Genomic DNA, 57,671 nt, shown 5'->3' with positions numbered 1-57,671 from the left:
CAACAGAACAGAAAAAGGCAGGAGTTGTTTACTTGAAAGATTTTAAAGAATTCGTAGGGCAAGTCAGAGAAGAACATTATGCAAATGCTGTAGATGCCATTGACCAACTTGGAATTCAGATCCCATTTCCTTTGACTCAAGAGAATTCAAATGACTTGGCTGGCATAATAACAGTCATGAGCACTATTTGCGCTTTTGAACTTCTCGAGAAATATCACAATTGGTTAAATAGCCCTGAGTAGTTTAAGCAAAATCCTTAATCAACACTAATTACCCACGCCGAACTGAAACTTACTCTTTCAGTTCGGCTTTTTTGTGGTCATTAACCTTAGATTCTAGCCCAGTGATCCTTTTCTTCATCCTTCTCACTTCCCCTCGGTGAAATTAATGTTTTCACAAAACTAACCTTCTGCTTCCTCAAGATAGACTAATTAATATTAGGCAAAGGACAGTGATTATCAATCCTCCGTGCCGCAGCCAAATTTTGCTCCATGTGTTATCAGGCACAACTTCAATCACACACACTCATTTCCTCTCTCCTTCTTATAAGGATAGACTTTACCGAACCAGATTAAAAAGTCTCCAAATTTATCTTTTTAAGAGTATCGAGGAATTTCCTTATTTCATCTTCGCTCAAAACGGAAACCATCTGTTCAGTTAATTGCATATGATAATTATGATGTTCCTCAAAAGCCATTTTGCCGTTTTCTGTTAAAGTAATCAGATTAACTCTTCTGTCTTCCTGTGTTGATTCACGTTTCGCTAAATTTTTCTTTTCCAGCCTGTCTACACTAACAGTGGTCGTTCCCGTCGTAACTCCCAGTTTTTGCGCTAGAGCTTTCATATTTATTTTTTCGTGTTCTCCCAACACTTCTAGGGCATGGGCCTCTGAAATTGTTAAATCACTTGCTCGTACTATTGAATTTTCCCAAGACGAAAACCCGTTAAAGAAAAATAAAAGTTCATTTGTTAATTCTTCAATCATAAGAAATCCTCCTTAATTTAGTAAGATTATAATATTATTCGAATTTAAAAATATATTATACTAAAAGTATTCTCTTCATACAATGGTTTTCCAATAGGCACAAAGAATTGTTCAAAAGCAAAACTGAAGCAAGGGGACCTTTTTGAGTCATTGTAAAAAATAAAGGTCTAAAGATTATGGTAAACAGCACGCAGTAGATCGGAAAGTCGATTCCATACGAGAGAGGTTTGGGAATGGCCGCCATCTTCTAAGGCTTTTCGGGCTTAAATTTGGGCATAAAAAAGACCGCTCGTTGACGGCATCATACTATATGGCAAATTATTTGCGTATATTACACTAAAGAGGAGTTGATATCGATGGAATTAACAATTACCTGCACATGTGGAAATAAAGGTAATATTTTGGAGGACATAGAGGGTGAAGGTCAAATTCAGGGATTTGAAATAATGAGTGATTATGATCATTCGATTATAATCACTTGTCTTCAGTGCCACGAAAAAATAACATTATAAGAGCTTAACCCCTAATTCATGTGACGCGCTTTTAGTTCGATTTTTCAAGAAATAGTAAATGGGCATAAACATCCCTCCTCATCAAAAACGGGCAATTACTTCAATGATATTTAATGTCAAAGATCATTACAGAATTTTACGCAGAAAAAACTAAAAAGCCCCGGAGAATATTATACTCAGGAGCTTCATCATCTTAATTTTATACATTAGTGAATATATTACGATATTTTCACTATATAACGTGTACTAGTTTATAGTCAATTATTTTGTTTAAAAATAGATATCTACGCCATTTCTAATACATTGCTTCCAAGTTACCATCCGTATGCGACTTCGCATCCATTCCTCCAAACCTTTGAGCAGGTTCTTTTGATCCGCAGGTTTGAAGTAATTTGTCCAGCCCTGTACCACTTAATTGAGTTTAGTTCTGCACTCATCCTTGGTAAGGTCTAAATGTCAAATGACAACACAGATGGAATCGCATCCTTATGTGACAGCCTCAACATTGTGTAAGCAATCCCAGACACTCCCTGAAAGAACCCAAAATTGGTATATCCTTTGGCTAAATTGTTATATCTGCTTCTCATATTATCTTCAGAATAAGTAAATGAGGCCATTTCCAAAGCTTTTTCCTGCAAATCCGGTCTGGAAAGCCTTTGTGATGCTGTCAATAAAACATCAATCTTCCCATAGGTTCCGCAGCATACGTGATCCACACTTGAAGGCATGTTTATGATAATTTGAAGAGCTCTATTGATATCTGTCATCATGTTTTCTTTATTAAGAAAACAAAGTGCTTCCATTCGAGTAATCAAAATTCCTGCGGCACCATGACACCAAGCATTATAAAGCTTCTTATTTTCATCGCCTGTATACGCTTTTCGTAAATCAGGCCATTGTTCCATTTCTCCTGAAATTAACCCGTCTTCGTATAAAATTGCTTCCTCAGCTGCATCAAGAAATTCTTTGATACCAGTAACCTTAAATAGCTTAAGCAATGCATATGCTATTCCAGATGCACCATGTGAAAACCCGCATAAAGGTTGTTCATCTACTGCTAAAACCATATTATGTTTCCATGCCCTCAAGCCATTTTGACTTTTAGAACGATTTTTCAATAAGTGTTTTCCACAGCGTATTGCAGTTAAAAGTGTTGCTTCATTTTTTGTTTCATTGTAAAGTGACAACAAACTCAATATCATACCTGAGCTGCCACCTATAATATCAAGTATGTTGTCTTGTTCAATGATTTCATTGGATATTTTCGGAATTATATTAACTGCTTCTTTATTGAACGTATCATCTTCTAAAAATTTTCCTGCTAAAACAGTGGAGTATATTACTCCTCCAAGACCAGAGGCCATTCCGAGGTTTATCCTTTTGGGAAGTGATAGAACCGATCTTCCGCATAAATAATCTCTGATAGGTTTAAGCGTTTTACGAGCAAGACCATGGTAATCGGTTTTACTTACTATTTTACTTAATGCTGAAAAAAATATTGCAATCCCTGCATTTCCACTATATAGGCCAGATCCCATCATTTTTATCATATAAGTATGTGTATTTGACACTATAAGCTGACTCCAGTTCACACTTCCATACGACTCTATTCTGTTTTCCAGGATTTCTTTTGCTATTTTCTCCGCCTCATGAACAAAAAAGGATTGCTCTAAGTTATTTTTGCTGCACGAAACTATGTGAGATACATCTGGCACATTAGAAGCAGGGTTTTTCATTTCGTTTAGTATGTTGTATGAACTTTTTATTGCACCTATCTGTTTTTGGATGTCTTCTTCATTTAAACTCATGATATTGTCTTTTAATTTATCAAAGGATGTTTTACAAAAATAATTGTTGATTCTAACGTTTTGGCCAAGAATCAAATCTTTACTATCAGTCCAATAGCTAATGAACGGCACATCTAATTTATTGATGGCTTGGTATTCATATCCTAAAATTTCATGAATAGGTTCAAGCCCAACGTGTAAGGCAGAGAAAAATCTATCAAGTTCTTTACTCCAATCCTTTCCATTGCGCATAAATGGAGGCTTTAAAGAATTTTTAATTAGTTGAGAGTAATTTTTGGTCTCTCGAAATACATACCGCATCAATTGATGTGAAAACAGGTGTAGAATACTTTTCTCCTGCAAAAATTCATCTTTTAATTCAATAAATATCCTATATGTTTCCTCGAACCCTTTTGCGATTTCATCAACATAATTTACTGGGGCAATAGGCTTTCCATTTAATTTAACAACATTTTTATATGAAAGATTCTTAATATGTTTAATCTCTACATACATTGAATCAGTATTAATGTTTTTCCAAATAGATTCTTTTAGAGTTGTTTCAACATCCGTTTCCCCTCCAAGACCACTTAAGTCTGATATTTTACCATCCTGCATTTTATACGGAACTGGAAGTAACCCTGTATAAAGAACAGAGTTGTTTTTTTTCAATACATCGTCTATTTGTAGCCATGAATTGATATTGCTTAAGTCTTGATTATTGTTTATGAGCATTTCGAGATCAATTAAAACGGGCGTCTCTCCACTTGCAACAATGTTTTCTAAATGAAAATCTGATCCGCAAAAGACATAAACTATACATAGTAACGCTCCTGAACGTCTATAATAATTTCTCACTTGTTCAAGCGTTTTACAAGGTAGATGCTCTACATATTCAATCCATCCGTAGGTTTCACCATCAATAATTTTCAGTATCCGTTGACGAAGTACACAATTTCTTTTATTTAAAAAGTCCAGAAGTTTATAGTATGCTTTTTCCACACCGATATTTCTAGGCTTAAAGATAATACTTCTTTGATTTTCAAAGGTTAATTTCACTACTGTTTTATTATTATTATGATTGTCAGATAACCCTGATTCCATTGACAAAACCTTTCCTTGTACACTTCCCTCAAAAAAAATGTGACTTATCTCGTTATAATCTTTTTTGAGAATTGATGTAAGTTCTGTCATAAAATCAACCCAACGACATACAGTTTGTGAAAGATGCTTTGCTAATACAGCGTATTCCATAAAAAAATCCTTTAACCGGCCACCATGAAGCATTTTTTCAATAAAATTCTTGTACTGTATATTAGAATTGCTATCATTTTCGAATTCGTCAGTTTCCGCTAAAAAGCGTTTAATATATTGAATATTATTTGCGCAAAATTCAATATAAAAAATTTCAGATGATATTTTTGCAAGACTCTTTAAAAGGTACTTCTGCATATCAAGTATTGAATTTTTAGAAAAAATGTTCATTATTTGGCTATTCTTTTTAAACAATTCTTCTGTACCCACAAATACAAATAAGGATAAAATCTCTTGAAATGGGATCGGATTAGTTTGTTCAAATAACTGCTCGCTCCTTCTAGTTTGCAATGAATAAATTTCGGTGCTTTCAATAACCTTATTGAGGAATTGCATCCATAAAGGAATAAATGGACAATGTTGTTCTCCTATACTTTCATTTAAAAAACTTGATTTCTCATATAATTCTTTTAAATAATTTTTAGAAAACATTATTTGGCTCCTTTATTAAGAATCTAAACTTTAATCAACTAAAAAACTTCCGCTTTTTATTAATTAATTCGAAAATGCGGAAGTTTCTTCAGTTAACTTACAGAGTATTGAATTCTGATCTCTTTAGCACGTGCAAGTTATTGTAAACAAAACACTTACACAGCCAACTGTGTTATGAAGTTCACCACTTTCAATAATATTAGCATCAACAAGCTCTTTTTCAACGGCTAATCTAACTACGTTTTGTATCTTGAGCATTAATTCTTTATCATCTTCCAGCGCCTTCATAATTTTTTCATTTATAGCTTTCATTATTATCGCAACCTCCCTTCTCTCTGATTAATTCAGCTAATTTGGGGATGGAGAATATAGTTGCTATTCCCAATTAGCAAAATACTCCAAATTGATTCAACGAGGAATATTATATTTTGAATAATTCCTATAGCATCTCTTTGTGTCGTTAAAAATTGTCACTGGAAATCTACTCTTTTCTATTTTCCGATCAATTGATTAAGCTGCTGCTCAATGCTCTTGCCCACGACGGCCTCGCCTCCGAATAGAGTTGCTCCGGTCAGTTTTTTGCTCTTCAGATAATTCACAACTTGATCAGACAAGCTGCCATCTGCCAGAATAATCGGGGTATTATGATTAGCCGCATAGACACTTCCGGCCAGTGCATCCTGAAAATTGTTGCCAGTGGTGATACAGACACTTTGCCCGGATAAGTTGAAGTATTGGGCGACAGCCAGGGAGGTATCATAGCGATCTTGTCCGGCAATTCTCACAATATTGGCTTTATCTAAAGATGTTACCTGTTCTACCTGACTTTCCACTGCTGAGCTAATAACCCCTTCTCCTCCGATGATATAGACCTTACTTGGTTTAATAGCAGCTATTTCATTCTTGACTCCATCGCTAATTCCATCTTTTTGAACTAGAAGGATAGGGTACTGATTTTCAGCAGCAATACTGCTAATAGATAAAACATCCGGATAGTTTTCGCCATTGACCAGCACAATTGGTGTTCCGCTCTTGGCCTGTAATTGATCGGTGATTTTGACGCAAGTATCATTGCCGTCCGTCCCGCCCAGGCGGGTAATCTTACTGAAACCATCTGCTTTGATTTTGGCTTCCATATCAGCACTGACTGCTGCTATACCGCCTAAGAGATAAACGTTTCCTAACGGGTCAAGATTCAACTTCATATAATCTAATGCTTTTGCTTGATCAGTCTCCGAGCTTCCGACCAAGAGAATTGGTGCATTAAGTTTGTAAGCCAGGACACTTCCTGCTAAAGCATCTTGATAGTTATCTGCGGTCGTGAGAACCACATTGGAAAGCATTCCTGTATAGTTTGCTTTTGCAATAGCCAAAGCGGTATCCACCTGGCTTTGCCCTGCCAGTCGATTGACTTCCATGATGGGTATACTCATTTTAAAATCCCAATGAACGATGTCTTGACCTACGGATATGGTAGGACTGGTATATGATTCATATCCACCCTTGGAAGCTACAATGTAGTAATCCGTGTCAGGGAAGACCATAAAACCATAAGCTCCATTCCCATCACTGGTCTGCGGGTTTTGATTGTTATTGGGCTTAAAGCCGTTAATGCTCGGTAAGGTTACAACATTGTCCGGTATTTTGCCATTAGTCTTGTTGCGTTCCGTATTAGCATAGTACAAGGTAACCTTTGCTCCGGCAATCGGTTTACCAGTTGCAGCATCCGTGATTATGCCATATGGGTCTATTAAGGTACATTTTAAACTGACAGTTCCATCGTTTGAAACGATGACTTCCATGGTTCCCAGCGTAATTGTTTGTCCGTTGCCTAAATCATAGGTGATCTTATATTGATTGTCTGTTCCTTTGGCTAGGTTGGCAAAATTGATAGTTCCATTTGCTGAAGCGCTTAATAACGCTCCCCCTGCTGATTCATAGCTCACTTTTGTCAGATCGCTTAAAGGGCTCGTGGTTCCGTCAGGCTGTTGGAGGGTTACCGTTTGAGATGCTTGCATTGAAACTGTATAATTTCCGTTTCTGTCGGTCATTACAGTTCCTGTTAGGTTGGAAACAGTAGCACCAGTTGTTCCATCAACGACACTGCCAGAAACGCTTGTTCCTCCACTTGATGGGATACTACCGCCTGATGAATTTCCACTTCCGCCACCGCCTCCACTACCCCCGTTATAGGTAAAGGTAGCCGTAAGGGCAGTTGCACACATGGGCATTGCAAAGGTAGTCGTTGCACTGTTTGCGTTGGCAAAGGTTCCCCCGTTCGAAGAAGTCCAGCCGTTGAAGCTATAATTAGAATTCGTGGTAACTGCAAGACTAATGATGTCTCCTGCCGCATAATTGCCGCTGCTACCTTCCGTAATGGTTCCGCCGGTCCCTGCTTTGATGGTGAGGGCATAGGTTGGAGCCTGCGCCGCATTAACGGCAACGCTGATGCCGGTGGTCAGCGGAACATTATTCGTGTTCACCACACCTGTCGGTAGAGTTGCTGTCCCACTGACCGTGAAGGTCTGCGCGCTGGTTGAAGACGCGTTATAACTACAGGAGTCTACATCCCAGGTCACGTTCGCCTGAACATTTCCACTACCAGTCACCATCGTCACTGTCGATGGCAGTCCCAGGGCCGACGCTGTTTTAGCTGTTCCGTTGGCTACTCCGGTAATAGCTGACGGTGTTGTGATGCTGACTAGGGTTGCGATAACTGGAGCTGCCTGTATCTCGATGGTGTAAGTCGTGGTCTTACCTCCTACCGTTACGGTCAATGTCTGGCTGGCCTCAGGGGCACTGCTGTCAAAGCCTGTTACATTAGCTAATGTGATTGCTTCCTGTGTTGTGCTGTTATCACTGTAAGTCCCTGTGACTACCATTCCGCTGATGTCCAGGCTGTCCCCGACAGTGTAAATGAGCTTCGCGGCCGGTGTTGTGATGGCAATGCTTTGCAAAGCAACCGGCGCTGCCTGTATCTCGATGGTATAAGTTGTGCTCTTGCCTCCTACCGTTACGGTCAATGTCTGGCTGGCCTCAGGAGCACTGCTGTCAAAACCGCTGACATCCGCTGCAGATATACTCTCGGTCTTTGTGCTGTTATCACTGTAAGTCCCCGTGACTATCATTCCGCTGATGTCCAGGCTGTCCCCGACTGTGTAAATGAGCTTCGCCGCCGGAGTTGTGATGGCAATGCTTTGCAAAGCAACCGGTGCTGCCTGTATCTCGATGGTGTAAGTCGTGGTCTTACCTCCTACCGTTACGGTCAATGTCTGGCTGGCCTCAGGGGCACTGCTGTCAAAGCCGCTGACATCCGCTGTGGTTATACTCTCGGTCTTTGTATTGTTATCACTGTAAGTCCCTGTGACTACCATTCCGCTGATGTGCAGGCTGTCCCCGACAGTGTAAATGAGCTTCGCCGCCGGAGTTGTGATGGCAATGCTTTGCAAGGCAACCGGTGGTGCCTGGATCGCGATGGGGTCAGTCGGGGTCTTGCCTCCTACCGTTACGGTCAATGTCTGGCTGGCCGCAGGAGCACTGCTGTCAAAACCGCTGCCATCCGCTGCAGATATACTCTCGGTCTTTGTGCTGTTATCCCTGTAAGTCCCCGTGACTATCATTCCGCTGATGCCCAGGCTGGCGCCGACGGGGTAAACGAGCTTGGCGGCGGGAGTTGTGATGGCAATGCTTTGCAAAGCAACCGGTGCTGCCTGTATCTCGATGGTGTAAGTCGTGGTCTTACCTCCTACCGTTACGGTCAATGTCTGGCTGGCCTCAGGGGCACTGCTGTCAAAGCCGCTGACATCCGCTGCAGTTATACTCTCGGTCTTTGTGCTGTTATCACTGTAAGTCCCCGTGACTACCATTCCGCTGATGTCCAGGCTGTCCCCGACTGTGTAAATGAGCTTCGCCGCCGGTGTTGTAATGGCAATGCTTTGCAAAGCAACCGGCGCTGCCTGTATCTCGACGGTATAAGTTGTGCTCTTGCCTCCTACCGTTACGGTCAATGTCTGGCTGGCCTCAGGAGCACTGCTGTCAAAACCGCTGACATCCGCTGCAGTTATACTCTCGGTCTTTGTACTGTTATCACTGTAAGTCCCTGTGACTACCATTCCGCTGATGTCCAGGCTGTCCCCGACTGTGTAGATGAGCTTCGCCGCCGGTGTTGTGATGGCAATGCTTTGCAAAGCAACCGGTGCTGCCTGTATCTCGACGGTGTAAGTCGTGCTCTTGCCTCCTACCGTTACGGTCAATGTCGGGCTGGTCTCAGGAGCCCTGCTGTCAAAGCCGCTGACATCCGCTGCAGTTATGCTCTCGGTCTTTGTGCTGTTATCACTGTAAGTCCCCGTGACTACCATTCCGCTGATGTCCAGGCTGTCCCCGACTGTGTAAATGAGCTTCGCCGCCGGTGTTGTAATGGCAATGCTTTGCAAAGCAACCGGTGCTGCCTGTATCTCGACGGTATAAGTTGTGCTCTTGCCTCCTACCGTTACGGTCAATGTCTGGCTGGTCTCAGGAGCACTGCTGTCAAAACCGCTGACATCCGCTGCAGTTATACTCTCGGTCTTTGTACTGTTATCACTGTAAGTCCCTGTGACTACCATTCCGCTGATGTCCAGGCTGTCCCCGACAGTGTAGATGAGCTTCGCCGCCGGAGTTGTGATGGCAATGCTTTGCAAAGCAACCGGTGCTGCCTGTATCTCGATGGTGTAAGTCGTGCTCTTGCCTCCTACCGTTACGGTCAATGTCTGCCTGGCCTCAGGCGCACTGCTGTCAAAACCGCTGACATCCGCTGCAGTTATACTCTCGGTCTTTGTACTGTTATCACTGTAAGTCCCTGTGACTACCATTCCGCTGATGTCCAGACTGTCCCCGGCTGTGTAGATGAGCTTCGTGGCCGGAGTTGTGATAGCGATGCTTTGCAAAGCAACCGGCGCTGCCGTTGTCACCTGAGTTGCGGTTGTATAAACGCTCTCATTTCCGGCTTCATCTTTGATGAGAACATTGAAATAGTAGGTTGTGCCGGCACTTAGTCCAGTCACTTGTTTATCGGTCAGATTGGCACTCCAGTCCTGGGCCACTGTTCCATTGGCTTCCGCATTAGTTACTGTACCTAAATTGTTACTGGTCGAATAGATCACCTTGTATTGCAAATTCGCTGCTGCTGTTACATTGTCACTTCCTGCTGCCCAGCTTAAATCCACACTGCTGCTCGTTGCATTACTCGGGATGATTGTTCCGCTGTTTCCTGCCGTTGGGTTTGTTACATCCGGTGGATCGCCAATTTGTATATTATTAATTCCTACATAGTTACCGTATGTCATGTCTCCATCATATTGATTGGATATTCTAACTTCATCAATATTTTGAAATATTGACGGAGTTAGTCCGTTTGTTGAAGTAAATGTCTCCTGATAATCAGTTTGATTTATATTAAGAATTACTGAGCCCGTTGAAATACCATTCCGAAAACCCTCAAATTTTATCTGTGGCTCACTCGCTAGGTAATCCAGAACATATATTGACTTGAAGTCAAACGCACTTCCATCATCGCTTTTAATAACAATGAAATCTGGCGCTATACCTGTACCCGGATCGTAATTGGGAATAATTACAGGTGAATCATAAGTGCTAGAATTATTCCCTAACCCAAAATATTCTACTGGAGTATCAGGAACTGTTCTATTGGCATTAAAAATATCCAACTGAATTCCACTAATGTCAGTTGAACCTAAACTACCATCATGCAATGTACTTCCCACATTGTTTGTGTCAGTACCTGTAAAACTCACAGTAGCATTACCAATAGCTCCATAAGCTAAATTCGGCATTATAACTGCTGAAAGAACAAATATTAACACAAAAATATATGATATTTTTCTTTTCTTAAACTTTATCATACTAAACTCCTTTAAAATCCTTTGCTTAATTATTGTTGCTTCGCTGTTAAAAAATAACGTATCTGTCATCATGCCAAATCGTCCATTTCCATGTTTGCTATCAAAATACAGCTTTTGTTTGTTGGCATAAGCAACCTCTGAACGGTAATTTACTATGGGTACCGCACTTTTTATACGGTTCATTTCATTCACCTCCAAAAAGTCAAAATCCACCATACAATAATTGTACAGTGGACTTTTGGGGATTTATATCACCCAATGGGTGATCTTTTTAATTAAAATAACAGTCTTTTACTTTATCAGCATTATTTGTAACCTAATATTAATCTATGATCTGATTGGATACATACCGGTTATAGCAATAATATAATTCAATACGAGGTAAGGCTGCATATTATTGACTGCTGCCCCACTTCCGGTACTACCAACTGCTACTATGCCATTGCCACTTACCGTTCCACTTACATTTACTGTTCCTCCGGGCAATTGCACATCTTTTGCAACAGAAGCATTATTATTATATGTAGTTACTGTAGTAGTTCCAGCCCTGGGCGCTTGGGCAAGATAACTTGTATTATCCGGTGTTGCAACATTTCCAAGAGTAGATGTTGCGGGTATTGTAAAACTGCCACTTGCAGCACATGTCATACCTGCAGGATTAAAAGTCGCTTGGTGATTATGTGCTGGCATATTAGCTAATGATAGGGTTGAAGTTTCTGCCCCTCCCGTTTGGCAAAGTAAATAATTTGTGTTTGTTGGTGCAAGGCCCATACCTACTGGTACACAGCCACGCAAATCTGGCAGCTTAAAGGTAGTAGTTCCATTTCCTCCAAATCTTGCGCCTAATAACGAAAAGAGTGCTTGATTCTGTACTATTTGAAGTTCCTGTCCGTTACAGAGTGCCCACCCCTCAGGTGCCCATTCCATAGGCCAAAGTAAAATTGTTCCTATAAAACAATCCATCTTAATGCTCCTCTCATTGATTGTTATTTATAATCGAAGACGTAATTTTCTTACACCCGACTACACTTTGATAAACTAATATATTAAGGCATGTACTGCATTTCCAAAGAGACGCCTTTATTTTCAATAACTTTAAATCCTATTTTTTCATAAAAAGCATAGGCGCTTTGATTAAACCAAGTTACTTGAAGGCTTACAGTTTTCCCTCTGTTTGCGGCATTTTCAATTACTGCAGTCATAAGTTTTCTGCCAATGCCCCTACATCGGTATTTTTCCAGCAACCCTAGTGCCAAAACACGTACTTCATTTTTTCCACGTAATAAATAAAGTCGTCCAACTGGTTCTTTATGAAGCATCACTATATTTAATTCGGCCTCTGGATACAATTGCTGCAATTGCTGTTGTTCTATGTTAAACTGCTGTAATATTACAGTTGCTTTTATCTCTTTACTTATACCATTGATGAAGGCTAAATCCGGGCGACATTCTTTAAACAATTTTAATAAAAAATCCTTATGACCTGATTCCACAGGACACGATGGAATAATACTTATTTGATCACTATCCTCAATATTTTTCATTTATCATTTTCCCTCTATAACTTAATTAATACCAAAACCTTTTTCTGATTTAACTGAATTATTGTAGCAGGTATTTTTCAGGATCATTTATTTGATGTGCAATAACCGTTTAACAATTTGAAATCTATTATAAATGCCTTTACCAAAACCCAATTATTATTGTACAGTGAACTATTTTTAGTTTATATCACCCAGTGGGTGATCTTTTTGTAAAGTTTTATGTTTTTAGCAAAAATCACCACGAGGGTATCGAGCTGATGAAAACGCAGCTCTGAAGTTTGCTATTGCAGATTATTAAAATGCATTGAACACCCTCTCCTTTGTATCGTTCACCAAGCTAACGCCACAGATTATACTTGGCTCTCTGCTACAGCCAAATAATAACCATATTTCTTAACCCTCTCAGCTTATTTGTTTGCTAATTGAAAAAGTTCGCTAACAGATATTTCAATATTGTTGCCCCACCGAATACAAATTCCATCTGTAGTTACCGTATTAAAATAATCCTTGTCCGAAAGCATGCCAAACCTTAAAGTCTGAAGCCTGCTTTCAAAATTCAGCGTTACACTGTTCCCGTTGTCAAGGTGTACCTCCAAGCGGTAATCCCCCTTAGGCACCACACTTTTTATACGGCTCATTACATTACCTCCCCAGATAAAAAATCCACCCTACATAATTGTAAAGTGGACTTTTTGGGATTTATATCACCCAATGGGTGAAATCGGAATATTTATTAAAGTTTTTCTCAAAAATGATACTGCTTCAAAAGAGCCCGTGAATTCACGCCAAGTTTCTCAAATATACTTTTCAACTGGGTTTTGACTGTGTTTGGGGAAATATACAATCTTTGACCTATCTCCTTATTGGTGAGTCCGTCAGCTGCAAGCTCAGCAATTTGAGTCTCTCTTTCAGTTAGTTCGGGTTTCCCCTCTGCCAGAAAGTTCTTCTTAATCATTTGGTCTACCGACTTCTGATATATATCATAAAGTTCCAATATTTTGATGATGTCCTTCAGATATTTACCTTCGTTATAAAGTTGCTCAAACAGAGGTTTAATATAATCACAGTTCTCTACAAAGGGCATGTAAACCTTGTCCGGCATAGCTATGGCAAGTGCCTTCAAAAGCGCAAATAATGCCTCCTCCGACCTATATATTTGCCAATTTGCAGCTGCAAGGTAGATGTATGTATAAATTTGTCCGAGCAGATTAGGGAAAACAGAGGCTATACCAATAAAATGTTCAGCACTGCCTATGAGCCGTAAGTATTCCCCATCAATTAAAAGCACTCTGCCATACACGATATTTATCATTGGCATCGTTGGAAAAAGAAGCCGGCTGCTGTTAAAATCACCTGTTTCTATCCAGTTTGGTATTTTATCCCGTTGATTGAGAAGCGAAAAAACAAACCCTTCACATATATTGATGGTATGAATAAAATTACTATGCCTTATGTCTAATATGCTCTTATACATGCTTTGAAATAGCTCCAACAGAGAGGAATAATCCCCTTTAAAAAAGCTAAGACGAATTTGCAGAAACAGAGCACATAAAACAATCCCAATCTGCTTATTTGCTTGAGCTTTGTAGAGGGCTTTATGCATTACAATCTCAGCATTTATAACATCACCTAAACTAAAATATCTTTCCGCCTCCATGATATATTCGGCACCGCTGCCATGACCATTGGTGATTCGGTAATAGTGGGGTAAAGCCTCTATTAAGTCATGAACGTGTTTTTCAAGCTTTCCGCTTTCTTTATAAAACATATGTAAAACCGAAGGAGCTCCATAGGTCCAATTAGATCGTAAATCTATAAGTGAAGTAGGCTCACTAAGCAATTGGACAGCTTTCTGATGGTGCTCTGACATTTTATTAATATCATTATATTCGGTGAAGCTAAGTAACAGCTCATATTCCCCTAAAAGCCGTTTTTTGAGGTCATCATTCAAGCTCTCAACCTTTTGAATATTGCGGGTGAATTCACGACAAGCCTTTTCAGCCAAGACGGGCTCTTTATATGAAGTGAAGGCCAGAGCAAAAATAAGTAAAGCCAAATGATGCTTGCGCTTTACCTCATCCGGGCATTCTTCAAAATATTTTATGAATAATTCCCTTCTGTTCGGTGTGTTTACTCCATTAGCTTTGTTGTGTTCAATTGTAAGCAGCAATTGCTCAAAGTCTTTACATCCATAAAAATAGTGCATAGCGGCAAAATGGTCACCGGCTTTCAAGTACCACTGTGCTGCTCTCCATTCGATTTCCCACTTTACGGTTTTGCTTTCCAGCTTATTTCTAAGGAAGTTAGTGAAGATATTATGCATTTGATAGGTCTTAGCCTTGTGATCGTATTTTAAGAAAGCATTTTTGTTAATAACCTCATTTAAAAGTTGATCTGCATTTTCTTTATGCCACATGTAAAAGGCCTGCTCGAGGGTAAAGCTGTCAAACAGACACAGGGTCAAGAGAAAAGTTTTAACCTCCTCAGAAAAAGACTTATAAACCGCCTTTTCAATCAGATTATAGATATTTGTGATGGTAGTAAAGTTGCCCTCCTCTATGTAATTGAGCATCAGCAGGTACAAGGCGCTTATCCACCCCTCAGTCAACAAATATAACTCGTCTGCTTCAACAGTTTTAAGACTGATTCCACACAGTCCGTAATAACCTGCTATTTCCTTAGGCATTAATTCAAAAGTTTGCTTAGTAATATGACATAAATTACCTTTAAGCTTCAATTCATCAAGAACTTGAAGTTCCGTATAGCGTGCGACTAAGATTACATGCAGATTCGCCACTTCGCTGATTATGAGAAACTCGATAAAACTGTTGACTAATAAATTGTCTATTAAGTGGTAATCATCTATTACAAGCACAGTTTTAACACTCAGTTCAAGACCCTCAATTAACTTTAGGGCTTCCTGTCTTGATACACTATCGTCAGGAAATCCAAGCAACTCAAGGTTCCGAGAACAGAAACCATCCAATTCATCAAACAGATGACTAAAGCTATGCCAAAAACTGTCTATCGAACTGTCATAAACTCTTTGCCAAAGTACATTAGCATCAGTATTATTTAAACACTCCCTAACAGCCGTTGTTTTCCCATAGCCCATGGGGGCTTCAACAATGGTTATTGGATATTCAATTATGCTATTTAAGGCTTCCTTTAGCTTATCTGATAAATAGAGTGCTTTTTGATTATAACGTTTTGCTATGGACATATATACACCACCCTGTAGTACGTTCCGGCGTTCCCAGTTCTCGATTTCAGCCGAATTATACTAATATTCCGTCACCATCCTCCACCGAGCGGCATTAAGCCTCCTTAACAAATGGCCGCACTTTGACCAGAAAGACTGCCTCTCATGGGAGCGACTGATTGGTCATCTGGTCAAAAAAATGCACCCGGCATACACTGCCTGATGCATTTTACCAAAAATTTTAAGTTCTGTTATTATACCGGGTATAATAAAATTGACTCAAAAGTATAAGAAATGAAAAATTTATTTACCGCAGCAGGCCCGACTCCCGGGACAACTCCAACGCCTCCCGACGCCCAGTGACCCCCAGCTTGCCATAGATGCTGGTCAGATGGGCTTTCACCGTCACGGGCTTGACGCCGAGTTCCGCGGCGATCGATCGGTTGTCCATGCCTTGAGCCAACAGGTGCAGCACCGCCAGTTCCTTGGCCGTGAGCGGTTCGGCCAGGTGAGCCGCCGGCACCGTCTGCAGCCCCGGGTAACTGATCACCGGGCTCCCGCGCAAGAGAGAGAGCAACTGCCGGACATAGGCTGACTCACCCTCCTCCTGCTCCCGGCTGCGGCCCAGCCGTCGAAGGAGGGCCATCATCGGCGCTCCTTCGTCTACGAAGCTGCGCAGGTAAGCGTTCTCCCGACCAAGAACGAGGTTCTGCCGGAGGATCTCCAGACCTTCTGCCGTCCGACCCGCAGCGTCGAGGGCCATGGCCTGCAGGTTGGTTATTTCGATGATTCCGGGCAGACGCTCCTCTTTTTCAGCAAACACCCGTAATCGTTCCAAAAGCAGCAGGGCCTCGTCCCGCCATCCCCTGGCCAGCAAAACCCTGGCCAGGGTTATATGTTCGTATGTCCGAGCGGCGCTAAGGCGATCGTATACGTCCAGACGGCTCCCGGCCAGCCATTCCTCGACTGCCGGCGCATCACCAGCCGCCAGGTGGAGGCGCGCCTTAAGGGCGGCCAGGGGGAGCAGCCACTGCGGCTGGCTTAAGCTCCGGACAATCTTTTCTCCCTCGGTGGCTACAGTCAGGGCGCCCGCTAGGTCGCCGCGGGCGAAGTGGATCTTGGAGAAAGTGAATAGGGCCGGCACCAAAGCTCCAGCCTCTTCCATCCTTTGGGCCTCCTCCATTCCTTCCGCCAGGCTCCGAGTCGCATCATCTTGCTTGTTCCATTCGTAAAGGGCCTCAGCGTTAGCTACCAGAGCGTAACCCGCGCGGATGGCTGGGGCAACCAGCGCTCTGACTTTGAGATAGGACCCGCTCTCCATGGCCTGTGCCTTCTCTTTCAGATGGCCGAACCCTCCCAGTACTCCTCCCAGCAGGCTGGGTTCTTGCGATTGCAATATATTTATTAAGGTATACGTAAAAAACTTTTTCCGGGCCTGACCGGCCTGGGCCAACCAGCGGAGGCTTTCCGGCACATCCCTTCGTTTAACCGCCAGGTAGGCCCCTAAAACAGCCCGGTCGATAGCTATCCTGTTTGTATCGCTAATACCATTTTGTTTTATATCCCGAGAGACGGCATCCGCCTGATTCAGCCACCGCTCCACTTCGGCAGGCTGGTTGGCTGCAACTGCAGCCCAAGCCTGCGCCATACACAGAGCTGGGCTTTCATTCAGTTTCTCGGCCGGCAGGGCCTGCAGCCACCGGAACAGCGTGGCAGTTTCATCCCAACCCAGCATTTCCAGAAACAGCCGCTTCACCAAACCGGCCGCATGCTGGAAATCCTCCCCTTGCAAGAAGTAATCGACGGCTTTAGCAGTCAGCCCGACATCCTCACACCAACGGGCGGCCTTACCATACAAGCCTGGGATCTGCTCCGGATATTTTTCCTGAAGAAGTCCCCTTAAGAATTCGGCAAAGAGGTGATGATAGACGTACCAGCCCTCCTTTTCGTCCAGGCAGGTCACAAAACCACTTGCCTGGGCCAACGCGGTGAGCACAGCGCCGCTGTCCAGCCTTCCGGTCACCGCCTCACAAAGCGGCCCGGAGAGATGGCCTAGTATAGAGGTTTGGAGCAGGAATTCCTGCACATTTGGCCCAATCCCCCCAAACACCTCTTCTCGGAAATAGCTGGCCAGCAGGCGGTCTCTGCCCCCGAATCGTTCGATCGTAGCAGCTTTATCGTCACTTTTCAACAAGGACATAGCAGCCATCTGCAGGCCGGCCGCCCAGCCTCCGGTACGTTTGGTTAATTTTTCGACCTCTTCGCCGGTGAGATCAATATTTCGATGACTGTAAAAGGCCGCCGCTTCCCCGGTGGCAAAGACAAGATCCTGAACAGTCAATTCCGCCACCTGTCCAGAGGTCCGGAGGCGGGACACCGGCAGAGGCGGTTCTGTGCGTCCGATGATGATCGGATGCAATTGCCGGGGTGCGTAGCGCAGCAGGAATGAGAGGGTTTCGTGAACAAGGGGTTCACTGATGAGGTGATAATCGTCTATAACCAGGATACAATCAAAGGGCAGCTGCGCAAGATCGTCTATGAGCAGAGAAATGACCGTTTCCCAAGGGGGATTGGTTGAGGAATGCAATATGGGCACCGTCTCTTTACCCAGGCCCTCCCCTATGCCGCTAAGAGCAGCTGTAACATAGGTCCAGAAACGCACCGGGTCGTTATCGCCATCGTCTAAAGACAGCCAGGCCACGGGGAAACCCTTTTGCTCGGCCCATTGAACTACGGCACTTGTCTTACCGTAGCCAGCGGGCGCAGTCACCAAGCTGAGTCCGCTATTATGCAGCATGCCGTCCAAAAAGGAATAAATCCGCGGACGTTCTACCAGGCCAGATAAGGAGAGCGGCATTTGCAGCTTGGTCTGAAGCAAAGGAACCCGGAGTGTATAATTATTTAAGGGAATAATCTTTCTTTTCATCCCGCCACCTCATAATATATATAAATTCCAGTCTGGTATCGAAAGGGAAACTCGGTCAATGTATCCAGTTTAAATTTGTACTTTACATTGAGCTGCAGATTCCTCACTGCCACTCGGTTTTTCAATCTGCATATATCTGGAATTCTATAGAATTCTATAATTTCCTCTAATCACAGCAATATTGATTCAGGAAAAATTCGAACTAAACTTTGAGCACTTCTTCACCTTAGCCTTATACCTTTATCTGGCTGCGGTAAAATATTTACCTCCATAGGATATTCGATTTATGTGAATAGGCTTCCCATTATACAAGTACTTCCCTCCTCTACCCCTGTTTTAAATACAGACTCCACTTCAACAATCGACTGAACCTTAACCCTCTCAATCAACTTCCGAAACAAATCCCCATATTCTGGACCACATTCATCAACGCATTCTGAAGTTCCGCTAACCTTGTATAGATATCCTCACAGCCAAACTTCGCGCCCTTATCTTCCCCAATCAGAAAAGCTTCTTTATTACTAATAATCCTATTCATAACTTGTACAAATTCATGTTCCAAAACCTTCTCTTTGATAGTCTCCATATCCCTCACATCTATTGTTTTCAAGCGTTAGACGGGTTGATGAGTGGAAAGGATGTCTCTTCTTGGACCTATCAAGGAAAATCGATTCCATTTATTGAAGTAGATAATAATATTTTCTTTGCGGATCAAAAAAAGGACAATGAACAAGGAATACCGTTCGGATTTTTAAGTACCTACCGGAAAAGCATTGAAAAAGCAGCAATTATAAACATCATATGGAATTGTTATCTTACGAAAATATGGGGCACTCTTCCAATTCCCTATGTCCTTCCACTCTATATGACCCTCAGAATGCCATTGAACGGAGGCATGTCTTCTATCGGAGAAACCGTTGAAGGAAACATAGAAGGTCAAGTTCAATCCTTTAAAAGAACAATTAGTTTCTTTCAAGAACCATGACAGTATCTTTATCCAAAGTCATAATTATATTTTTAAGGGACCCAAAGCTGTGAAAAACAGTTTTGAGTCCCAATACGTTCACTATATCTCTCGAGTTCTTAACTTTTTTTAATTCACCGATACAATAATAGACAATCAATTGACTAAGTAATAGACGATGATTGCTGAGGTTGGTTTTTGTCATGGATTACAATAAAGAATTCTTTCTGTTGCATCTTATGGAACAAGTCTATTCCAGCCTGATTTCAGTTTCAAATAGGCTTCAGACGACAGGTGATAGGTACAATACACCATTAACATCCAGGCAATATATGACTGTGCTGGCAATTCTCCATTTGCCCGAAGATGAGACGACGATCGTTAACATTGCAAACAAGCTGGGAGCAACTAAACAAAATATCACCCAGCTGATTAATAGCCTGAAGAAAAAAGGCTTCATCACCATTATCCCCAGCCCAAAAGATAAAAGGGCAGTCAATGTGCATTTGACTGAGTTGGGAATTCAAACTTTGGTAAGCTGCGGAGGCAGTGTAACCATTGATTTTATGGCGGATATTTTTAAAGATTTCAAGCAGGAGGAGTTGGAAATTCTTTGGAAACTACTCGTTAAAAAACTATGTTCCATCAATTACTGCTACAGTATAGCCGTCGATGGTTCCGTTATCAAAACCTTATTAGCAAATGGACTTTTTAACGATGATTATTCATTTGGTTTAATCCACTTATATCAATGACTTTAAGAGTATCTCTGATCGCATCAATCTGCGTCAACCTTGTTCTTCTGGAATACAACTTACTAAACTCATAGATGCCAGTAATATCAATGGATTGACAGTAGCAGAGGCTAAAGTGCTGTTTGCCTCCACTTCCATCTTTTTCTTGTTCCTAAAGCGATCCTTTAATTTGGTCCGATTACATTATTGCCAATAGAACCTCTCTAATCTCTTTGATCACAGATTCTGAAGTTTCGTATTCAATTTTCTTCTCAAGAACTTGTTTAGCTGATCTGCCACCGATTTTTCCTAATGCCCATGCGGAGTAACCACGTACTAATTCTTCGGGTTCATCCATCGCCTTTGCTAGGTCAGGAATAAATGCCGGGTCACCCAAATTGCCTAGCGCAATGGCGGCATTCCGTTGAAAGTATTTCTTCTCATGAATATAGTTGTACATCAAGGGCTCCACTCGTGTTGCATAAAACTCATCTGTCATCCTAAGCATTTGCGAAAGACTGAAATCGTTTGCCACATTCACCAAAAACGGATCGTCCGGCAGTTTTGCCTTTAGCCTTGCCTGATTGCGGGGACATACTTCTTGGCAAATGTCACATCCATGGACTTTTGTCCCCATTTTTTCGCGAATTTCAGGTTCAATGTAACTGCCTACCATACGCTCTTGCGTCAAAAACGTATTAAACGCTATGCAACGGCGCGGATTTAATTTATTCGGCTCATAAATAGCTTTCGTAGGACAAGCTTTCATGCAGGCTGAACATCCTGCCGGGCAACCGATCTCAACGGTAGGGCTGTCATATTCGAGCTCTTTATCAACCACAAAGGAGGAAAGGAAGATAAAGGACCCAATGCCTTCTGCATAAGCGAAATTGTTTCTACCGAAATTCACAATACCCGCTTTAGCTGCAACCAACCTTTCTGGTAAACTAATCTTATCAGCTACTTCGCATCCGAGCCTGCGCAAATATTCCCGCATCAATCGTGTCCTGGCACCATTGATAGTATTAGGCGGCGCGTAATAACTCCTTGCTTGATAAATCCGGCCAATTTTACCGGTCAATTCCTTTGGAAAGCTCTTTTGCGAATAATCATAAACTGTTGTAATGATTGATTTTGCATTTTTCATAAGCGAACGGGGTTCCGCTGCAACCAATGGACGACCCGGGCTATTTATATAAAAAGAATACATGTCTTGTCTAGTGGTTAACTCAGCGATATATTCAGGAAAACTGTCGGCAGGAATAATACCGACCTTACTGTATCCAAGATCTAAAGCAAATTCTTTGATCTGTGTTGTTAGTGACATTTTCATATCTCCTCTCAATTCTTAGTTTAATCAAAGTACCAGACTTTGTTATATTTAAAAGTGTATATACACATATTTAACGACAAGAATTCATTTTAATTACCCTTCTGCTTAACCCACTTATCTCAGATTACTAAACAAAAGCTTCAAGTTTTGAAAGCAATTTTTCAAAACCATCTAATTCCGCCTTTCCAAAAAATTTCTCCAGTGATGTTTGCGCTTCTCCCCATAGTACCATAGCGTTAGCCAAGGAAGCTTTACCGTCCTCGGTGAGCGTTACCATCCTAGAGCGCGAATCTTTACCAGTGTTAACCGCTATTAACCCGGCATTCATTAAAGGTTTCATATTCCGATTCAAAGTAGTTCTGTCAATGTTCATGTTCTTAGCTAATACACTGATACTCACAGACTCAAATCTTTCGAGACTCCGCAATAAGGAATATTGCGTAATTTTAAGTCCGCTTGGTTCCAACACCTTGTCATAAAATTGAGTTACTGCCCTGGAAGCTCGCCTTAAGTTCAAACAGTGACAAGGGCTTGGAGATTTAGGCGTGCATTTAACAATTTGATTCATTTAACTCTATCGTCTTTCAAAATATAGTAGAATTAAAACGTAAAGGTGTATATACACTTATATGTTTAATCAATAATATATCTTTTCTATTTTCCTGTCAATATTCAGCCCTCAAACCTTTGTAAGCAGCTAAGTGTTAGTGACACATATTCCTTTTAGGGTTGAAAAAATATCCAATTTTCCCAATAACCAAAAACCCTCACCGAAAGTTGATATAGGAAAAATTCGCACTAATCCAATTAATTTTATTCTCAAAACAAACGATGTGGCCTTGAAGGTTTTTTTAAGACCGTTGCAATAATGATGCAGAACAATATTTGGTTCTAAATGTTTACAGATATGTTTATCGCATAAGAATAGAAGAAGCACTAATATTCATTAGTGCTTCTTCTATTCCATATATGCCTGAAAAATTAACCTCTGCTTGACTCATTATACATATTAACTACCTCCCATTGGTTAATTTATCTTATTCGTATTTTAGGCAAAGGTGCTTGTCCATAGTCAGAAAAACTTGTCCACTGCTATTATTATATCACATTTATTTAATCTTAAACCATATCTTTGGCAATTGTAAAAATAACTCCGTCACCAGGGAGTATCCAACCATTAAATTCAATCCTAACCCCATTAGTATTCTTGTAAGGAATAATTTTCAATTTCTTTTCATCCATAAAACCGAATCCAAAACCATTAACACGATAAGGGGATGAATTACTTAACATAAAATTGCTACTAAAGCGTTTACATGGTGCAGTTATACGATGCTGATAATGAATATCGGTAATTGGAACAAGAGACTCTGCTACTAGTTCTATAGAACAACTGTCTTCTATTTCAATAGTAAATTGACCAGAAATATCTACTTCGTAAATCGGATCTCCACTTGTCGGTAGGTTATTACACCTTTCAATCGATAGTTTGATATTTTTATCTATAATTTGATTTCCGATGGTAACGCGGCATTTCGTAATTTTATATAATTCACTATCATCCACATCTTTAATTGGTGTCATATAAGCACCGACTGGAACAGTCTTACTCTTTTTCTCAAATGTTGGATTTACAATTGTAAATACTCTAGTAATAATCTTTTTCATGTATTTTTTTTCATCATTTATTATACACTCAACATCATTAATATATTCTTTATAATAACATTCATTGAGAAAATTACTTATTTCATCTTCAACAACATAAAAAAAGCTAGTAGGATCATTTGTTCCATAATATAACCTTTTATCAACCTCTCTCTTTAATGCTTTTAATCTACTCCATTCAAGATCTTTGATAAAATCGTATGTTGTCATCATTTTTCTTAAGGAATTTATAAGGTTACGACCATAATGAGTTAATTCCATAAAAATAGCAACACTACCTACAATAAAAACAGCAATAAAAAATTCCTTAAAAAAATCAATTAAAATTTCATTTAATAATGAAAAATCAAAGTTATGCTCATATAAAGTAACAAATAATAACCCAAAGGCACTAATGACTGTAAGTGGGTTACAAAAAATAAAAAAAGTTTCGATTACCCCACGCCTTCTAAAGTGATCAGTAGACGATTGTGTAGATGTGTTAGGATTCGTATTTGAATTTGCCAAGCAACTACTCTCCCTTCATAAATAACTCTCCACTACACAATAAGTTATAACTCGATTTTTAAGGTGATGATTTTTTCCGCTTAATCTAATATAAAATTTTTACTATATTTCTACATAGCAAGATAGAATTCCTTTGCAATAACGAAACAAGTACTAAAAATTATTCCAAATTTAGGAATAATAAAATCGAAGTGACTATCAATTTGTATTCAAGAAATCTTGATATAAAAGTCCACTTTGTCAAAGGACTTTCATAAAGACATTCACATAACTAAACAAGAGTTGCCTAATCTGGGAATTCTGTTGACTTAACTTTTTAATTCTTTCATAACAAGCATAAATGTTATAATTTGTCTTCAAATCCCTGGCGAAAAACTACTTGCGAGCATAAACATAGAGTTTTAAGGTTTGTCCGTTATCTTGTTTTTCAAATTCAGCCTTGGCATACATGGTGTGGGGAAATAATCTAAGTCCCCAAAATATAGCCACAGGACCAAATGAATTGGGTTTTGGCCCTGATCATGAGTTCGATGTCTCCCAGGGATTAAGTGGTCTAATAAAAGACCTCCAAGCTCAATCTAAGCTAAAGTTCGGAGAATGGTTGACCGATTGGATGGAAAACCACAAAAGAATTGAGCTTAGACCAGCCATCTGGGAGAACTACCAAGGGTCCATAAAAAAGCACATAGTACCCGAATAGGAGACATATATCTTGGAAACCTTAGTACAAGTGATATACAAAAACTTTATAACAAAATGAAAGCTGGAATACCGCAACAGCAGTTACTTTACCAAAGTTAGAAACGAAACAAGTCAATGCCATGAATAAGACAGAAATGAACCAATTCTTAGAAGCCATCGAAACTGAGGTATTAAGAGCGGCATTCTTAATACTAATTGGAACAGGCTTAAGATTAGGAGAAGTGCTAGGGCTAGGGCTACGCTTGAAAGACATAGACCTTCACCAAAGAACAATTCATGTTGTTCAAGCGCTTGTCAAAACTAAATCGGAAGGCTTAATTCTGAAAAGTCCTAAAACCGAAAAATCAAAAAGTATGCTAAGGAAAAGTACGAAGATAACAATCTGATTTTTTGTGCAAAAAGCGAAAAACCAATAGACCCAAGATTCTTGACTAAAAAGTTTTGCGAAGTTAGAGAAAGAGCCGGTATCTCAAACGAAATTAATCTCCACGCATTGAGACATACCTATGCGACAAGGCTGCTTGAAGAAGGCGAAAATATAAAAACGGTATCCGAGCTGCTGGGACATACGGATATATCAACTACCGGAAATACTTATGTTCATGTTATGCCAGAAATAAAGCGACCCTCTTCTGAAAAAAATGAATAACCTCCTAAAAAAAAAATCCCCTCGTAAGTGAGAGGATTAGTTTTGATTACTCTATTGCAGTAACGTTGCATTATTTGAACGGCTTTTCAGAATGACTAAGACCCTGAAAGCCTTGATATTACTGGTCGGAGCGACACGATTTGAACGTGCGACCTCTACCACCCCAAGGTAGCGCTCTACCAAGCTGAGCCACGCCCCGATTCTTTCTCCAAAAGAAGACTTATACAGATTAACATACTAAGAAAAAAAATGCAACCCCATTCTAAACTCATTTCATTCTTTTATCCTATTAATAAAGCAAATTATCAAGTAATCAGCTCTCTGCCCCTAGGTTTGACCTATTATCTCAATTTTTCGGACCCCGGTGATTTTACCAAGTCCGTTTAAGAGATTTTCAGGGATGTCATCCATTCCTGCTGTTTCCAAGGAAATTGAAACATTGGCGATGCCCTGAAGGGGAATTCCCTGATTGATGGTTAAGACATTTCCTTTTAAGGAAGCAATAAAATTCAGGACGTGAGAAAGCACTCCGGCTTTGTTTTCCAAAATCAGAGAAATGGTTAAGATCTTTTCGCGGCTGGCTTCATAAAACGGAAACACACCGTCTTTATATTTATAGTAGGCGCTTCTGCTTAAACCTACTCGTTCAACTGCCTCATTAATCGTATAGACATCTCCTTTTACCAGGAGTTCCTTTGCCTTTGCAGTCTTCAATATGGCTTCGGGCAAAATGTCTTTACTAACTATTAAAAAATCGTTCGTCTTGCCAACCACCAAATCTCTCCTATCTCTCGATCATCCTAAATGTCCAGAATTATTATACGCTAATTAGTACGGGTTTTGCAAGAACTCGAACTTATCAACACACCATCTAAAACTTTTGCCCCCTGCCCCAAGAGATAATCATCGGTAGTGTAATGGATATAATAAAGATTCCTTTACCCATTCCATAAAACCACCTTATATCCTAGTTCCTCCAAAAGTTGCATATCTTGTTCAATGGAAATACCGGCAGTGGTAAGCATATCCGCAGAAATCGCTGCATTAGCTCCTGATTGAAAGCATTTCACACCTTTATCTTTCAACAACCCTCGACCACCCGCAAGACGGATAGAGGCATTCGGAACAAGAAAGCGAAATATTGCTACGATACGGCACATCTCTTCGTCAGATAATTTATCATTATCTTCATAAGGAGTTCCTGAAATAGGATTAAGCATATTTACTGGAATTGAGCGAATGCCTAGTTCTCTAATCGTTAAAACCATATCTATTCTGTCTTCCATAGTCTCTCCAAGCCCTACAATACCTCCGCTGCATACATTTAACCCCGCACGCTGTGCAGACGTAATAGTTTTGATTTTGTCATCGTAGGAATGGGTAGAACAAATTTTAGGAAAGTAATTTCTGGATGTTTCTAAATTGTTATGGATTCTAGTTGCACCTGCCTCTTTAATTTTCTTGAATTGAACTTCATCCAAAAGCCCGAAGGAAACACAAACTGCAATTCCGGTTTCTTTTCGTATAGCTTTGATACTTTCACAAGCCTTATCGACTTCATCATCATTTAGTTTTTTTCCGGAAGTTACAATAGAATAACGAAGCACTCCTTTCCTTTCACTAATCTTCGCCTGTCCTAGAATTTGATTCGTATCTAATAATGGATAATTGTTAATAGCGGTATGATAGAAAGAAGATTGTGCACAATATTTACAGTCTTCAGAGCACCTTCCGCTCTTTCCGTTAATAATTGTACAAATATCAAAGTTGTTTCCACAAAAACATTGTCTGATTTCATTCGCTGCCAGACAAAGTTCTTCTAAGGGAACATTAACAAGCAGCAATGCTTCTTCTTTTGATAAAAATTCTCCATTTAAGACTTTTCCTTTAAGATTCTGTACATGGTTCATTTGATCCACTACCCTATCGTCAAATAATTTCTTTATAAACAATTATAATAAAAATGCCCGAATTGTAAACTATAAGCACTAATAAAAGTTTACAATAATTTTTAAAGAAATTTCCACTTATGAAATTTCATATAATTAGAAGTTCAATTGTCTCGACAATTATTAGATTATTTGTTTTAATATTCGAAATTAATATTTTGATCAATATTTTAGATAAACAATTCGGGTTCTTTTCTGAAAGAATACTCAATTTCTAGTTCTTGCTTATGTCTTAAATAATTTGCATCATCATAATATTTTGCTTGAGAAGGACATTTTTTAATACAGGCCCCGCATTTGATACAGATTCCTTTTAATTTAGAAGTATCTTCCTCATCAATTGAGCCCATAGGACAAACACTGACACAAAGTTTACAGTCAATGCAATTATCGTTTGTTTTTGGAGTAACTCTTCTGATATCCACGGGAGTGCCATTTTTGTCTTTGGGCATATAATACGGTCTATAGGGTTGATTTCCTTTTATTGCTACAGTAACTATTTCTTGCTGAGTTGTAATTTTTGTGGATATACGATGAGCGAATTGATCGACTATCTCCATGTCCTTGTCATCCGGTCTATTTTTAGCAAGAATTACTGAAAATGAGTGCTCCCCTATAAATGCCCCACCCGCAACCACTTTAAAAGTATTAAACTCGAGAATATCTTTTAGTTCGATTAAAGCATCGTCAAAGTTTCTGTTTCCATACACAACAACTGGGATTGCTAAGGCATTATTACCTTGAATCGTATTTAAGTATTTTAATAGGATGTTCGGAACTCTTCCCGCATAGACAGGAACCCCTATGACAACAATGTCTTCATTCGAAAACGAAACAGCCTTCGATCTTCCCTCTGGTAAAGTAAAATCAATGGTATTTAGCACTAAATCTTTACAAATATTGTCTGAAATCTTCTGGGCGATACTAGATACTATTTTTTTCGTTGTTCCTGTCGGGCTGAAATACATCGCATTAACTTTTTTATTCATCGTACTCCCTCCACCTTATTCACTCTTTTTAATTCAAAGCAAGATTTAATTTAGTAATATAAACTCTTCCTTATAGAGGTTAAAAGCAAAAACTTCTCCTGTTTCAATTGCGTAATACCAACCAACGATATTTACCTCATTCTTATTGTACTTGTCCTCAATATAAGGGTAGGTTAATAAATAGTCCGTCCACCGGATTGCAAAAATTCCCTTTATATGAATTTGAGGGTTTGTTAACAGACAAACCCTCATTTACACAAGTATTAACAGCCATCTTTACCCTTACTTAAAAACAATATTCCTATCTGCGGGGTTATTTTTCGAGGCAGGAAATATCATCGAACCAATAACTAGACATACGAAGCTGGCCAATAATCCAATATATAACGGATCGATACCTTTAGGGTAAATCAATTTCCAAGCTAAACATGCAACAGGGCCCAGAACAAGGGCGATTAAACCCGCCTTAGAGCTTACCTTGTCTTTGAAGAAAATAGCTCCTAAAAGAGGAATGCATACCGTACAACCTCTCAACCCCATTGACAGGAAGGACCACTGTAAGATTAGGGATTTTAAGTTTCCGGTCACAAATACTAGGTTCAAGGCAGCAACAACTACAAGAAGACCTCTGGAAACAAACAGAACAGTCCGGTCACTCGCCTGGGGAGCAATAAAGCGCTTGTAGACATCCTTCGTCAGCATCGTACTGATTCCAAGAACCAAACCCGCTCCAGTGCCGATTACAGCAATTAAAAGAGTTCCCAAAACGATACCACTAAACCATGAAGGCAGATAATTGATGACAAACGTCGGTAAAGCCTCTGCCGCGCTCATTTTAGGGAAATTCATTTTCATATATAAACCTACTAGTATACCCGCAATTCCTGTAGGAGGAATTAGTATTGCAGAGATTAGAGCACCACGACGGGCAGTTGCTGCATCTTTAGCGGCAAATAATGCTCCGAAATATGTTTGGGTGGAGATAACGCCAACAAGTAAGGAGAAACCAGCAGCAAAGTCGATTTCAAAACCGCGGCCAAATAGGCTAAACGTTGGGAAAGCCGGAAAATGACTTGTTATGCCTGCAATTCCTCCTGCTTGAGAATAGGCCAAAACACCTACAACAATTAGGGACGAATAGAGAAGCAAAAGTTTAGCAATTCCTGTCATGCCTGAACCTGCGTTTCCACCAAAAAATACATAAAGTACAACTAAGATAATAGAAATTAGCGAACCAGTTATTAGATTAAGCCCAAACATAGAAGCTAATAAGGCATTGGCTGCTAGAATTTGTGCAACAACATTAAGAAAAATTCCTATGGAACTAAAAACCGTAGTTATTGGTCCGGAATTCGGGCCATATGTTGAGACTAAAAATTGAGGAATAGTTTCTTTGCCCGATTCTCTCAGAGGCTTTGCCAGAAAAAGGCCTAACGCTAAACAACCTATCCCTGCACCCAGAGTAAACCACCATGCTGACACCCCAACTTGAAAGGCAAGCTGGGCAGTGCCAACGGTTGATGATCCGCCTACAAGAGTTCCCATAATTATACCAGCAACAAGTGGCGCTGAAGCCCTTCCTCCCCCAGCGAAATCCTCTGCACTCTTTACACGGGTACCTGAATATACACCTACGCCTATGACAAAAACCACTGCCAAGATAATGAAGATAATGTGAACTGTTGTGAGATGCATAATGTGTTCCTCCTGCCTTCTCAAAATTCACCATTGACAGATAATATTAGGCTTTACGCTTACTTTTACGCCCAAGGAACAAGCGATCAGGATCTACTAACGTACGTAAAATCCGGAGTTCCTCAAATGTAGGAGACTTCATTTCTTTAGCATTTTCAATGTTAAGGGACCAACCTGTATTTTCCTTAATTAATTCAGGGCTGACACCTGGATAATACATATCCAGCTCTAAGATTCCGCTCTCTTGATTTGGACGCAGCATTCCCAAGTCACTAATTACTACTAAATTCCCGCCGCGAAACAGCCCGTAGTCAAAGCGATTTTCCCCTTTGGGGCCACGCATTCCACAGGGCGACGTCAAATATTCCACTTTTTCTACCATTCGGCGCTTTTCGTGAACCATGGAAACAATAACTTTGTCTGCTAAGGAAGCAATGTTGTTGGCTCCGCCGCTGCCTGTTAAACGAGTTGACGGTCCATGTCCGTTTTCCGATACTCCCGCAGGCAAATATCCACCAACAGCACTAGAGTTTAAGTTTCCATACATGTCACACTCGGCGGCTCCAAGCAACCCCAAGGTACAATAACCACGACAGGCAATTGTTCCAAAGGCATCAGCTACAGTTGATAATACAGATGCTTGATAAGCGGCCCGTGGATCGGCAACTGAAATCGGCAAATGTTTGATCGTCGGCCCCACTGTTCCCGCCTCAAGGATCATTGTCATATCCGGTGCATCTGTATGTTGAGCTAACATAGCAGAAAGCAATGGGAGCCCAGTTCCTACGAAAACAAACGCCCCGTTGGGAATTTCCCGTTTAGTCGCCACCGCGAGTAACTCCATTAGAGTAAACTCTTCTGCTTTTAGCCCTGTTCGGTCAAGATAATCCTGATAAACTTGATCTGCCGTCATTTCGATACACCTCCTTTACTTAAATCGTTCAATTGTGGGATTGTAGTGATATACTGGGTCCGTTCTCAAGGAAAAAAGCTTATCCATACCTACGACGCCTAAGAGATAATCCCATTCATCTTTAGTTGAACCGACTGTTTCCAACCAGTAAGCTTTAACTTCATCCTTTGATTTATGATTAACTTCCTTAACGTAATTTTTGAACCAACTGTAATCATAATCATAATAATTTGGAACTGCAGAAGGATAACATCCAAAAGGTGCTTCTACAATGGCATGAACAGCATGTGCTGCAATCTGGTTTTTCTCAGGACAATGACGCAGTTCTTCAGGGGAACAGATCCGTTCGCATTCGACAATTAGGATACGGCCGCAGAGGGATTGATCAATGTCGGGCCCAATAAGCCCCTCGAAACGTACCGTCCCATCCAAAGCAACGCGTTGAGCATGAACTACGCAGACCTCCGGCAATATTGGCGGAACAAGAGCAACCTTAACTCCGGGTTTTCCCGTATATTTAACAGATGTCACCTTTCCCTTTCGGTAGACATTTGTCCGATTTCCGCACGTATCCTCTCCAGTTCTAAACTTATGAGGTCTTAAGCCCCAACCGTCGAAGGGATCATCCATCATGGAATATTTATGAGGAGGAATACCGGGATGAATCCATTCGCCCTGATCATTTTTTCCTCTTAATCCTGCCTTACCGAATACATCATAGGTAACAAGGTCGCTCCCAATATCACCTAAGCAAGGCATAAAGGGAAGTCCATACCGACCGGCTATCGTTCGCAGGGCAAAACTCCAATTTGTATAATCCTCGAGAAGTTCTATTTCCCCTTCCTCAATAGCTTTTCGCATGCCATAGGCTACGGGCATCCCGCCTTCCAATCCTAAATAAGTACTTTCCAGCCACTTTACCAAACCTGCACCTGCAAGCATCTCTTCGCACAATGTTCCGCCATTCATTGTTAAATAAAGGTTCCCGACTCTTTGCCGGACAATTTCACGCGCAATAGCCATTGGCCGGCGAAGTATGGTAAAGCCACCAAAAGCGATATGTGTTCCTGGTGGTATAAATCTCTGAACAGCTTCTTTAGCTGACATCACTTTTGACATTAAATCAGACAATACGGTCACCTCCTTGAATCAGTTAACCCCTAGCCAAAGTTCTAATCTTTCGATACAATCCTCTTGTTCAAATAAATCAAGACCTGAAGTCAGAACGTCAATCGCACCATTTTGATGAATATAAACTGGCGGCACTTTAGAATCTGAAGGAATTAAGCGCAGAGTATGCTTACCAATCAGGTCAACATTCCCCCACTGCCTGAGACGCTGTTCAAGCAATATCAGCAACGGCATATTTTCCCAATATAAGTTAAGCATTGTTTACTCTCCTTTCCAGTTCATTTACTGTGAACCATTCCCGCGTAATTGTTGACGTTCTTCCTGAAATTGTTTTAACACATGTTCCATGGACACCAGAAAGTTTTCTAAGACTCGATACTTTAAATCCCAGTCCTTTTGAAGAGCCTCTTTATGAGCTTTGCTTAGTTGACTTAAGACTACTTTACTTGCCTCTGCCGATTTTATAATTTGCTCTAAGTTTTCTTGAACTTCTTCTAAACCGTTGATGAGAGAATTATCACACCAAACTCTTTGCATGATTTGTTGAAAATGGCTAACTAACTTCTGATTAACTTCTAAGGTATCTTGCATTGGATTCACCTCCGATCACAAAATCTGTGTTCCATAAAATAAAAGTACGAATCTTGCGCCTGTTTACCCTATTCTAAATTTTCTGAATTACATAGACGCTATGCCTCTTACCCTCCACATACTTAATACAAATTAATGCTTATGCATCTCGAACATAGATTGATTATTAAAACAGGAACATTTTCTATTTATCTCGATTAATGCCTAAATGCATAAGCTAAATGCATTCAGGCATTAATTCAGTTAAGTATTTCCCGAGATTATCATCCATAATGAGCTCTGCCTAAACTAAGATCTTCAGCCAAAAACTCCTCAGACAAACCGTCGGGAAAATTTACGATCAACCCTCCTCTTTCGCTGATATCGATAGCTAAACCATGTCGGAGTCCATCTCCGCTATTGATGCTGACTTCACGTCCTAAAGTAACATTGTAGGCTTTCCATTTCGGCTTTAGAAATGAGTGCCCTCTCTTAAGAAAAAGCGCATAATATTCGTTCCAAAGCATAATAAACACTTCGAGTAACCTAAGACGAGAAACTTTATGTCCAACTTCTAACTTTAGTGAGGTACTTGTTTCTCTGCAATCAGGGGGAAGTTGATCCCGAGTCTGGTTTACATTAATTCCAACGCCCATGACTACGTATGATAGCTCGTTATTAGAGAAACAGCTTTGAGCGAGAATTCCACAAACCTTTTTTCCTCCGATGACAATATCATTAGGCCATTTTATATCTGCTTGACATCCTGTTATCTTGCGAATTGTTTCCGCTGCCACAACCCCGCAAAGAAGCGTCAGCTGCGGAACTAGCTTAAGGCTGATTTCAGGTTTAAATATCATGGACATTAAGATTCCTCGCCCGGCTGGACATTCCCACTTTCGTTTCATCCTTCCCATTCCCGAGGTCTGCATACTGCTCAAAACAATTGTGCCCTCAATAATTCCTGAACGGGCTAAAGATTGTGCAACTCTGTTGGTAGAGGATACTTTTCGATATAGGAATAGATCCTTTTCGAATACTTTAATATGTTTGTGTGGTAAAGCAGTTTCGTTCCTAACATTGGCGGCCATGTTTAACACCCTGATCACCCTTTTTACAATAAATTGTTTAATCAACTCGAGTGAGAAACCTTATCCTTTGATAACTCTCGGTGTTAACATCTGATGGGCAGCGCAAATGGAAACTGGGTTCTGATAATAGGACCCTACGAAAGCTATGCAGTATTTGCGCAAATTCTCTAAGTCCACAATTTCATCAACATAGCCCTTTTTAGCGCAATATGCGGGTCTGGATTTATCGTAGTAATCTTTAATCATATCATTCATTTTATGAATGGTTGGTTCTAAAGGCTTGCTCTCATCGTTGTCTTTGACCAAACGTCTCGCATAGGAAGCAGCTGCGGCTGTTTCTCCGTGCATAACATAAACTTCCGTAGCCGCAGTTCCTAACGTGAAAACATTATTATTATTGGCCTGAGGTCCCCCAAGTACGTAGTGGGCAGCAGCTGTTCCTTTACGCAAAATAATACTCATCATGGGAAGATCGGACTGTTCTATAGAATAGATCAAGGACATTCCCAGTCCTAACATTTCTGCCTTTTCAGCGGTGTCACCAACGTCAATACCGGTGGTATCCTGCACCCAGATCATCGGAATTCTATCTCGGCCGCAAAGAGTCACGAACTCGTTCATTTTAATGAGCCCTTCGCGATATAATTTTCCGCCGATTCCTTGATAATCTGCATATCTTGGATAACCTTTCCCTAAAATCCCCTGATTATTGGCGACAAATCCGCATAAGTAACCATCAATTTTAACTAATCCGCAATATACCTCCGGACCATAATCTGGTCTAAATTCCATATGTTCACTATTGTCAAAAAGCCTGGCCAAGACTTCATGCATCGGATAAACTCTTTTCTGGTTAAAGGGTATTAAACTATAAAGATCCTCTGCAGGAAATTTAGGTTCAGCCGGATCAGCCACTCTGAAAAAGTCTTTGGCATAAGCCGGGAGATCCATCATGTATTTCTTAATTCGATCCAAAACTTCTTCTTCCGTATCACAAACATCTCTCATGAAACCTGTTCCATTATGATGAATTTCCACTCTGCCAGGAGGTGTGGCTTTAAACATACGCGTTTGTTCGATCAAACTCTCTGCTGCCTCTTCATCGACATATCCTTTAGGATTCATGCCGCCAACAATGCCGCCTCCGCCAACGGCCATATTAGCGTTCTTATGGGCAATTAAAATTGTCGGACTTATCGAATGATAGCCGCCGCCGGCAGGATTTGTACCGTATATACCTACTATTATGGGTATGCCAAGCTTTTGTAGTTCGGCGTGCCGAAAGAAAGGAGTACCGCTCCCTCTTCTGTTAGCGTAAAGCTCTTCTTGTTCCATTAATTTAGCGCCGCTGCAGTTGAGTACCCAAACCAAAGGCAAGTGCAGCCGCTTAGCTATATCAGTTACCCGCAGAACATTATCGGCCTGTCCGGCAAGCCATGCACCCGCCATTACTTTATTATTTGAAGCAATGATAACTGCCCATTTACCAGAAATTTTTCCCAAACCGTCAATAACTCCGGTATTTTTCTCCTCATTATTGGCCGGATCATAAATTGTATGCAGTGGACACCAAGTCCCTGGATCAACTAAGTAGTCAATGCGCTGCCAGGCTGACAATTCCCCTTTTTTGTTCAAAGCCTCCGTCGCTTTGCCTGAATTCTTAACCCTTTCGACTTCTTTAGCAATTTCAGCTTCTATGGTTTTAAGCTCTTCTGCATTTTGCTCTATTCTGCGTGACAGCCCCTTACCAAGAGCGGGCATTTCTTTAAAATACGGATGCATTGAATATTCGTAGTCTCCCATTATTAACCCTCCTCAACAAACAATTAAATTTTGAATATTCAATTATCTATTTGCCTGGTAACCAAGTTCAATTTTGGAGATAATCTGCATGTGGATATTGGAGGTTCCCTCTAAAGTTTCGAATTGTTTGGCATCGCGAAGCCACCTGCCGCAAGGATATTCTGTCGAATAACCATAGGAACCATAAAGTTTCATAGCCATATTTGCAGCGTGAACAGCTGCATTGCAACCGAATAGTTTAGCCAATGAAGTTGCTTGTTGACTCGGCAGTTTATTCTCTTTAAGCCAAGCGGCCCGATAAACAAGGTATTTGGCTGCTTCATCTTCAAGTTTCATTTCAGCTATTTGCTGCTGTATCATTTGGAATTGACCAATTTGTTTACCAAACTGAGTACGCTCATTGGCATATTGAACCGCACCCTCCAAACACGCTGCCGAAAGTGCCGCTGCACCGGTTGCGCAGCCCATCCGAGTATTATTCAGCATCCACATGCATATTTGAAAACCTTTATTTTTAGGCCCCAAGAGATTTTCCTTAGGAACCACAGCATTCTCGAAGACGAGTTCTGACGTCGGGGCCGGCCACATGCCGACTTTTTTCGTAATCGGAATTCGGGTCACGCCTGGGGTATTATTATAATCCACGATTAAACAGGAAAGGCCCTTTGCTCCTGCATCTTTTTCAGTAACGAGATAGAGAAGTCCCACATCACAAGTATGGCCTCCTGATATCCACATTTTGGAACCGTTAATTAAAAAATGGTCACCCTTATCTTCGGCAAAGGTCTTCATACTAGCTACGTCAGAACCCGTATTGGCTTCAGTCATCGCAAAACTTCCGACATAATTCCCACTTACCAATCCAGGGATATACTTTCTTTTTTGTTCTTCAGTGCCATATTCATTGATCGTCATCGCCGGTCCCCAGCAGTTGCCGCTGATACTTAGTCTCCAGGAAGTATGAACTTTTGCTATTTCATATAACGCCGTAACAGCTTCCATCCAACCCATGCCATTTCCGCCGTATTCCTCAGGAATGCTCCAGCCTAACAAGCCCAACTCGCCCATTTTAGTTAAGATCTCTCGCCGATAATAATGATTCTCTTCGTCTTCTTCAACGTTAGGAACTATTTCTTTTTCAGCAAAATCTCGGGCCATTTCTTGAACCATTCGTTGTTCTTCTGTTAAGCCAAAATCCATAGAACTCTCCCCTCTCTTTAAGACAACTTTTTCAAACATTTTGCCTGCCCTCAATTAAAAGATTGAGGGCTAGTTTGTCTTTTACTCGATAATTGCCAAAGTATCCCCCTCTTGCACACGGTCCCCAACTTTGACATTAACCTCTTTTACTGTACCTGCATCACCGTATACGGGATTCTCCATTTTCATAGCCTCAATGATGAATAATTCATCGTCCTCCGTAATCTGCTGACCCACCTTTATATAGACCTCAAGAATTTTACCTGCAATTGGGCTATCTAAATTTGCCATTTCAATCCCCCCCCAAAAAATACTCAACTTCGAATTATGCAAATAATGTGCCATGCTATTCAAGATCAGCAAATTACATACTTTACCATAGTTCCTTGGCATAGAACTTGCTTATTTGCCTATTAAGACCGAATCCAAATTCAAAATTCACTTTAGCTCTTGTTCAAAGTCTCGATTGTTTTTCGATAAAGGGGGAATGAATTTTTAATTAATATTTCTTAAGTAGCTGAACGTTTGAAGTTGGGAATCATTACTTTATTTAAAAAGGAGAAAAACTATGGAAATATTGACGATGATTAAGGCGATGGGGCAAGGTACGGGTCTCGCAAATTTTACTCCGGCCCATATCATCATGTTGTTTTTTGGCATGTTATTTATATGGTTCGGCATTGTCAAAAAATATGAGCCCTTTCTGTTAGTTCCTCTGGGAGTAGGATGTATCCTGGTAAACATTCCCGGGACGGGTTTAATGGGGCCTGGAGGACTTTTACATTTTAATTACCAAGGAATAACGAATGTCATTTATCCACCCTTAATATTTTTAGGAGTCGGAGCGATGACGGACTTTGGGCCTTTGATAGCAAATCCAAGCACAATTATCCTTGGAGCTGCTGCCCATCTTGGTATTTTCATTGCCTTAATCGGTGCTAAGCTTCTAGGCTTCAGTATTGCTGAATCCAGCGCTATTGGGATCATCGGCGGAGCAGACGGACCGATGGCTATCTATGTAGCTACTAAACTGGCCCCCCATTTGCTTGGTCAGATTGCGGTTGCCGCATACTCCTATATGGCGCTGCTTCCGCTAATTCAACCGCCTATTATGAAAGCATTGATTCCCATGGAAGAAAGAAAAATAGCCATGGAAAAAATGAGACCTGTGTCCAGACGCGAAAAAATAATTTTTCCCATTATGATGATCATGATTGTTTTAGTTTTATTACCGCCTATTGCGCCCTTAATTTCATGTTTAATGTTAGGTAATTTGATACGAGAATCTGGTGTTATGGATAGGGTATCTGCTACCATTGGAGGGGTATTTTTAGATATCATTACGGTATTTATTGCCGTAGCAATTGGCTCAACAATGAGTGCCGAGAACTTCGTTAACCTCCAAACTTTAAAAATTGTAACCTTGGGACTCATTGCTTTCTGTTCAGGTTCAGCAAGCGGAATTCTCTGGGCAAGGCTTATGTGTAAAATAAGCAAGGGGAAAATAAATCCCTTAATCGGCTCTGCAGGCATTGCAGCTGTACCTATGGCTGCTCGGGTATCTCATAATGTTGGAATAAAATATAATAAACGCAATTACCTAATCATGCATGCAATGGGACCAAATCTGGCAGGTGTTTTGGGAACAGCAGTGGCAGGCGGAATTATGCTGACTTTATTGGGGGTGTTTTAAGTGTCAATCATTCCAGATACTTTTTCGGGAGCTCTCGTATTAAGCGTTTTTGATTTTGTTGCTTGCTTCTTTGTCCTTTGGGGGATTAGTTTTTTTATAAAAGGTTTAGGTTTTATTAACAGCAAATTTCCCGAATCTCCAGAAGGTAATAAAAAAAGCTAGGAGATCCCTGCAACGTTCAAAATTACATTCGAATTTGGAGCAACCCCTTTCAGCGATAAAGCAAATGCAGCATAATGGTATTAAAATTAAGATATCAAGGGGGGCTTACTGAACTATGGTAAGAATTGCGGATCTAGAAAGCGGTAACTATTGGAATCACATGGGCATGAGAACGGTTGAGAATAACGCCGGAGAAATTGAAGTCATGATTGAGATAACTGATAATTTAAAGCAGTTTTATGGAAATGTTCACGGCGGAGTCATTGCTTCGTTGCTGGATTCTTCTATTGCAGTTGCAGTAAACCAACAATTAGATACCGGCGAAGGTGCTTCCACCGTTGAAATGAAAATAAACTATTTGCGCCCTGCCAATAAAGGAAGCCTTCGAGCTCAAGGCAAAGTAATCCAAAAAGGAAGAAATTTAATTGTTGGACAAGGTGAAATCAAGGATGATGCTGGCCATTTAATAGCCTTCGGCACAGCAACATTTATGGTTACTTATCTCTAACACATAATATTTTATTTGCTCATTTACCTTACTAAAATAATTATCAAAGAGGGTGTTGGAAAACTTCTGAAAAAGCAGTTTTCCAACACCCTCTTCTGCATTTAAGAACTTATAATGCATAAGTGCATTTATAATAAATCCAACTTATCCAAATAATATGAATATTGCCTTAACGCCCTATAATGCTCAAATGCATTAAAAAATGCACTAGAGCATTACTCCAATATACCAATACCTAATCGTTGAAGCTTACGTACAACCGTAGATTGATTAACACCTAATAATCTTCCTAAATCATAGGTATTTCGCGTCTGCCTCAAAGCTAAACCGAGAATTTGACGTTCCATTTCACTGCTTGCTTTTTTAAGGGGGATAATTGAATTAACTTGGATAGCCGGCTTATCATCCGATTGTTCTTGCATCAGCTGACTAATGGTTACTATAGGTTCAGGACAAGTTACGATTAATTGTTCAACCGTATTTTGGAGCTGACGAACATTGCCGGGCCATTGTTCGTTTAAAAACCATTGCAGGACTTCAGGAGCAAAGTCTTTATCCAGTCCATACTTTTTGCATACTCGTTCACGGAAGGTATGAACAAGAGGCAAAATATCCTCAGATCGTTCACGGAGTGAAGGAATAGTAAGAGGAACAACATGAAGTCTAAAAAACAAATCATCTCGAAATAATCCCTCTTTAACCATCTCAGAGATATCTCTATGAGTTGCTGAGAGGAAACGAACATCTATTTTCCGTACTTTTGTGCCCCCAACCCGCACAAATTCTCGTTCCTGAATAACGCGCAACAGTTTGCTTTGCAGAATTAACGGAAGATCGCCGATTTCATCCAATAACAAAGTTCCTTGATTGGCTAATTCGAAAAGGCCCGGTTTCCCTTCCTTTCTAGATCCTGTAAACGCACCGCCATCGTAGCCAAAAAGTTCCGACTCCAGCAGGTTCTCGGGAATCGCGGCACAGTTCACTTGAATAAATGGCCCAGAAGCACGTTTACTGTTTTTATGTATAAACTTTGCGATAACCTCTTTACCTACCCCAGATTCCCCTTTGATAAATACAGATGAATCTACGGATGCCACTCGCTTAGCCAAATCAAGTACCATCAGCATTTTAGGAGAATTAGCTATGATATCCCCTCCTTTACGCAGAGAATCCAATTCCTGACGATATTTATGCGAAAGCTCCCTGGTTGTGTTTAATTCATCACGCAATTCATGCAGCAAGCTTAGATCTCTTAAATTAAAAATTACCCGCTGCAAGGTACCGTCTTCCTTAAAAACGGGATTTCCCGTAATTAGAAGATGCCGATCCTTTATCTCTTTAGTAACAGCCTTACGCCCATGGAGAATACATTTCCAAAGCGAGGGTCTCTGTAACTGCAGCACATTATCAATAAAACACTGGAGAATATGCTGCTCATCTAAATTACAAAGCTTGTAAGCTGCCGAATTTGCACGCAAAACTCGGCCAGCTTCATCAGTTACCAATATTCCGTCAAATGATGAATTAAGAACAGTGTTTAATTCGTCATTAAGCGCATTAAGAACTTTAAGTTCTTGTGAAGCACTCTCTATTTCTGATATATCTTGAAAGACGCCTACGGCACCGACAACTTTGCCATCTTCGATGATCGGTGTACGATTGCTCACATAGGCTCTATTAAACGCCTCAATTCGAAAATCAAACTGCGGCAATCCTGTCCCGACAACGTCTAAAAGTCCTGTGGGAATAATCATATCTGCCAAATACTTTCCTAAAGCATCATGCTGTTTGCGCCAGGTAAATTTTTCGGCGGCTTTATTAAAGGCTGTAATTTTACCAGTTTGATCAATAGCGACAATACCGCTGGTCACAGAATTGGAGACGGCCTCAAATGTCTTAACCCAGAGTTCCTTTTCTCGAAAAAGTGTCATCCCAACTACTTCGCGTTCTACCATCCCAACCAAAAGACCTTGGTTAAACACGGGTAATATCTCCAATCCCCCATGCCATACTTTTTGCAAGTTATCTCGCAAATAAATCTTGGGGAAATCTGTTTTCATAAAATCAGCAGCACTAAGACTGGGGTTAGATATTATTTGGGGATTTATCAGCTGATGACGTTCAACGATTCCAAGAACTTTTTCGTGTAATGTAACTAGTAATCCTGCAACATTTGCATCAAATAATTTCGTTACAACTTCTGTAAGTGTTTGCTCGGGTTGAATACATATTGGGGCAATCATAAGATTTTCAACCTTCATATCGAATAACACCTCTTACAATCGAGCTTCCTAAACATTCCCTAAAAATTTCTTACTTCCTTCTCCATTTATATTAAATATTTTAATATAAATAATATTCTGCATATTTTGAGCGCAGAGGCCCAATTCTTCCATGAAGTCAGCCAGACATAGAAAATAGGAACGTCAGACACAGCCTTCGGGCGCACTAACGTTCCTATTTTGCACTTCAACATGAACAAATGATAACTGATAAATACTTAATGAATATCCACGTTTTTCAGATTACATTCTCGTGTTAAATAATGATACAGATCAGCCCGCCGTTGCCATCATTAACAATCCGCTGTAATGTGTCTTGCAGTTTATGCTGGGCATTTTCCGGCATCTTGTAAAGTTTATTTTGGATTCCTTCCCGGACTAAATCATGCAGTGATTTGCCGAAGATATTGGAACTCCAAACCTTTTTAGGATCGCTTTCAAATTCATCGAGAATGTATTTTACCAATTCCTCTGCTTGTTTTTCAGTACCAATCAAAGGGGTGATTTCAGTCGTGACATCTGCCCTGATGATATGAAGGGAAGGAGCACTTGCTTTGAGCTTGATGCCATAATGTCCTCCTTGCTTAACAAGTTCGGGTTCTTCCAAGAACATTTCTTCTAATTGGGGAGTTACAACACCATAGCCATTGACCCGAACTTCTTCGATGGCGACGGACATTTTGTCCCATTCCCTCTTAGCTTTGCTGTAATCCTGAACAATACGCAGTAAGGAGTGATCTCCTTCGATTTCTAACCCTGTAAGCTCCTGTAAGACTGATTTAAAGAGACCCTCGACAGCTGTTATTTCAATATTGGCTACACCTGTACCCAGGTTCATTTCCTTTAAAAGAACATCTTGAGCATACTCACATTCTGTTAAGGCATCCAAAGCTTGATCAATATCCCGTAAACGACGAACGCCTTCAATAGCTTTGCGGACAGTATCTTCAAAAGCCGCCCGCACCGGATGGGTGCTTTCAAGTTCTTCAACCCATTTCGGCAGATCGATGTTAACCTCAGCCACCGGGAACTCATAAAGTACTTCTTCGAGAATTTGGGTGATATCTTCTTGGGTCATATCCAAGCAGTTCACTGCGAGAACCGGAATGCTGTATTTTTCTTCCAGATCGCGACATAATTCCATGGTGTTGTCCGCATAGGGACGGGTCGTATTCAGAAGTACAACAAAGGGTTTTCCAAGCTGACGAAGCTCGTATATGACTCTCTCCTCTGCGTCTAAGTATGCCTCCCGAGGAAGATCGGTGATAGAACCATCGGTTGTAATGACAACCCCAATGGTCGCATGGTCAGTAATAACTTTGCGAGTGCCTAATTCCGCTGCCTCTTGGAAAGACATGGGTTCATCGCTCCAAGAGGTCTTCATCATACGTGGTTCTTCTCCATCTTCGGCCTCATAACCTATAGCACCCTCAACACCGTAGCCCACACAATCCACTAAACGCACATTCATATGGATAGAGTCTTTGACGACGATTTCCACGGATTCCGAGGGAATAAACTTCGGTTCTGTCGTCGTAATCATTCGACCTGTCCCGCTTTGAGGAAGCTCATCTTTAGCCCGTTCCCGCTCAAAGGCATCTTGAATGTTGGGTAGGACCAGGAGGTCCATGAAACGTTTGATGAAGGTGGACTTACCTGTGCGGACTGGCCCGACGACACCGAGGTAAATATCGCCCCCCGTACGTTCTGCGATATCCCTAAAAATGTCTAGTTTTTCCATTAGAAATTTCCCTCCCTTTTGAGTGCTGTCCCAAAAATTGGGGAAGGGCCTCCACCTTATCTCCCCTTCCACCTCCCTGTAACTCGTGGATACCCGATGACTGGACTAGCACATTAAGCAATATAATTATATTGGGGTTTTTCCGAAAATATGACAGTAGAAAAAAGGGGTTGCGTAAAAACTTAACTCTAAAAATCCAAATTGGGTGCAAATAACCAAAGGCGTTCTCGCTTCACTAGTATATAGTGGAGTGAGAACGCCTCTATTCAATGATCAGGCAAGCAAAATTGGGAACTCAATGAGGGTGCCAACAAGTTTTGGTACAGCTCCTTAACTAAATTGTTTCGCTTACTTAAACCAACTCATTTCTACGACTTCCTCAAGTTCATGCCTTTTCCCGCGCATCATCAAATCAGTAACGGCAATCTGGGGATCAGCGCCTTCGAACAAGACCTTGTAGGCTTGTTGGGTAATCGGCATGGAAATATTCTTTTCCAGACTGAGTTGATAGGCTACTCGAGTATTTCTAACCCCCTCAACAACCATACCTACGTCATGAAGAACAGTATCCAGGGGCTTTCCCTGTCCAAGAGCAACGCCCGCACGCCGGTTGCGGCTATGTTGACTCGTACACGTCACAATCAGGTCACCAACACCGGACAACCCGGCAAAGGTAAGAGGATGACCGCCCATGGCCACTCCCAAACGGGCAATTTCTGCCAGTCCTCGGGTCATCAAAGCAGCCTTTGTGTTATCACCAAAACCCAGCCCTTCGGCAATTCCCGTACATAAGGCAATGACGTTTTTTAACGCTCCCCCGAGTTCCACACCAATTACATCGGGGTTGGTATATACTCTGAATTTTGGGGTCATCATTAAATCCTGAACTTTTTCAGCGATATCAACATCAGAAGCCACCACCACAGTTGTCGGAATATCTCTGCCAACTTCTTCCGCATGACTAGGGCCTGATAAAACGGCAATAGCTTGACCGGTCAGTTCTTGTTTCAATACTTCCGAAAGACGATTATGTGTTTCTTCTTCCAATCCCTTCGCCGTATTAACCACAATTCCGCCCGGTCTTAAGTTAGGTTTTATAAACCGAGCAGCCTCGCGAATATTGTGGGAGGGGACGCTCAAAATCACGAGATCAGCGTTCAGTTCTGTAACATCTGTGGTGGGCGTGAGTCCTGAAGGTAAGACAACTCCCGGCAAATAGCGCACATTTTCACGGAGCTTGCTCATTTGTGCCATTTCATCAGCCTTCCGGCCAATCAATGAGACTTGATGCCCCGCTTTGCTCAAGAGAACAGCCAAGGCGCTTCCCCAGCTCCCAGCTCCATAAACCGCCACTTTCGACATTAAGCTACCTCCTAATTCGATGTTAGATATTCGATATTCGAGGTTCGATTAGTACGTTCCTACCTGGTCTCAGGTCTTCTTTTTCCCAAACTTATTTTCAGTCCCGTGCAGAAGCCGTTTGATATTCGAGCGATGAAGAACTATCACAATCGAAGCCCCGACTAAACCAAAAATCCGATAAGCCAGGGGCTCCTGAAAGAGGAACACAGATATGGCCACTGTAAGAGCCGCAACAATCGATCCCAAGGAAACATAGCGTGTTGCCCAAACAACGAGAATAAACAACCCGACAGCCAGCAGCATAACCTTGGGCATTAGGACCGTGATAATTCCAAACCCTGCCGCTACCCCTTTACCGCTCGGTCGAAAAGCAAAAAAAGGATTCCAGCTATGGCCGGCCATAGCCAATAATCCTCCTGCAATGCCGCCCCAGGCACCAAAAGCCCAATAACCCAGAGCTGCCGCTAAAGCTCCTTTCATAAAATCACCGAACAGCACAGCAATCCCTAATTTTACGCCTAAGAGGCGAAAGGCATTGGTGGTACCAACATTCCCGCTGCCATGCCGCCGGACGTCAATTCCTTTAAGGAGACCTGCGAAATAGGCAAAAGGAATTGCTCCAAGAAAATACGCTAAGATAAATATCAAGTAGCGTAACATCACTTACTCCTTCTCTTCATCTTTTTGGCGCACAACAATTCGGATCGGTGTTCCTTCAAATCCGAAATGTTTCCGCATCTGATTCTCTAAATAGCGCTTATAGGAAAAATGCATCAATTCCGGGTCATTGACAAAGAAAACAAACGTAGGAGGTTTTACACTTGCCTGTGTAAGATAAAGCACCTTTAATCTCCGCCCTTTATCCGTTGGGGGGGGATTAAGATGAAGCCATTCGCGCACCAAGGTGTTTAAGGTTGCTGTTGCCACTCGCGTAGAATTCTGCTCGGTTACAAAATCAACGAGCTCTAATATTTTATGCACACGCTGCCCGGTTTTTGCAGAAATGAACATCGTAGGCGCATATTGCAAAAAGCCCAATTCTTCGCGAATCATCTTTTCGAATTTGTTAATGGTCTTCTCGTCTTTTTCCACAAGGTCCCACTTATTGACCACGATAACGATAGCCTTACCGGCATCATGGGCATATCCCGCTATTTTTTTATCTTGTTCTGTAACCCCTTCTGTGGCATCAAGCAGCATAAGGATCACATCGGAACGGTCAACTGCATGTAAGGAACGCACAACGCTGTATTGTTCTGTTAGTTCCTCGATACGGCCTTTGCGGCGCATACCGGCAGTATCAATGAGAATATAATGTTTTCCTTCATACTCAAAAGGGGTATCGATAGCATCTCGGGTCGTTCCGGGAATGTTGCTGACTATGACTCGTTCTTTTCCCAGCATATTATTGACTAAAGACGATTTACCCACATTAGGTCGTCCAATAACAGAAATCCGTATAACATCGGGGTCATAATCCTCCTCAGGATTTTTCGGCAAATTGGAAACAACCATATCCAACAGGTCTCCCATGTTCATGCCATGTACCGCTGAAACAGGAATCGGTTCCCCAAGCCCCAGGGCCAGAAAGTCGTAGAGTTGCCCCTCAGCCTTTTCAAAGTTTTCAACTTTATTTGCTGCCAACAACACCGGTTTCCCTGAGCGCCGCAGAGTACGCGCAATCAAATCGTCATCAGGCGTGGGCGCCAATTGGGCATCCACAACAAAAATCACCACATCAGCCTCTTCCACAGCAATCTCTGCTTGTCTGCGCATCTGTGAAGCAATAGGCGTACCTTCAGCTCTAAACTCGATGCCTCCAGTATCAATTAAGGCAAATTTGCGGCCCAACCACTCAGCATCCCGATAGAGACGATCTCTCGTTACTCCAGGTTTATTTTCGACAATTGCCACAAGCCCTCCGGCTATACGATTAAAAAGAGTCGATTTGCCAACATTAGGACGTCCGACAATTGCTACCACTGGCTTACTCAAACTGTTTTCCCCCCCAAGCTATATCCAACGACCTGTTCTAAAAACGCTGTTCCCTGATTTTCAACAATTTTAGCCCGGCCGTTAACTTTTTCTTCTAACCATTGAATACTGTAATCATCGAGAAAGATCGGTTCATCCGCTTTCAGCATAACCTGGGGAATAAGAAAGTCGTCTCCCCCCAAATCACCCAGTTGAAGGGCAATATCTTGAGCAGTCAGTAAACCGGCTACTGTCACCGAGGTTCCGAAAAAGTCATTGCGAATGGCATGAACAGTTATCGTCAAGCCCCTCACGTGGTCCATTAATTTCCGGGACCATTTTTCAAAAAGTCCCTGGGCCGAAGTTCCGGTGACAAGATGCACATGTCTTTGCGAAATCGAATCTGGCAAATGGGGCCACCCTATTTCCAGTTCTGAAATAAACGTTCGAGCCATACCTACTCCGTTTTCTAACTGGGGAAAATCATCATAAACTGAAGTTTCAGGAAACTCCCGGTCTGCTAAAACATAAAACTCATCGGCAAAATAAACCAAATGCTGTCCTGTTCGCTGATAAAAATCCTGCTGCCACAGTTCAGCCTGATCCAATAAATGAGCCGCTTCTGCGGGAGTAAATCCACGCAGGGGCGTCAAACGTTCCCGATAGCGGGTTAATCCCACGGGAACAACGGCGATCGACTGTATGGACGGATAATGTTCTCCCAGCTTCATAATTGTCTCCGTCAGCACCTCTCCATCGTTGTGCTCAGGAACTAAGACAATTTGGGCATGAATAGCAATGCCTGCCTTCGTTAGACGTTGAATCTGCTGAGGAAGTTTCCCGGCCTGTGGATTCTTCATTAGCTTGACACGTACTTCCGGATTCCAAGCATGAATCGAAATATAGAGCGGGCTAAGATGAAAGTCAATAATCCTCTTGATTTCTTCATCACTCAAATTCGAAAGAGTAATGAAACTCCCCTGAGTCATGGAAAGCCGATAATCATCATCTTTATCATAAAGTGTAGCCCGCATCCCCTGTGGCATTTGAGCTACAAAGCAAAAGGTACAATTATTACAACAGAGTTTCGTTCCTTCTGAGCTAATGGTTTCAACGTCTATACCTAAAAATTCCCCCGGACCCTTTTCGATTTCCAATTCCCATTCTTCGCCATTACCTTTTTCAATAAGTAACGTAAATTCCTCTTCAGAAATGCCATACTGAAAATCGATAACATCTCTCAATTCTTCACCATTTACAGCCAGAACCCGATCTCCGACCTGAATCTCCATTTCTTCTGCAATACTGCCTGGGCTAACCCCCGCAATCACCAGACCTTTAACCAAACGTTCCATCCTCCTAAGCAATCAGAGCAGGGAATATTATCCCAGTCCTTTACTGCCTTACAGTATACTATATTTAGATTGGACATGCTACCTGAGATCCTGGTCCTTTGAAGGATCAAAAGTGCCTTCGTCTCGGGCAGACATTAGACTATCGAGAGCAGGAATTACCCTTACTTCGTGTGCATTAGCCCTCCATTTTAAAGCTAAGAGCAATCCTGCCCAAACCGTTAAGAAAAGTGCTCCAAAGTTCCATATGAAAGGGTCTGGTAAATCTACGTGCCTGAGGATCCCCTCATAGACAAATCGTTCTAAACCTTGATCCCAGAGAACACTCCCAACTAAGGCCAAGACTGTTCCCCAATAGGATTTCGCAGTTAACCAGGCAACTGACACAAGAGCAAGGGCAAAAAGCCAAGAACTGAAAGGAAGTACTCCAGGATCATTGACAAGGAATAAGGTTTCTATACTTATGACAAAGCTTGTTAAAACCAGAGGCCAAACTCTGCGCCGAGCACGTTTCCAGGCATAACCGCCCAGGTAGAGGATAACGGCCAGCCGAGCATAATGGTAATGCCAAACACTTGATGAACTGAGCATTATCTCAAAAAGCTTTCCTCCGAGCCAGATGGCCGATAATTTCAGAAAAAACCAGCGTGATCGTTGCTTTTCAACAAAGGTTACCAGGGTTATACCTAAGAGAATCCATTCTCCAAAAGGAAAATTCACCGGGAACTCCTCCTCTAATGGGAAAACCTAGACTTATTATTCCCAGTTAGAAAAAGTTTACACCGGGACGTTGGATATCCCTGGATTATTACTTTTATTGTTACTTTGGGATTTTTGGCAATAACGACTGACGTTTAAGATCATGCCTAGTTCGGTCAACGTGATAACCAAGGAGCTCCCCCCGTAAGAAATCAAGGGCAGGGTTATTCCGGTAACGGGTAAAACACCAGTTACAACGGAGAGGTTAATTGCCGTTTGAATAGCCAGGGAAGAGATTAAGCCAAAACCTAAAAGGCGGCCAAAACGATCCGGACATCCCCGAATAACATAAAAGGCGCGGGCAAAGAGAACTGCGAAGAGAGCAATCAGCAAAAAGGTTCCGACAAGCCCTAATTCTTCACCAACCATAGCAAAAATCATATCCGTATGATTTTCGGGAAGAAACCCATACTTCTGCAAACTCCTTCCCAAACCTACCCCAAACAAACCGCCTGAACCGAAGGCTATCTCGGCGTTCGTAATTTGATAACCAATATCGCTGGCATATTTCCAGGGATTAAGCCAAACTAAAATTCGCTGCCATTGGTAGCCATGAATAAAATACATCAGGGGCAGTCCGAGAGCAGGTACTGCAGCTACAAACCACAGAGTCGGGAGCTCCGTCTGCAGCAGCATAACGGCGCTTGTCAGGCCCAAGACCATAACCGTTCCAAGGTCCGGCTGTTTGTAAACGAGAGCTAAAACCACACCGGTAAGGGGCAAAAGTATTCCTAAAGGCACACGCCAGTCTTTCCCCTTTTTAATCGGATAACGATCCAAAATATGGGCGTAAAAAAGAACAAGCGTCAATTTAGTGATTTCTGAAGGTTGAATTTTTAAGCCGGCAAATGAGATCCAGCGGGCTGAACCTTTAGCAGCGATCCCGGCTCCTGTGAAGATAACAGCAATGAGCAGCAACACGCTCACGAGAATTCCCAACCCTGCAAAGCGGCGCCAGAAGTTGTAAGGCAGTTTGATAGCAAGAGCCGCAAAGACGCCGCCGATACAAACCCATTTAAGCTGCTGCAGTACATAATAATAGGAATTTTGAGTTGCATTAAAACCAAGGACAGCCCCGGCGTCCAAAACCATAATTAAGCCAAAAGCGAGAAGCACCAGGGTTAAAAATAAAATAGGGAAATCAATAGGTGAAATCGGTCGCCGTTTAACCAGTTTAATCACCTTCCTGTTTTGTAGAAGGAAATGACTCCCTGCATTTATGAGCAAGAAGTCATTTCGAAACCAAGATTTTTATACCAGTGAACACTATTACTCGTTATTATTTTCCGAGGAAAGCTTTTCGCCTACTGCGTCTCCAATGGTCATGGCTTTAACCTCCGGTTGTTCAGCCATAGCCTGTTGATCCTGAGCTTTATCAGCGTCTGCAGCTGCTTCGCGAATGCTAAGGCTGATCCGTTTTGCTTCAGGGTTACATTCAATAACCTTAGCATTGACCATATCTCCCACTTTAAGTACCTCTTCAACTTTATTGATACGCCTGTTGGATATTTGGGAGATATGTATCAATCCGTCCACGCCATCCTCAAGCTGTACAAAAGCGCCAAAGGTTACAATACGTACAACTTTTCCCGTTACCGTCGATCCCACGGGATATTTTTGTACGGCTTGGGCCCAAGGGCTTTCTTTAAGTTGTTTCAAACCCAAGGAAATCTTGCCGGCTGCCTGGTCAAGCTTTAAGACTTGAACTTCGACCCTATCCCCAACATTCAAAATCTCTGATGGATGCTTTATCCTCGAATAAGCCATATCTGAGATGTGAAGGAGTCCATCAAGCCCGCCGATATCAATAAAGACGCCAAAATCGGCCATTCTGCGAACTTCTCCCGTAACAATGTCACCTTCTTGGAGAGTTTCCAACAGATGTTTCCGTTTTTCTGCTTTTTCTTCTTCCAAAATACTCTTTTGGGAGAGAATAACTTTTCGTTTAGCTGGTTCAAACTCCAACATTCGCAAACGCAGGGTTTGCCCTAAGAATTGATTTAAGTCTTCAACATAGCCTAATTGTATCTGGGATGCCGGGACAAAACCGCGCATTCCCACATCAACAACCAAACCGCCTTTAACCACTTCAATGACTTTAGCCTGAATTTCTTCCTTACTTTCTGCTAATTTCTTGAGGTATTCCTGAGCATTTGCTTCGTCAGCTTTACGTTTTGAAAGGACAGTATGCCCTTCTGAGTTCTCCACACGGATAACAACCGCCGTTATTTCATCGCCAATCGAAACCACATCTCCCGGGTTTGTTTGGCGTGTTACCTTTAGCTCTGATAAAGGGATTACACCCTCGGACTTCCAGCCGATATCCACGAAGACCTCATCATTCGTAATTTTAACAACCTTTCCCGTGACTTGAGCTCCAAGATGAAGTTCCTGAAAACCAGCGTCCCAACTGGCCATGTCCATTCCGTCATCATTCATTTCCGACATTTTCTTAAAAACCTCCTCAATTATCCAATCTGGAGTCGAAGCTCCGGCGGTCAAGCCCGCACTCTTGGCTTCGGCAAACCAGTCAGGTTCTAATTCATCCGCTGTTTCGATAAGATAGGTTTTTGTGCTTTCGGCACAGATGCTTGCTAATTTACGTGTATTGGCACTGTTACGCCCACCGACAACAACCATAATGTCAACAAGTCCCGCTAACTCACGGGCGGCCTTCTGACGTTCTGCTGTAGCATTGCAAATTGTATCATGAACGGTTAAATGCTCCGAATGATGTTTTAATTCCTCGACGATCTCGGTAAAACTTTCCGCCAACTGAGTCGTTTGGGCTAAAACTGCTAGCTGAGGGTAAACAGGAAGCTCACGAGCCTCCTCTACTGTCTGGATTGGGATAGCTTGTACACCGGCCCAGCCCAGAATTCCCTGTACTTCCGGATGGAGTTTGTCTCCGATGACAATAACCTGCTGTCCTTTTTGAGCTGATTCAGCTGCTAAGCGCTGAGCTTTTTGCACAAAGGGACAGGTAGCATCGACGATCTTGAGACCTTTTTTCTCCGCCTCCTGATAGACACAAGGAGCTACGCCATGGGACCGAATAATTAAAGCCTGGATGACTTTTACTTCTTCCAGCCCATTAATAACTCGGATTCCTCGCTCTTCTAATCGTTTCACAACCTGTTGGTTATGGATCAATGGTCCAAGAGATACTGCCGACGATGTTTCAACGGTTCGCTCTGCCATATCTAAAGCACGTTTTACGCCAAAACAGAACCCGGCTTTATCTGCCCGTTTGACTATCAAAACAAGACCCTCCCACATAATTATAAGAACTCGTCCCCTACTCTTTCTCTACTCTTGCTCAAAAATCCTGCTATTTGAACGAGTTTTATGGAATATGACACTTTTCGATTCTGTCTAAGGTTCTTTCTGAATTATCCTGCCCTTTCTGCTAAAAAAGATGCGACAGAATAAGCGGCGTTCCTAATAATAGCCGCTTATTCTGTGCGCATCCGATATTAGAAGCAAATGTTTGTTTACTGAGCTTTAGGCAGTTGCAGGTCCAGGACAGCCTGCATAATGCGGTCGGCAATCCATTCTCGCCGATTGTCGATCCCTGCCGGGGCCTTAAGCATTTCTGAAGTTAAGGGCTTGCCAATAACGACGAAAAGCTTCCCCCAGCCTTTTGTAAACATATGTTTCGTTCCATTGACTTTAATGGGAACGATGGAGGCCTTACTTTTTTCCATTAAAAGAACCATCCCGGGCATCCCTTTTTGTATTGTCCCGGTTTTTGAACGTTTTCCTTCGGGGAACAAGCCCAACACTTGCCCTTCCTTCAGAATTGCCAGGGATTGTCTGATGGCATTCATATCACCTTGTCCTCTTTTCACCGGGAAAGCCCCCAGAGTATTAAACACCTTTCCTAATAAGGGTAAAGAAAACAACTCCTCTTTAGCCATAAAACGAACAGGACGCGGCAGACTAGAGGCCGCCACAATAGGATCCCACATACTAACATGATTAATTGCCAAAATCACCGGGCCTTCAAGAGGCAGATTCTCAACCCCCTGAATTTTCCACCCCATTAGTTTGAATTGCAGGCGAAACATTCCTTTAGCAACGTTGTATAACGTCATTACTATCCCTCCTGTGCTAAACGAAGGATTTCTGTGACAATATCCTCAACCTTTAAGCCAGTGGTATCCAGAATTTTCGCGTCTCGGGCAGGCTTTAAGGGAGACACTTCCCGCTCCATGTCCTGACGATCACGTCGCTGCATATCTTGGGCCACTTCTTCAATGGAGACATTGCGGCCGGAATTCTGGAGCTCAATCCATCGGCGCCTTGCTCGTTCGTCAGCTGAAGCCGTTAAAAAAATTTTGAGATCTGCCTCCGGCAGTACATGGGTGCCGATATCCCGGCCATCCATAACTACTCCGCCTCGAGCCGCCTCCATACGTTGAAGCTCAACTAACCGTTCTCTCACCTTTGCATATGCAGCAACCGTTGCAACAGCTCGGGAAACTTCCGGATTTCTGATGGCTTGGGTTACATTTTGACCATCACACCATACGAGACGTTCATCGGAATGGTCTAACATCACCTCAGTTCTTTGCGCAATTTGACTTACTTGTTCCTCATCGTTAATGGGAATTCTGCTTGATAAAGCTTTATACGCTATGGCCCGGTACATAGCACCGGTATCGACATAAAATAAATTCAGCCCTTTGGCCACGAGTTTAGCGACCGTACTTTTTCCTGCTCCGGCAGGACCATCAATAGCGATTTGCAGGTCATGTTGTTTTCTATGTGCCACAATTATACTCCTGTCTGTTCAAAGAATATTCATAGTTTTATAAAATTAAGGTGATTTCACAGTATCCTATTAAAGACCCTTTATATTTAAATATATTACACAAATTATAACATACGACTTTGAAGCCAAACAATCCTTCGTTTTATTGCCTAAAGTTTAAGGCCTTCTTATTATAGATTATTAATTTTATTCGGGAAACTATTCAACACTTTGCATCTATTTCTACTCTAAAAAACGTTAAGTGAACTCGTTCCGCTAAAGCTGAATAAAACGAGAAAACAGAACTGATGCCGCTTTCTCTAGTGCGGCTTCAGTTCTGTAGGCATTTTCCCTTCTGCCATAGATCGCTTTTGAAACCTACGGCCTGGCTTTCTTATTATGGGAAGAGAGTTCAAATTTATAGCCATTAATCATTGAGGAAATTGTCCCGTCATCATCTAAAATGTCTTGGCGGAAAACCATATACAAGTGTCCGATTAAGAAGACAGCGTATCCCCAGGCCAAAAAATGGTGTAAATTACGTACCTGATACTCATTGCGTAAAAGAGGAACCACCCAGCCAAAAAGGGTCTGAATTATTCCGTTCGGATCTCCTCCCCCGCGCATCGCTAAACCCGTTACCATAATAAGCAAACCGCCGACCCATACAAAAAAGAAATACATTAACTGGGCGAGGGCATTATGACCCACGTGCTCCGCGTGTTCTCCAGTCATGAAGGTATAATATTTAAAGGTCGTAACAGCATCCCGCCAAAACTCTTTCTTCCAAAGTCTCATTTTAGAATACTCATTGCCTGCCCAAAACCAATACAGTCGAAAAAGCATGTTGGCCATAAAAATAAAGGCAAATATTCCGTGCCAATAACGGACTCTTCCCATAAAGAAATGTCCAACAGCTTCACCTGGAGTATCCAAAATAGGATGTCCGATGTACATTCCCGTTAAAAAAAGAATCGTGATGGCTAATGCATTAACCCAATGAAAAAAACGCACAGGAAATTCCCAAACATAAACCTGGCTTCGAAGAATACTCATCTTAAGAATCCTCCTTAAATCACTCGAACTTTGAGAACATCATTCCCTTGAGGATTTAACAAATGAGCAGCACAAGCTAAACATGGGTCAAAGGAGTGAATCGTACGCAACAGTTCTAAAGGCTGATCTTGTCGGGCAATGGGGGTATCCAATAATGAAGCTTCATAGGGCCCCTTTTGGCCGGATGCATCTCGAGGAGAGGCATTCCAGGTTGTCGGTACAACCGCTTGATAACTACTAACCTTGCCTTGATTGATCTTGACCCAATGCCCTAAGGCCCCGCGAGGAGCCTCAGCAAAGCCGACACCTTGGGCTTGAGAAGGCCACTTTTCCGGGTCCCATTTTTCACCGTTGAAGGTCTGACTATCACCGGCTTTAATATTGGCTACTAGATCGCTGTAAAACCCTGCCAGATGATTTACCAGAAATTTAGCCTCTAAAGCTCTGGCCAATGTCCTTCCCAAGGTCGAATAGAGAGCTGTAACCGGCAGATTCAACCGATGAAGGGCATCATCAACCAAACCTTTGATTTCTTGATTGCCTTTGGCATAGGCTACAACAAAGCGAGCCAAGGGGCCCACTTCTACCGGGCGTCCCTTCCAGCGAGGTGTTTTTATCCAGCTATACCCTTTATTCTCGTCCAAATTGCTGTATGGCGGAAGTGGTCCATTATAAGCAACTTCAGTTTTTCCTTGCCAGGGATGCAGTCCGGCTTTTGGGTCATCATAACGATACCAGGAATGGGGAACAAATTCTTGAATTTGTTGAGGATCTTTGAGATTAACCTCTTCTACTTTACTTAAATTACGATCCAGAACAACTCCACCTGGAAATAGAAAACTATCCGGTTCGCGAATATCAACCGTTGGAATACCGCCATAGGCCAGATAATTTCCCACACCACCGCCATAAAGATCCTGTTTATAAAAGTTTGCGATGGCAAAAATGTCTGGTATGAGTACCTGATCAACAAAAACCTGAGCTTCATCAATTTTAGTTTTTACTAAATCCAAGCGTTCCATATTAATAACGTCATTATCATTCATATTAAGAGTGCTGGCCATCCCTCCAACCAGGTAGTTGGGATGGGGGTTTTTCCCGCCGAAAATGGTATGAATCTTCGCTATTTCTTTTTGCCAGGACAAAGCGTCCAGATAATGGGCAACGCCAACTAAGTTAGCCTCCGGAGGAAGACGATAAGCCGGGTGCCCCCAGTAGGCATTGGCAAATATGCCAAGCTGCCCGCTTTCCACAAAGGTTTTAACCTTATTTTGGACATCTCGGAAATAGCCATCTGAGGACTTTGGCCAATCGGAAATAGAACGAGCTAAAGCACTTGCTTGAACAGGATCGGCTTTAAGAGCACTTAGGACGTCGATCCAATCAAAACCATGCAAATGGTAAAAATGGATCACATGATCCTGGACAAACTGGGTAGCGGTCATTATATTTCTGATTAAGTTGGCATTTTTGGGAATACGTATATCCAAAGCATCTTCAACCGCCCGAATTGAGGCTAAAGCATGAATATGAGTGCATACTCCGCAGATTCTTTGCACAAAGGCCCAGACATCACGCGGGTCTCTGTTTTCAACGATTTTTTCGATTCCTCGAAAAACTGTCCCGGCACTGATCGCATCGGTAATCCGATTACCATCAACCACTGCTTCAATACGCAAATGTCCTTCAATTCGGGTAATAGGGTCAACGACGATTCTTGTGGTCATGGTTCGCTTCCTTTCCAACGAAACATTGAAATTTTTAATCTTTACCTTCTTTAGCCTTTTTTTCGCCGTGTTTTACAACTGCTGTCATTCCGGCATGGGCTACCACTGCAAGACCGGCGACACCGATCACATCCATCCCTACCTGATCGACATCCTTACCAAGGGCGTTGTTCGGTATTTTGGCCAGATGAGTATAGAAGGGAGTATTATCAAAAAAGTTGTTTTCCGAACATCCTATACAAGGATGCCCCGATTTAATCGGATAGCTTACCCCATCATTCCATTCAGTGATGGCACAGGCATTATAGGTCGTCGGACCTTTACAGCCCATTTTATAGAGACACCACCCTTGTTTCGCTCCGGCATCATCAAAAGACTCAACAAACTGGCCCGCATCGAAAAAAGCTCGGCGAACACAATTGTCGTGGACGCGATGCTCGTAGAATGCCTTAGGCCGTCCTTGATTGGTCAGCTCCGGAATTTCGCCGTAAGTAAGATAGTGTACGATGGTTCCCGTAATTACTTCGGCAATGGGAGGACAACCGGGAACGTCAATAACCGGCTTGTTTTTTATAACTCGCCGTATTGGTACTGCTTCTGTAGGGTTAGGATGAGCCCCTTGAACGCAAGCGTTTGTGGCACATGACCCATAGGCAATCACGGCAGCTGCTCCCTCAGCGGTTTGCTTGAGAATATCCGTTGAAGATACACCTCCAATAGTGCAATAGACTCCTCCATTCCCTAAAGTTGCGCTCCCTTCAACAACCAAAATATAACCGCCAGGATGATCCTTCATCGTTTTTAAACGTACGTCTTCCGCTTGTTTTCCGGCGGCAGCCTGGAGGACTTCCATATAGTCAAGTGAAATCATATTAAAAATTAAATCGGAGACTAATGGATGCGATGAACGCAAAAACGATTCTCCACAACAGGTACATTCCTGCAAGTTTAGATAAATAACTGGCAAGCGAGGTTTCGACTGTAAAGCCGAAACGATTTTTGGAAACTCTGTGGCCTCTAAACCCAGCATCGCTCCCATAAAAGTACAGAATTTAAAGAAGTCTCTCCTGGATACTCCTTTGCGGCGAGCCCATTGGTAATAGGTTTCAGATTTCGACAAATAGTCTCCCTCCCTCAGTCTAAGCATAGCAGTCCCGGATTTTTTACGTTCTTTAGTGTTTGTCATAAAATGAAAATTATTCCAAAGGAAAACTATTACAAAAAATAATAAAGGCGTTCTCGCTTCACTAGTATATAGTGGAGTGAGAGCGCCTTTATTTAATGAATAAACTCTTACAGCCTGGTTAGACAAATTTAGCGGCAATTAAGGTTGCAATAATATTGTTTAAGGAGTGCAGCGCAACATTAGGATAAAGAGATTTGTATTTATCGTAAAGATAAACTAAAGCGATCCCAAGAATAAAGCGCGGGATGAAACCGTAAGCCTGAAAATGGAGTCCCGAAAAGATTGCCGCACTAATTACGGCAGCTGTCCATTTACCGCAATAAGTTCTAAGGCTTCCAAAAATAAGTCCCCGGAACATGGTTTCTTCCACTAAAGGTGCTAAAACACCCGCCAGAAGTAAATTTAAAACTAAGGCAGCTCCCGAAGATTGTCCCAGAAGCTTAGTATAGACATCTGTCGTTGGCGGGGACATTCCTTGTTTATATAAGAAAATAGCATAGGCAATATTGAAAAGCCAGGTAATCCCATAAATTCTCAAAATGTTAGGCAGGGCTTTCCGCAGAAAAACCGGCCGCCAGCCAAAGTCGGACCATTTCCAATGTCGAAGCTTTTT

Annotated in this window: 48 protein-coding genes, 1 tRNA gene and 1 pseudogene (1 of these 50 only partly in view); 8 read left to right on the top strand and 42 right to left on the bottom strand. The window is 41.9% G+C overall.

All coding sequences use genetic code 11. From position 1 onward, the window contains the following. Window positions 1-32: 32 nt before the first annotated feature. Window positions 33-242: a hypothetical protein gene (locus B5Y67_RS11860; RefSeq protein ID WP_047808197.1), complete on the top strand. Its 210-nt coding sequence runs from the start codon at window positions 33-35 to the stop codon at window positions 240-242. A gap of 329 nt (window positions 243-571) precedes the next feature. Here the strand turns inward: B5Y67_RS11860 and B5Y67_RS11855 are convergent, their stop codons facing one another. Further along, window positions 572-985 (bottom strand): MarR family transcriptional regulator, encoded by a 414-nt coding sequence (locus B5Y67_RS11855; protein ID WP_088226640.1) that lies wholly within the window; start codon window positions 983-985, stop codon window positions 572-574. A 356-nt stretch (window positions 986-1,341) separates the two neighbouring features. Between B5Y67_RS11855 and B5Y67_RS25345 the strand changes: the two genes are divergently transcribed. Continuing rightward, window positions 1,342-1,497 (top strand): hypothetical protein, encoded by a 156-nt coding sequence (locus B5Y67_RS25345; RefSeq protein ID WP_170932677.1) that lies wholly within the window; start codon window positions 1,342-1,344, stop codon window positions 1,495-1,497. A 303-nt stretch (window positions 1,498-1,800) separates the two neighbouring features. Here the strand turns inward: B5Y67_RS25345 and B5Y67_RS11850 are convergent. From B5Y67_RS11850 to B5Y67_RS25340, 10 genes and pseudogenes are all read right to left on the bottom strand, one after another. Further along, window positions 1,801-1,935: pseudogene (locus B5Y67_RS11850) on the bottom strand (group II intron maturase-specific domain-containing protein); the annotation flags it as partial. Between the two features lie 11 nt (window positions 1,936-1,946). Further along, entirely contained in the window at window positions 1,947-5,030 is a 3,084-nt protein-coding gene (locus B5Y67_RS11845; protein WP_088226639.1) for a type 2 lanthipeptide synthetase LanM family protein, read from the bottom strand. Between the two features lie 123 nt (window positions 5,031-5,153). Beyond that, window positions 5,154-5,342: a hypothetical protein gene (locus B5Y67_RS11840; RefSeq protein ID WP_088226638.1), complete on the bottom strand. Its 189-nt coding sequence runs from the start codon at window positions 5,340-5,342 to the stop codon at window positions 5,154-5,156. A 179-nt stretch (window positions 5,343-5,521) separates the two neighbouring features. Then, window positions 5,522-11,113, bottom strand: coding sequence for a bacterial Ig-like domain-containing protein (locus B5Y67_RS11835; RefSeq protein ID WP_170932676.1), 5,592 nt, complete (start codon window positions 11,111-11,113; stop codon window positions 5,522-5,524). 144 nt (window positions 11,114-11,257) lie between these two features. Next, entirely contained in the window at window positions 11,258-11,893 is a 636-nt protein-coding gene (locus tag B5Y67_RS11830; RefSeq protein ID WP_088226636.1) for a tail fiber protein, read from the bottom strand. 83 nt (window positions 11,894-11,976) lie between these two features. Then, complete coding sequence (locus B5Y67_RS11825; protein WP_088226635.1) at window positions 11,977-12,474, bottom strand: GNAT family N-acetyltransferase; 498 nt, start codon at window positions 12,472-12,474, stop codon at window positions 11,977-11,979. 407 nt (window positions 12,475-12,881) lie between these two features. Continuing rightward, the gene (locus B5Y67_RS11820) at window positions 12,882-13,112 is read right to left on the bottom strand and encodes a DUF2442 domain-containing protein (protein ID WP_088226634.1); all 231 of its coding nucleotides are present in this window, start codon (window positions 13,110-13,112) and stop codon (window positions 12,882-12,884) included. Between the two features lie 107 nt (window positions 13,113-13,219). Continuing rightward, on the bottom strand, window positions 13,220-15,697 hold the full coding sequence (locus tag B5Y67_RS11815) for a LuxR C-terminal-related transcriptional regulator (RefSeq protein ID WP_088226633.1): 2,478 nt from the start codon (window positions 15,695-15,697) through the stop codon (window positions 13,220-13,222). A 286-nt stretch (window positions 15,698-15,983) separates the two neighbouring features. Continuing rightward, window positions 15,984-18,602 carry a LuxR C-terminal-related transcriptional regulator gene (locus tag B5Y67_RS11810; protein ID WP_088226632.1) on the bottom strand — a complete coding sequence of 873 codons (2,619 nt, stop codon included), beginning with the start codon at window positions 18,600-18,602 and terminating at the stop codon, window positions 15,984-15,986. Window positions 18,603-18,987: 385 nt separating this feature from the next. After that, entirely contained in the window at window positions 18,988-19,188 is a 201-nt protein-coding gene (locus tag B5Y67_RS25340) for a hypothetical protein (RefSeq protein ID WP_170932670.1), read from the bottom strand. A 39-nt stretch (window positions 19,189-19,227) separates the two neighbouring features. Between B5Y67_RS25340 and B5Y67_RS11805 the strand changes: the two genes are divergently transcribed. Continuing rightward, entirely contained in the window at window positions 19,228-19,587 is a 360-nt protein-coding gene (locus B5Y67_RS11805; RefSeq protein WP_207652416.1) for a hypothetical protein, read from the top strand. Between the two features lie 182 nt (window positions 19,588-19,769). Beyond that, complete coding sequence (locus tag B5Y67_RS11800; protein WP_088226631.1) at window positions 19,770-20,321, top strand: MarR family transcriptional regulator; 552 nt, start codon at window positions 19,770-19,772, stop codon at window positions 20,319-20,321. Between the two features lie 178 nt (window positions 20,322-20,499). Here the strand turns inward: B5Y67_RS11800 and B5Y67_RS11795 are convergent, their stop codons facing one another. The 3 genes from B5Y67_RS11795 to B5Y67_RS11785 all read right to left on the bottom strand — a co-directional run bounded on the left by B5Y67_RS11795 (window position 20,500) and on the right by B5Y67_RS11785 (window position 23,808). After that, complete coding sequence (locus B5Y67_RS11795) at window positions 20,500-21,627, bottom strand: 4Fe-4S double cluster binding domain-containing protein (protein WP_088226630.1); 1,128 nt, start codon at window positions 21,625-21,627, stop codon at window positions 20,500-20,502. Between the two features lie 133 nt (window positions 21,628-21,760). Further along, a complete protein-coding gene (locus B5Y67_RS26210) occupies window positions 21,761-22,201 on the bottom strand; it encodes a MarR family winged helix-turn-helix transcriptional regulator (protein ID WP_088226629.1) in 441 nt (146 codons plus the stop codon). A 551-nt stretch (window positions 22,202-22,752) separates the two neighbouring features. Further along, entirely contained in the window at window positions 22,753-23,808 is a 1,056-nt protein-coding gene (locus tag B5Y67_RS11785; protein ID WP_088226628.1) for a hypothetical protein, read from the bottom strand. Window positions 23,809-24,629: 821 nt separating this feature from the next. Between B5Y67_RS11785 and B5Y67_RS11775 the strand changes: the two genes are divergently transcribed. Beyond that, window positions 24,630-24,896 (top strand): tyrosine-type recombinase/integrase, encoded by a 267-nt coding sequence (locus B5Y67_RS11775; RefSeq protein ID WP_088226626.1) that lies wholly within the window; start codon window positions 24,630-24,632, stop codon window positions 24,894-24,896. 385 nt (window positions 24,897-25,281) lie between these two features. Here B5Y67_RS11775 and B5Y67_RS11765 read toward each other — a convergent pair. The 13 genes from B5Y67_RS11765 to B5Y67_RS11700 form a co-directional block, all read right to left on the bottom strand. Beyond that, window positions 25,282-25,358 (bottom strand) — tRNA-Pro (locus tag B5Y67_RS11765). Between the two features lie 128 nt (window positions 25,359-25,486). Further along, complete coding sequence (locus B5Y67_RS11760) at window positions 25,487-25,933, bottom strand: ACT domain-containing protein (RefSeq protein WP_088226624.1); 447 nt, start codon at window positions 25,931-25,933, stop codon at window positions 25,487-25,489. Between the two features lie 164 nt (window positions 25,934-26,097). Further along, entirely contained in the window at window positions 26,098-27,069 is a 972-nt protein-coding gene (gene bioB / locus B5Y67_RS11755) for a biotin synthase BioB (protein WP_088226623.1), read from the bottom strand. A gap of 209 nt (window positions 27,070-27,278) precedes the next feature. Further along, complete coding sequence (locus B5Y67_RS11750; protein WP_088226622.1) at window positions 27,279-28,097, bottom strand: EFR1 family ferrodoxin; 819 nt, start codon at window positions 28,095-28,097, stop codon at window positions 27,279-27,281. 282 nt (window positions 28,098-28,379) lie between these two features. After that, complete coding sequence (locus B5Y67_RS11740; RefSeq protein WP_088226620.1) at window positions 28,380-29,792, bottom strand: sodium:solute symporter family protein; 1,413 nt, start codon at window positions 29,790-29,792, stop codon at window positions 28,380-28,382. A 46-nt stretch (window positions 29,793-29,838) separates the two neighbouring features. Beyond that, on the bottom strand, window positions 29,839-30,705 hold the full coding sequence (locus B5Y67_RS11735; RefSeq protein WP_088226619.1) for a CoA-transferase: 867 nt from the start codon (window positions 30,703-30,705) through the stop codon (window positions 29,839-29,841). Between the two features lie 15 nt (window positions 30,706-30,720). Next, the gene (locus B5Y67_RS11730; protein WP_088226618.1) at window positions 30,721-31,836 is read right to left on the bottom strand and encodes a CoA-transferase; all 1,116 of its coding nucleotides are present in this window, start codon (window positions 31,834-31,836) and stop codon (window positions 30,721-30,723) included. 18 nt (window positions 31,837-31,854) lie between these two features. After that, window positions 31,855-32,094 (bottom strand): hypothetical protein, encoded by a 240-nt coding sequence (locus tag B5Y67_RS11725; RefSeq protein WP_088226617.1) that lies wholly within the window; start codon window positions 32,092-32,094, stop codon window positions 31,855-31,857. Window positions 32,095-32,118: 24 nt separating this feature from the next. Beyond that, window positions 32,119-32,427 carry a hypothetical protein gene (locus B5Y67_RS11720; protein WP_088226616.1) on the bottom strand — a complete coding sequence of 103 codons (309 nt, stop codon included), beginning with the start codon at window positions 32,425-32,427 and terminating at the stop codon, window positions 32,119-32,121. Window positions 32,428-32,690: 263 nt separating this feature from the next. Then, on the bottom strand, window positions 32,691-33,497 hold the full coding sequence (locus B5Y67_RS11715) for a biotin--[acetyl-CoA-carboxylase] ligase (protein WP_088226615.1): 807 nt from the start codon (window positions 33,495-33,497) through the stop codon (window positions 32,691-32,693). 60 nt (window positions 33,498-33,557) lie between these two features. Further along, window positions 33,558-35,300, bottom strand: a complete 1,743-nt coding sequence (locus B5Y67_RS11710; protein WP_207652415.1) for a carboxyl transferase domain-containing protein — start codon at window positions 35,298-35,300, stop codon at window positions 33,558-33,560. Between the two features lie 42 nt (window positions 35,301-35,342). Then, window positions 35,343-36,500: an acyl-CoA dehydrogenase family protein gene (locus B5Y67_RS11705; protein ID WP_088226772.1), complete on the bottom strand. Its 1,158-nt coding sequence runs from the start codon at window positions 36,498-36,500 to the stop codon at window positions 35,343-35,345. A gap of 81 nt (window positions 36,501-36,581) precedes the next feature. Further along, on the bottom strand, window positions 36,582-36,791 hold the full coding sequence (locus B5Y67_RS11700; protein ID WP_088226614.1) for an acetyl-CoA carboxylase biotin carboxyl carrier protein subunit: 210 nt from the start codon (window positions 36,789-36,791) through the stop codon (window positions 36,582-36,584). A gap of 277 nt (window positions 36,792-37,068) precedes the next feature. Here B5Y67_RS11700 and B5Y67_RS11695 point away from each other — a divergent pair, with 277 nt between their 5' ends. The 3 genes from B5Y67_RS11695 to B5Y67_RS11690 all read left to right on the top strand — a co-directional run bounded on the left by B5Y67_RS11695 (window position 37,069) and on the right by B5Y67_RS11690 (window position 38,863). Then, window positions 37,069-38,193, top strand: a complete 1,125-nt coding sequence (locus tag B5Y67_RS11695; protein ID WP_088226613.1) for a sodium ion-translocating decarboxylase subunit beta — start codon at window positions 37,069-37,071, stop codon at window positions 38,191-38,193. Beyond that, a complete protein-coding gene (locus B5Y67_RS25335) occupies window positions 38,194-38,355 on the top strand; it encodes a hypothetical protein (protein ID WP_170932674.1) in 162 nt (53 codons plus the stop codon). A gap of 115 nt (window positions 38,356-38,470) precedes the next feature. Next, the gene (locus B5Y67_RS11690) at window positions 38,471-38,863 is read left to right on the top strand and encodes a PaaI family thioesterase (RefSeq protein ID WP_088226612.1); all 393 of its coding nucleotides are present in this window, start codon (window positions 38,471-38,473) and stop codon (window positions 38,861-38,863) included. A 215-nt stretch (window positions 38,864-39,078) separates the two neighbouring features. Here B5Y67_RS11690 and B5Y67_RS11685 read toward each other — a convergent pair whose 3' ends face one another. The 15 genes from B5Y67_RS11685 to B5Y67_RS11615 form a co-directional block, all read right to left on the bottom strand. Further along, entirely contained in the window at window positions 39,079-41,124 is a 2,046-nt protein-coding gene (locus tag B5Y67_RS11685) for a sigma 54-interacting transcriptional regulator (RefSeq protein WP_088226611.1), read from the bottom strand. Window positions 41,125-41,401: 277 nt separating this feature from the next. Further along, complete coding sequence (gene spoIVA, locus B5Y67_RS11680) at window positions 41,402-42,886, bottom strand: stage IV sporulation protein A (protein WP_088226610.1); 1,485 nt, start codon at window positions 42,884-42,886, stop codon at window positions 41,402-41,404. Between the two features lie 348 nt (window positions 42,887-43,234). Beyond that, entirely contained in the window at window positions 43,235-44,248 is a 1,014-nt protein-coding gene (locus B5Y67_RS11675; protein WP_088226609.1) for an NAD(P)H-dependent glycerol-3-phosphate dehydrogenase, read from the bottom strand. Window positions 44,249-44,317: 69 nt separating this feature from the next. Then, complete coding sequence (gene plsY / locus B5Y67_RS11670) at window positions 44,318-44,908, bottom strand: glycerol-3-phosphate 1-O-acyltransferase PlsY (protein ID WP_088226608.1); 591 nt, start codon at window positions 44,906-44,908, stop codon at window positions 44,318-44,320. A gap of 3 nt (window positions 44,909-44,911) precedes the next feature. After that, on the bottom strand, window positions 44,912-46,243 hold the full coding sequence (der, locus tag B5Y67_RS11665) for a ribosome biogenesis GTPase Der (protein ID WP_088226607.1): 1,332 nt from the start codon (window positions 46,241-46,243) through the stop codon (window positions 44,912-44,914). Continuing rightward, window positions 46,240-47,568, bottom strand: coding sequence for a DUF512 domain-containing protein (locus B5Y67_RS11660; RefSeq protein ID WP_170932686.1), 1,329 nt, complete (start codon window positions 47,566-47,568; stop codon window positions 46,240-46,242). The genes der and B5Y67_RS11660 overlap by 4 nt, the downstream gene beginning before the upstream one ends. Window positions 47,569-47,655: 87 nt before the next feature. After that, window positions 47,656-48,294: a hypothetical protein gene (locus B5Y67_RS11655; protein ID WP_207652414.1), complete on the bottom strand. Its 639-nt coding sequence runs from the start codon at window positions 48,292-48,294 to the stop codon at window positions 47,656-47,658. A 57-nt stretch (window positions 48,295-48,351) separates the two neighbouring features. Continuing rightward, window positions 48,352-49,506: a putative lipid II flippase FtsW gene (gene ftsW / locus B5Y67_RS11650; protein WP_088226771.1), complete on the bottom strand. Its 1,155-nt coding sequence runs from the start codon at window positions 49,504-49,506 to the stop codon at window positions 48,352-48,354. 96 nt (window positions 49,507-49,602) lie between these two features. After that, a complete protein-coding gene (locus tag B5Y67_RS11645) occupies window positions 49,603-51,594 on the bottom strand; it encodes a bifunctional 4-hydroxy-3-methylbut-2-enyl diphosphate reductase/30S ribosomal protein S1 (RefSeq protein WP_088226605.1) in 1,992 nt (663 codons plus the stop codon). 233 nt (window positions 51,595-51,827) lie between these two features. Beyond that, complete coding sequence (locus B5Y67_RS11640; RefSeq protein WP_088226604.1) at window positions 51,828-52,430, bottom strand: lysophospholipid acyltransferase family protein; 603 nt, start codon at window positions 52,428-52,430, stop codon at window positions 51,828-51,830. 2 nt (window positions 52,431-52,432) lie between these two features. Next, window positions 52,433-53,110, bottom strand: coding sequence for a (d)CMP kinase (cmk, locus tag B5Y67_RS11635; RefSeq protein WP_088226603.1), 678 nt, complete (start codon window positions 53,108-53,110; stop codon window positions 52,433-52,435). 357 nt (window positions 53,111-53,467) lie between these two features. Next, window positions 53,468-54,145 carry a Ni/Fe-hydrogenase, b-type cytochrome subunit gene (gene cybH, locus B5Y67_RS11630; RefSeq protein WP_088226602.1) on the bottom strand — a complete coding sequence of 226 codons (678 nt, stop codon included), beginning with the start codon at window positions 54,143-54,145 and terminating at the stop codon, window positions 53,468-53,470. 14 nt (window positions 54,146-54,159) lie between these two features. Next, the gene (locus B5Y67_RS11625; RefSeq protein WP_088226601.1) at window positions 54,160-55,872 is read right to left on the bottom strand and encodes a nickel-dependent hydrogenase large subunit; all 1,713 of its coding nucleotides are present in this window, start codon (window positions 55,870-55,872) and stop codon (window positions 54,160-54,162) included. Window positions 55,873-55,906: 34 nt separating this feature from the next. Continuing rightward, the gene (locus B5Y67_RS11620; protein ID WP_242975942.1) at window positions 55,907-56,992 is read right to left on the bottom strand and encodes a hydrogenase small subunit; all 1,086 of its coding nucleotides are present in this window, start codon (window positions 56,990-56,992) and stop codon (window positions 55,907-55,909) included. A gap of 184 nt (window positions 56,993-57,176) precedes the next feature. Then, on the bottom strand, window positions 57,177-57,671 hold the 3' portion of the coding sequence (locus B5Y67_RS11615) for a type II CAAX endopeptidase family protein (protein ID WP_088226600.1). It continues 234 nt past the right edge of the window; 495 of the gene's 729 nt are visible here — the last part of the coding sequence; the start codon falls outside the window, past its right edge — the gene reads right to left on this strand; its stop codon occupies window positions 57,177-57,179.

Origin of the sequence: Desulfosporosinus sp. FKB (genome assembly GCF_002196705.1) — a bacterium.
Classification (GTDB): domain Bacteria; phylum Bacillota; class Desulfitobacteriia; order Desulfitobacteriales; family Desulfitobacteriaceae; genus Desulfosporosinus.
The sequence above is the reverse complement of the archived record's forward strand: the minus strand, read 5'-3'. Positions and strand labels throughout refer to the sequence as shown.

Bases quoted from the DNA above. Each gene is read 5' to 3' on its own strand.
- B5Y67_RS11855 (WP_088226640.1), bottom strand. From the start codon at position 985: ATGATTGAAGAATTAACAAATGAACTTTTATTTTTCTTTAACGGGTTT.
- B5Y67_RS25345 (WP_170932677.1), top strand. From the start codon at position 1,342: ATGGAATTAACAATTACCTGCACATGTGGAAATAAAGGTAATATTTTG.
- B5Y67_RS11845 (WP_088226639.1), bottom strand. From the start codon at position 5,030: ATGTTTTCTAAAAATTATTTAAAAGAATTATATGAGAAATCAAGTTTT.
- B5Y67_RS11840 (WP_088226638.1), bottom strand. From the start codon at position 5,342: ATGAAAGCTATAAATGAAAAAATTATGAAGGCGCTGGAAGATGATAAA.
- B5Y67_RS11835 (WP_170932676.1), bottom strand. From the start codon at position 11,113: ATGAACCGTATAAAAAGTGCGGTACCCATAGTAAATTACCGTTCAGAG.
- B5Y67_RS11830 (WP_088226636.1), bottom strand. From the start codon at position 11,893: ATGGATTGTTTTATAGGAACAATTTTACTTTGGCCTATGGAATGGGCA.
- B5Y67_RS11825 (WP_088226635.1), bottom strand. From the start codon at position 12,474: ATGAAAAATATTGAGGATAGTGATCAAATAAGTATTATTCCATCGTGT.
- B5Y67_RS11820 (WP_088226634.1), bottom strand. From the start codon at position 13,112: ATGAGCCGTATAAAAAGTGTGGTGCCTAAGGGGGATTACCGCTTGGAG.
- B5Y67_RS11815 (WP_088226633.1), bottom strand. From the start codon at position 15,697: ATGTCCATAGCAAAACGTTATAATCAAAAAGCACTCTATTTATCAGAT.
- B5Y67_RS11810 (WP_088226632.1), bottom strand. From the start codon at position 18,602: ATGAAAAGAAAGATTATTCCCTTAAATAATTATACACTCCGGGTTCCT.
- B5Y67_RS25340 (WP_170932670.1), bottom strand. From the start codon at position 19,188: ATGGAGACTATCAAAGAGAAGGTTTTGGAACATGAATTTGTACAAGTT.
- B5Y67_RS11805 (WP_207652416.1), top strand. From the start codon at position 19,228: ATGAGTGGAAAGGATGTCTCTTCTTGGACCTATCAAGGAAAATCGATT.
- B5Y67_RS11800 (WP_088226631.1), top strand. From the start codon at position 19,770: ATGGATTACAATAAAGAATTCTTTCTGTTGCATCTTATGGAACAAGTC.
- B5Y67_RS11795 (WP_088226630.1), bottom strand. From the start codon at position 21,627: ATGTCACTAACAACACAGATCAAAGAATTTGCTTTAGATCTTGGATAC.
- B5Y67_RS26210 (WP_088226629.1), bottom strand. From the start codon at position 22,201: ATGAATCAAATTGTTAAATGCACGCCTAAATCTCCAAGCCCTTGTCAC.
- B5Y67_RS11775 (WP_088226626.1), top strand. From the start codon at position 24,630: ATGAATAAGACAGAAATGAACCAATTCTTAGAAGCCATCGAAACTGAG.
- bioB (WP_088226623.1), bottom strand. From the start codon at position 27,069: ATGAACCATGTACAGAATCTTAAAGGAAAAGTCTTAAATGGAGAATTT.
- B5Y67_RS11750 (WP_088226622.1), bottom strand. From the start codon at position 28,097: ATGAATAAAAAAGTTAATGCGATGTATTTCAGCCCGACAGGAACAACG.
- B5Y67_RS11740 (WP_088226620.1), bottom strand. From the start codon at position 29,792: ATGCATCTCACAACAGTTCACATTATCTTCATTATCTTGGCAGTGGTT.
- B5Y67_RS11735 (WP_088226619.1), bottom strand. From the start codon at position 30,705: ATGACGGCAGATCAAGTTTATCAGGATTATCTTGACCGAACAGGGCTA.
- B5Y67_RS11725 (WP_088226617.1), bottom strand. From the start codon at position 32,094: ATGCTTAACTTATATTGGGAAAATATGCCGTTGCTGATATTGCTTGAA.
- B5Y67_RS11720 (WP_088226616.1), bottom strand. From the start codon at position 32,427: ATGCAAGATACCTTAGAAGTTAATCAGAAGTTAGTTAGCCATTTTCAA.
- B5Y67_RS11715 (WP_088226615.1), bottom strand. From the start codon at position 33,497: ATGGCCGCCAATGTTAGGAACGAAACTGCTTTACCACACAAACATATT.
- B5Y67_RS11710 (WP_207652415.1), bottom strand. From the start codon at position 35,300: ATGGGAGACTACGAATATTCAATGCATCCGTATTTTAAAGAAATGCCC.
- B5Y67_RS11705 (WP_088226772.1), bottom strand. From the start codon at position 36,500: ATGGATTTTGGCTTAACAGAAGAACAACGAATGGTTCAAGAAATGGCC.
- B5Y67_RS11700 (WP_088226614.1), bottom strand. From the start codon at position 36,791: ATGGCAAATTTAGATAGCCCAATTGCAGGTAAAATTCTTGAGGTCTAT.
- B5Y67_RS11695 (WP_088226613.1), top strand. From the start codon at position 37,069: ATGGAAATATTGACGATGATTAAGGCGATGGGGCAAGGTACGGGTCTC.
- B5Y67_RS11690 (WP_088226612.1), top strand. From the start codon at position 38,471: ATGGTAAGAATTGCGGATCTAGAAAGCGGTAACTATTGGAATCACATG.
- B5Y67_RS11685 (WP_088226611.1), bottom strand. From the start codon at position 41,124: ATGAAGGTTGAAAATCTTATGATTGCCCCAATATGTATTCAACCCGAG.
- spoIVA (WP_088226610.1), bottom strand. From the start codon at position 42,886: ATGGAAAAACTAGACATTTTTAGGGATATCGCAGAACGTACGGGGGGC.
- B5Y67_RS11675 (WP_088226609.1), bottom strand. From the start codon at position 44,248: ATGTCGAAAGTGGCGGTTTATGGAGCTGGGAGCTGGGGAAGCGCCTTG.
- plsY (WP_088226608.1), bottom strand. From the start codon at position 44,908: ATGTTACGCTACTTGATATTTATCTTAGCGTATTTTCTTGGAGCAATT.
- B5Y67_RS11640 (WP_088226604.1), bottom strand. From the start codon at position 52,430: ATGACGTTATACAACGTTGCTAAAGGAATGTTTCGCCTGCAATTCAAA.
- cybH (WP_088226602.1), bottom strand. From the start codon at position 54,145: ATGAGTATTCTTCGAAGCCAGGTTTATGTTTGGGAATTTCCTGTGCGT.
- B5Y67_RS11625 (WP_088226601.1), bottom strand. From the start codon at position 55,872: ATGACCACAAGAATCGTCGTTGACCCTATTACCCGAATTGAAGGACAT.